47 protein-coding genes and 3 pseudogenes are annotated in these 57482 nt (G+C 72.0%); 32 read left to right on the forward strand and 18 right to left on the reverse strand.

Annotated elements, in window-relative coordinates:
* From ACFW6P_RS16710 to ACFW6P_RS16755, 10 genes and pseudogenes are all read left to right on the forward strand, one after another.
* Nucleotides 1-3694: HAMP domain-containing protein (locus tag ACFW6P_RS16710; protein WP_386424012.1), on the forward strand; the 3694-nt coding region annotated here is incomplete at its 5' end.
* Between the two features lie 319 nt (nucleotides 3695-4013).
* Nucleotides 4014-4694, forward strand: coding sequence for a two-component system response regulator (locus tag ACFW6P_RS16715; RefSeq protein ID WP_386352737.1), 681 nt, complete (start codon nucleotides 4014-4016; stop codon nucleotides 4692-4694).
* Between the two features lie 127 nt (nucleotides 4695-4821).
* Nucleotides 4822-7548, forward strand: coding sequence for a DNA translocase FtsK (locus ACFW6P_RS16720; protein ID WP_386424014.1), 2727 nt, complete (start codon nucleotides 4822-4824; stop codon nucleotides 7546-7548).
* 263 nt (nucleotides 7549-7811) lie between these two features.
* A complete protein-coding gene (locus tag ACFW6P_RS16725) occupies nucleotides 7812-8660 on the forward strand; it encodes a helix-turn-helix domain-containing protein (RefSeq protein WP_386352744.1) in 849 nt (282 codons plus the stop codon).
* Nucleotides 8661-8753: 93 nt separating this feature from the next.
* Entirely contained in the window at nucleotides 8754-10235 is a 1482-nt protein-coding gene (gene rimO, locus ACFW6P_RS16730) for a 30S ribosomal protein S12 methylthiotransferase RimO (RefSeq protein ID WP_386352747.1), read from the forward strand.
* Between the two features lie 242 nt (nucleotides 10236-10477).
* Complete coding sequence (pgsA, locus tag ACFW6P_RS16735; RefSeq protein ID WP_386352980.1) at nucleotides 10478-11278, forward strand: CDP-diacylglycerol--glycerol-3-phosphate 3-phosphatidyltransferase; 801 nt, start codon at nucleotides 10478-10480, stop codon at nucleotides 11276-11278.
* Nucleotides 11275-11820, forward strand: a complete 546-nt coding sequence (locus ACFW6P_RS16740; RefSeq protein WP_386352750.1) for a CinA family protein — start codon at nucleotides 11275-11277, stop codon at nucleotides 11818-11820. The genes pgsA and ACFW6P_RS16740 overlap by 4 nt, the downstream gene beginning before the upstream one ends.
* Nucleotides 11821-11929: 109 nt before the next feature.
* A complete protein-coding gene (locus tag ACFW6P_RS16745; protein WP_386424016.1) occupies nucleotides 11930-12310 on the forward strand; it encodes a helix-turn-helix domain-containing protein in 381 nt (126 codons plus the stop codon).
* Between the two features lie 214 nt (nucleotides 12311-12524).
* On the forward strand, nucleotides 12525-12995 hold the full coding sequence (locus ACFW6P_RS16750; RefSeq protein ID WP_386352754.1) for a Dps family protein: 471 nt from the start codon (nucleotides 12525-12527) through the stop codon (nucleotides 12993-12995).
* 247 nt (nucleotides 12996-13242) lie between these two features.
* Nucleotides 13243-13455 (forward strand): annotated as a pseudogene (locus ACFW6P_RS16755) (hypothetical protein); the annotation flags it as partial.
* A 113-nt stretch (nucleotides 13456-13568) separates the two neighbouring features.
* Here ACFW6P_RS16755 and ACFW6P_RS16760 read toward each other — a convergent pair.
* On the reverse strand, nucleotides 13569-14399 hold the full coding sequence (locus tag ACFW6P_RS16760; RefSeq protein WP_386352757.1) for an Fpg/Nei family DNA glycosylase: 831 nt from the start codon (nucleotides 14397-14399) through the stop codon (nucleotides 13569-13571).
* Between the two features lie 103 nt (nucleotides 14400-14502).
* Nucleotides 14503-19416 (reverse strand): ATP-dependent helicase, encoded by a 4914-nt coding sequence (locus ACFW6P_RS16765; protein ID WP_386352759.1) that lies wholly within the window; start codon nucleotides 19414-19416, stop codon nucleotides 14503-14505.
* A gap of 169 nt (nucleotides 19417-19585) precedes the next feature.
* Here ACFW6P_RS16765 and ACFW6P_RS16770 point away from each other — a divergent pair, with 169 nt between their 5' ends.
* The 3 genes from ACFW6P_RS16770 to ACFW6P_RS16780 are packed head-to-tail and all read left to right on the forward strand — an operon-like array spanning nucleotide 19586 to nucleotide 21467.
* Nucleotides 19586-20455 carry an AraC family transcriptional regulator gene (locus tag ACFW6P_RS16770; RefSeq protein ID WP_386352762.1) on the forward strand — a complete coding sequence of 290 codons (870 nt, stop codon included), beginning with the start codon at nucleotides 19586-19588 and terminating at the stop codon, nucleotides 20453-20455.
* Nucleotides 20452-21162 (forward strand): AzlC family ABC transporter permease, encoded by a 711-nt coding sequence (locus ACFW6P_RS16775; RefSeq protein ID WP_386352983.1) that lies wholly within the window; start codon nucleotides 20452-20454, stop codon nucleotides 21160-21162. The genes ACFW6P_RS16770 and ACFW6P_RS16775 overlap by 4 nt, the downstream gene beginning before the upstream one ends.
* Nucleotides 21159-21467 carry an AzlD domain-containing protein gene (locus ACFW6P_RS16780; protein ID WP_386352765.1) on the forward strand — a complete coding sequence of 103 codons (309 nt, stop codon included), beginning with the start codon at nucleotides 21159-21161 and terminating at the stop codon, nucleotides 21465-21467. Before ACFW6P_RS16775 ends, ACFW6P_RS16780 begins: the two co-directional genes overlap by 4 nt.
* On the opposite strand, the gene ACFW6P_RS16785 is transcribed toward ACFW6P_RS16780, so the two are convergent.
* Entirely contained in the window at nucleotides 21468-22412 is a 945-nt protein-coding gene (locus tag ACFW6P_RS16785) for a hypothetical protein (RefSeq protein WP_386424018.1), read from the reverse strand.
* 78 nt (nucleotides 22413-22490) lie between these two features.
* On the opposite strand from ACFW6P_RS16785, the gene ACFW6P_RS16790 reads away from it, so the two are divergent.
* From ACFW6P_RS16790 to recX, 4 genes are all read left to right on the forward strand, one after another.
* Entirely contained in the window at nucleotides 22491-22685 is a 195-nt protein-coding gene (locus tag ACFW6P_RS16790; RefSeq protein WP_386352768.1) for a DUF3046 domain-containing protein, read from the forward strand.
* Between the two features lie 125 nt (nucleotides 22686-22810).
* Nucleotides 22811-24079: an AI-2E family transporter gene (locus ACFW6P_RS16795; protein WP_386352771.1), complete on the forward strand. Its 1269-nt coding sequence runs from the start codon at nucleotides 22811-22813 to the stop codon at nucleotides 24077-24079.
* A gap of 219 nt (nucleotides 24080-24298) precedes the next feature.
* On the forward strand, nucleotides 24299-25423 hold the full coding sequence (recA, locus tag ACFW6P_RS16800) for a recombinase RecA (RefSeq protein WP_386352773.1): 1125 nt from the start codon (nucleotides 24299-24301) through the stop codon (nucleotides 25421-25423).
* 3 nt (nucleotides 25424-25426) lie between these two features.
* Nucleotides 25427-26266, forward strand: coding sequence for a recombination regulator RecX (gene recX, locus ACFW6P_RS16805; RefSeq protein ID WP_386424020.1), 840 nt, complete (start codon nucleotides 25427-25429; stop codon nucleotides 26264-26266).
* Between the two features lie 60 nt (nucleotides 26267-26326).
* On the opposite strand, the gene ACFW6P_RS16810 is transcribed toward recX, so the two are convergent.
* From ACFW6P_RS16810 to ACFW6P_RS16845, 8 genes are all read right to left on the reverse strand, one after another.
* On the reverse strand, nucleotides 26327-26746 hold the full coding sequence (locus tag ACFW6P_RS16810) for a rhodanese-like domain-containing protein (protein WP_386424022.1): 420 nt from the start codon (nucleotides 26744-26746) through the stop codon (nucleotides 26327-26329).
* Nucleotides 26743-27297, reverse strand: a complete 555-nt coding sequence (locus tag ACFW6P_RS16815) for a cysteine dioxygenase (RefSeq protein WP_386352987.1) — start codon at nucleotides 27295-27297, stop codon at nucleotides 26743-26745. Before ACFW6P_RS16815 ends, ACFW6P_RS16810 begins: the two co-directional genes overlap by 4 nt.
* A 118-nt stretch (nucleotides 27298-27415) precedes the next feature.
* Complete coding sequence (locus tag ACFW6P_RS16820; RefSeq protein ID WP_386352990.1) at nucleotides 27416-27562, reverse strand: putative leader peptide; 147 nt, start codon at nucleotides 27560-27562, stop codon at nucleotides 27416-27418.
* Between the two features lie 38 nt (nucleotides 27563-27600).
* The gene (locus ACFW6P_RS16825; protein ID WP_386352993.1) at nucleotides 27601-29202 is read right to left on the reverse strand and encodes an FAD-dependent monooxygenase; all 1602 of its coding nucleotides are present in this window, start codon (nucleotides 29200-29202) and stop codon (nucleotides 27601-27603) included.
* Nucleotides 29203-29378: 176 nt separating this feature from the next.
* Complete coding sequence (locus ACFW6P_RS16830; RefSeq protein WP_386352780.1) at nucleotides 29379-30272, reverse strand: amino acid ABC transporter permease; 894 nt, start codon at nucleotides 30270-30272, stop codon at nucleotides 29379-29381.
* Nucleotides 30269-30934 (reverse strand): amino acid ABC transporter permease, encoded by a 666-nt coding sequence (locus ACFW6P_RS16835; RefSeq protein WP_386352783.1) that lies wholly within the window; start codon nucleotides 30932-30934, stop codon nucleotides 30269-30271. Before ACFW6P_RS16835 ends, ACFW6P_RS16830 begins: the two co-directional genes overlap by 4 nt.
* Before the next feature lie 93 nt (nucleotides 30935-31027).
* Entirely contained in the window at nucleotides 31028-31870 is an 843-nt protein-coding gene (locus ACFW6P_RS16840; RefSeq protein ID WP_386352786.1) for a transporter substrate-binding domain-containing protein, read from the reverse strand.
* Between the two features lie 80 nt (nucleotides 31871-31950).
* Complete coding sequence (locus ACFW6P_RS16845) at nucleotides 31951-32727, reverse strand: amino acid ABC transporter ATP-binding protein (RefSeq protein WP_386352789.1); 777 nt, start codon at nucleotides 32725-32727, stop codon at nucleotides 31951-31953.
* A gap of 286 nt (nucleotides 32728-33013) precedes the next feature.
* Between ACFW6P_RS16845 and ACFW6P_RS16850 the strand changes: the two genes are divergently transcribed.
* A complete protein-coding gene (locus tag ACFW6P_RS16850; RefSeq protein ID WP_386352792.1) occupies nucleotides 33014-33700 on the forward strand; it encodes a response regulator transcription factor in 687 nt (228 codons plus the stop codon).
* 9 nt (nucleotides 33701-33709) lie between these two features.
* Entirely contained in the window at nucleotides 33710-35116 is a 1407-nt protein-coding gene (locus tag ACFW6P_RS16855; protein WP_386352795.1) for an ATP-binding protein, read from the forward strand.
* Between the two features lie 24 nt (nucleotides 35117-35140).
* On the opposite strand, the gene ACFW6P_RS16860 is transcribed toward ACFW6P_RS16855, so the two are convergent.
* A complete protein-coding gene (locus ACFW6P_RS16860; RefSeq protein ID WP_386352797.1) occupies nucleotides 35141-36142 on the reverse strand; it encodes a TAXI family TRAP transporter solute-binding subunit in 1002 nt (333 codons plus the stop codon).
* 140 nt (nucleotides 36143-36282) lie between these two features.
* On the opposite strand from ACFW6P_RS16860, the gene ACFW6P_RS16865 reads away from it, so the two are divergent.
* Nucleotides 36283-36717, forward strand: coding sequence for a MazG nucleotide pyrophosphohydrolase domain-containing protein (locus ACFW6P_RS16865; RefSeq protein ID WP_386424024.1), 435 nt, complete (start codon nucleotides 36283-36285; stop codon nucleotides 36715-36717).
* A gap of 63 nt (nucleotides 36718-36780) precedes the next feature.
* Here ACFW6P_RS16865 and ACFW6P_RS16870 read toward each other — a convergent pair whose 3' ends face one another.
* Together ACFW6P_RS16870 and ACFW6P_RS16875 are read right to left on the reverse strand one after the other, a co-directional pair.
* Nucleotides 36781-37998 carry a cation:proton antiporter gene (locus tag ACFW6P_RS16870; RefSeq protein WP_386352799.1) on the reverse strand — a complete coding sequence of 406 codons (1218 nt, stop codon included), beginning with the start codon at nucleotides 37996-37998 and terminating at the stop codon, nucleotides 36781-36783.
* A 4-nt stretch (nucleotides 37999-38002) separates the two neighbouring features.
* Nucleotides 38003-38488, reverse strand: coding sequence for a cation:proton antiporter regulatory subunit (locus tag ACFW6P_RS16875; RefSeq protein ID WP_386352802.1), 486 nt, complete (start codon nucleotides 38486-38488; stop codon nucleotides 38003-38005).
* A 207-nt stretch (nucleotides 38489-38695) separates the two neighbouring features.
* Here ACFW6P_RS16875 and ACFW6P_RS16880 point away from each other — a divergent pair, with 207 nt between their 5' ends.
* From ACFW6P_RS16880 to ACFW6P_RS16895, 4 genes are all read left to right on the forward strand, one after another.
* Nucleotides 38696-39643, forward strand: coding sequence for a sensor histidine kinase (locus ACFW6P_RS16880; protein WP_386424026.1), 948 nt, complete (start codon nucleotides 38696-38698; stop codon nucleotides 39641-39643).
* Complete coding sequence (locus ACFW6P_RS16885; RefSeq protein ID WP_386352807.1) at nucleotides 39643-40296, forward strand: response regulator; 654 nt, start codon at nucleotides 39643-39645, stop codon at nucleotides 40294-40296. Before ACFW6P_RS16880 ends, ACFW6P_RS16885 begins: the two co-directional genes overlap by 1 nt.
* A gap of 64 nt (nucleotides 40297-40360) precedes the next feature.
* On the forward strand, nucleotides 40361-41884 hold the full coding sequence (gene miaB, locus ACFW6P_RS16890) for a tRNA (N6-isopentenyl adenosine(37)-C2)-methylthiotransferase MiaB (protein WP_386424027.1): 1524 nt from the start codon (nucleotides 40361-40363) through the stop codon (nucleotides 41882-41884).
* A gap of 98 nt (nucleotides 41885-41982) precedes the next feature.
* Nucleotides 41983-42696, forward strand: a complete 714-nt coding sequence (locus ACFW6P_RS16895) for a class III extradiol dioxygenase subunit B-like domain-containing protein (RefSeq protein WP_386352812.1) — start codon at nucleotides 41983-41985, stop codon at nucleotides 42694-42696.
* Nucleotides 42697-42812: 116 nt separating this feature from the next.
* On the opposite strand, the gene ACFW6P_RS16900 is transcribed toward ACFW6P_RS16895, so the two are convergent.
* Nucleotides 42813-43160: an antitoxin gene (locus ACFW6P_RS16900; protein WP_386352815.1), complete on the reverse strand. Its 348-nt coding sequence runs from the start codon at nucleotides 43158-43160 to the stop codon at nucleotides 42813-42815.
* Between the two features lie 26 nt (nucleotides 43161-43186).
* Complete coding sequence (locus ACFW6P_RS16905) at nucleotides 43187-43453, reverse strand: hypothetical protein (protein ID WP_386352818.1); 267 nt, start codon at nucleotides 43451-43453, stop codon at nucleotides 43187-43189.
* A 182-nt stretch (nucleotides 43454-43635) separates the two neighbouring features.
* Here ACFW6P_RS16905 and miaA point away from each other — a divergent pair, with 182 nt between their 5' ends.
* From miaA to hflX, 6 genes are all read left to right on the forward strand, one after another.
* Nucleotides 43636-44574 carry a tRNA (adenosine(37)-N6)-dimethylallyltransferase MiaA gene (gene miaA / locus ACFW6P_RS16910; protein ID WP_386352821.1) on the forward strand — a complete coding sequence of 313 codons (939 nt, stop codon included), beginning with the start codon at nucleotides 43636-43638 and terminating at the stop codon, nucleotides 44572-44574.
* Nucleotides 44575-44682: 108 nt separating this feature from the next.
* Entirely contained in the window at nucleotides 44683-45198 is a 516-nt protein-coding gene (locus tag ACFW6P_RS16915; RefSeq protein WP_386352995.1) for a hypothetical protein, read from the forward strand.
* 79 nt (nucleotides 45199-45277) lie between these two features.
* Nucleotides 45278-46150 carry a diaminopimelate epimerase gene (gene dapF, locus ACFW6P_RS16920; protein ID WP_386352823.1) on the forward strand — a complete coding sequence of 291 codons (873 nt, stop codon included), beginning with the start codon at nucleotides 45278-45280 and terminating at the stop codon, nucleotides 46148-46150.
* A gap of 340 nt (nucleotides 46151-46490) precedes the next feature.
* The gene (locus ACFW6P_RS16925) at nucleotides 46491-48686 is read left to right on the forward strand and encodes a RelA/SpoT family protein (RefSeq protein ID WP_386352825.1); all 2196 of its coding nucleotides are present in this window, start codon (nucleotides 46491-46493) and stop codon (nucleotides 48684-48686) included.
* 111 nt (nucleotides 48687-48797) lie between these two features.
* Nucleotides 48798-50342 carry a M1 family metallopeptidase gene (locus tag ACFW6P_RS16930; protein ID WP_386424029.1) on the forward strand — a complete coding sequence of 515 codons (1545 nt, stop codon included), beginning with the start codon at nucleotides 48798-48800 and terminating at the stop codon, nucleotides 50340-50342.
* 156 nt (nucleotides 50343-50498) lie between these two features.
* Nucleotides 50499-51992, forward strand: a complete 1494-nt coding sequence (hflX, locus tag ACFW6P_RS16935; RefSeq protein ID WP_386424031.1) for a GTPase HflX — start codon at nucleotides 50499-50501, stop codon at nucleotides 51990-51992.
* Nucleotides 51993-52059: 67 nt separating this feature from the next.
* Here the strand turns inward: hflX and ACFW6P_RS16940 are convergent.
* Together ACFW6P_RS16940 and ACFW6P_RS16945 are read right to left on the reverse strand one after the other, a co-directional pair.
* Nucleotides 52060-53341, reverse strand: a pseudogene (locus ACFW6P_RS16940) (trypsin-like serine peptidase).
* A 61-nt stretch (nucleotides 53342-53402) separates the two neighbouring features.
* Complete coding sequence (locus ACFW6P_RS16945) at nucleotides 53403-54620, reverse strand: trypsin-like serine peptidase (protein WP_386352833.1); 1218 nt, start codon at nucleotides 54618-54620, stop codon at nucleotides 53403-53405.
* 464 nt (nucleotides 54621-55084) lie between these two features.
* Here ACFW6P_RS16945 and ACFW6P_RS16950 point away from each other — a divergent pair, with 464 nt between their 5' ends.
* Entirely contained in the window at nucleotides 55085-56560 is a 1476-nt protein-coding gene (locus ACFW6P_RS16950; protein ID WP_386424033.1) for an aminotransferase class III-fold pyridoxal phosphate-dependent enzyme, read from the forward strand.
* Nucleotides 56561-57040: 480 nt separating this feature from the next.
* Nucleotides 57041-57442, forward strand: a pseudogene (locus ACFW6P_RS16955) (ferric iron reductase); the annotation flags it as partial.
* Between the last annotated feature and the right edge of the window lie 40 nt (nucleotides 57443-57482).

Below are 57482 nucleotides of genomic sequence, written 5' to 3' on the forward strand. Positions count from 1 at the left end.
CGGCAACCTCACCTCCCAGGTGCGCAACATCGCCCAGGTGACGACGGCGGTGGCCCGGGGCGATCTGTCGCAGAAGATCGATGTCGACGCGCGCGGCGAGATCCTGGAGCTGAAGAACACCATCAACACGATGGTCGACCAGCTCTCGGCCTTCGCCGACCAGGTGACCCGGGTCGCGCGCGAGGTGGGCACGGACGGGCGGCTGGGCGGCCAGGCGCAGGTGCCCGGCGTCGCCGGTGTGTGGCGCGACCTGACCGACTCGGTGAACGGCATGGCCGGCAACCTCACGGCGCAGGTGCGCAACATCGCGCAGGTGGCGACGGCGGTGGCGCGGGGTGATCTGTCGCAGAAGATCACCGTGGACGCGCGCGGGGAGATCCTGGAGCTGAAGAACACCCTGAACACGATGGTGGACCAGCTGTCGTCGTTCGCCCAGGAGGTCACACGTGTGGCCCGTGAGGTGGGTACGGAGGGCATCCTGGGCGGTCAGGCCGAGGTGCAGGGCGTCTCCGGCACCTGGAAGGACCTCACCCAGTCCGTGAACGGCATGGCGAACAACCTGACCATCCAGGTCCGCAACATCGCCGAGGTCACGACCGCGGTCGCGCGGGGCGATCTGTCGAAGAAGATCACCGTCGACGCCAAGGGCGAGATCCTGGAGCTGGTCACGACCGTCAACACGATGGTCGACCAGCTGTCGAGCTTCGCCGAGCAGGTGACCCGGGTGGCCCGTGAGGTGGGCACCGAGGGCATTCTCGGCGGCCAGGCGCATGTGCCGGGTGTCACGGGCATCTGGAAGGACCTGAGCGACAACGTCAACCTGATGGCGAAGAACCTCACCACTCAGGTGCGGAACATCTCGCAGGTGTCGGCGGCGGTCGCCAACGGTGACCTGACCCGGCAGGTCACGATCGAGGCGCGCGGTGAGGTGGCGCAGCTCGCGGACACCATCAACACGATGGTCAAGACGCTGAGTTCGTTCGCCGAGCAGGTCACGAAGGTCGCGCGTGAGGTGGGCACGGACGGCATCCTGGGCGGGCAGGCGCACGTGCCCGGTGTGGCGGGGACGTGGAAGGACCTCACCGAGTCGGTGAACCAGATGGCGTCCAACCTGACCGGCCAGGTGCGCAACATCGCCATGGTGACCACGGCCATCGCCAAGGGTGACCTGACGAAGAAGATCGACATCGATGCCCGCGGCGAGATCCTGGAGCTGAAGACGACCATCAACACGATGGTCGACCAGCTGTCGTCGTTCGCCGAGGAGGTCACCCGCGTCGCCCGCGAGGTGGGTACGGAAGGGCAGTTGGGCGGTCAGGCACGCGTGCGTGACGTCGACGGCACCTGGCGGGACCTGACCGAGTCGGTGAACGAGATGGCCGGGAACCTGACCCGGCAGGTGCGTGCCATCGCGCGCGTGGCGACCGCGGTGACCCGGGGCGATCTGAACCTGAAGATCGACGTGGACGCGTCCGGGGAGATCCAGGAACTCCAGGACTACATCAACAAGATGATCGCCAACCTGCGCGACACCACGATCGCCAACAAGGAGCAGGACTGGCTCAAGGGCAACCTGGCCCGGATCTCGGCGCTGATGCAGGGCCGCCGCGACCTGGAGGACGTGGCCTCGCTGATCATGAGCGAGCTGACGCCGGTGGTGTCCGCCCAGCACGGCGCGTTCTTCCTCGCCATGCCGCTCGTCGACGGCGAGGACGTGAACGCCGCCGACGACGACCAGTACGAGCTGCGGATGCTCGGCAGCTACGGCTACTCGATGGGCTCCATGCCGACGTCGTTCCAGCCCGGTGAGACGCTGATCGGGACGGCCGCCACGGAGAAGCGCACGATCCTCATGGAGAGCGCGCCCAGCGGCTACCTGAAGATCTCCTCGGGGCTCGGCGAGGCGCCGCCCGCGCAGGTGATCGTGCTGCCGGTGCTGTTCGAGGGGAAGGTGCTCGGCGTCATCGAGCTGGCGTCCTTCACGCCGTTCACGCAGATCCAGAAGGACTTCCTGAACCAGATCGCGGAGATGATCGCCACCAGCGTCAACACCATCTCCGTCAACACCAAGACCGAGCTGCTGCTGGCGCAGTCCCAGGAGCTGACCGAGCAACTGCGCGAGCGCTCGGCCGAGTTGGAGCAGCGGCAGAAGGCCCTGCAGGCGTCCAACGCCGAACTGGAGGAGAAGGCCGAGCTGCTGGCCCGGCAGAACCGCGACATCGAGGTGAAGAACACCGAGATCGAGGAGGCGCGGCAGGTCCTGGAGGAGCGCGCCGAGCAGCTCGCGGTGTCGATGCGCTACAAGAGCGAGTTCCTGGCCAACATGTCGCACGAGCTGCGTACGCCGCTGAACTCGCTGCTGATCCTGGCCAAGCTGCTCGCCGACAACGCCGAGGGGAACCTCTCCCCGAAGCAGGTCGAGTTCGCCGAGACGATCCACGGGGCCGGCTCGGACCTGCTCCAGCTCATCAACGACATCCTCGACCTGTCGAAGGTCGAGGCGGGAAAGATGGACGTCTCCCCGACGCGGATCGCGCTCGTCCAGCTCGTGGACTACGTGGAGGCCACCTTCCGGCCGCTGACCGCGGAGAAGGGCCTGGACCTGTCGGTGCGGGTGTCGCCGGAGCTGCCGGCCACCCTGCACACCGACGAGCAGCGGCTGCTGCAGGTGCTGCGCAACCTGCTGTCGAACGCGGTCAAGTTCACCGACTCGGGGTCGGTGGAGCTGGTGATCAGGCCGGCCCGGGACGACGTGCCGCAGCGGATCCGGGAGCAGCTGCTGGAGGCCGGGTCGCTGACCGATCCGGACGCCGAGCTGATCGCGTTCTCGGTGACGGACACCGGCATCGGCATCGCGTCCAGCAAGATGCGGGTGATCTTCGAGGCGTTCAAGCAGGCCGACGGCACCACCAGCCGCAAGTACGGCGGGACGGGCCTGGGGCTGTCCATCTCGCGGGAGATCGCGCAGCTGCTCGGCGGTGAGATCCACGCGCAGAGCGAGCCCGGGCGCGGCTCGACGTTCACGCTGTACCTGCCGCTGCACCCCAGTGAGCTGCCGCCGCAGGGCTACCAGCAGCAGCTGCCCTCGCTGGAGGCCGGTGACCTGGTGGCGTCGGCGTCCAGGGTGTCGGATCTGTCGGACGTGGAGGTCGAGACGCCGGCTGAGGTGAAGTCGTACCGCGAGACGCAGAACGGGCCGGCCGCGCTGTTCCGGCGGCGGCGCAGGATGCCCGAGCTGCAGGCGCGCGCGGCGCAGCCGGAGCAGTGGGCGCCCGCGGAGCGGGAGACGGCGCCGAAGACGCAGCGCGGCATCCGCTTCGGCGGGCAGAAGGTGCTGATCGTCGACGACGACATCCGCAACGTCTTCGCGCTGACCAGCGTCCTGGAGCAGCACGGCCTGTCCGTGCTGTACGCCGAGAACGGCCGTGAGGGCATCGAGGTGCTGGAACAGCACGACGACGTGGCGGTCGTGCTGATGGACATCATGATGCCCGAGATGGACGGGTACGCGACGACCACGGCGATCCGGAGGATGCCGCAGTTCGCCGGGCTGCCGATCATCGCGCTGACCGCGAAGGCGATGAAGGGCGACCGCGAGAAGGCGATCGAGTCGGGCGCCTCCGACTACGTCACCAAGCCGGTCGACCCCGATCACCTGCTCACGGTGATGGATCAGTGGATGCGGGGGGAATGAGGGAAGCGTCGGGCCGTCGCGCGAGCGTGGCGGGAAGGTTTGGTGTCCACGCGGTGTCGCCGACTCGATGTGCGCACGGTCGTCTAGAAGGACGAGATCCGGGGAACCTTCTGATCTCCTGCGGCGTTTCCGCTACGTGCACGACGGTATGCACAGTGACATCGCGGTGACAGGGTGTGTCGACAGGCGGGGTGCGGCTACGATGACCGGCACAAGGACGGGCGGCGCAAGGGAGTCGTCCCCTGGGGCGGCACCCACCGGTGCATCCTCAGGTCCTGCGGACAGGGGAGGCCCCACGCCGGGGCGAGGAGGGCGGGCCATGGTGCAGAAGGCCAAGATCCTCCTGGTCGATGACCGGCCGGAGAATCTGCTGGCGCTGGAGGCGATCCTCTCTGCGCTCGATCAGACGCTGGTGCGGGCATCGTCCGGGGAGGAAGCGCTCAAAGCGCTGCTCACGGACGACTTCGCGGTCATCCTGCTGGACGTCCAGATGCCGGGCATGGACGGCTTCGAGACGGCGGCGCACATCAAGCGGCGCGAGCGGACCCGGGACATCCCGATCATCTTCCTGACGGCGATCAACCACGGGCCGCACCACACCTTCCGGGGGTACGCGGCCGGAGCGGTCGACTACATCTCCAAGCCGTTCGACCCGTGGGTGCTGCGCGCGAAGGTCTCCGTCTTCGTCGAGCTGTACATGAAGAACTGCCAGCTGCGCGAACAGGCGTCGCTGCTGCGGCTGCAGTTGGAGGGCAACGGCAAGGACGCGGGCGGCGAGGCGAAGGAGCCGGCCGGTCTGCTCGCGGAGCTCTCCGCGCGGCTCGCGGCCGTCGAGGAGCAGGCCGAGGCGCTGACGAAGCAGCTCAACGACGACTCGACGGACGCCGCGGCGGTGGCCACGGCCGCTCATCTGGAGCGCAAGCTCACGGGGTTGCGGCGGGCGCTGGACGCCCTGGAGCCGGGCACCGGGAGCACTTCCTCGGTGTCCTCGCAGAACTGAGGGGCGTACGGGCGGCGTTGTCCGACCGTGAGCGCGCGTCAGTTTCGTGCCCTTTCTGGAGCGACACGAACGGGTGAAGCCGTGGGCACACGTGTCCCCCGTCGTCTCCCCCGGTAACCTCACACCCATGGCCTCACGTCCCTCCGCAGCCAAGAAGCCGCCCGCGAAGAAGGCGGCCCCGAAGGCTCCGGCGAAGAAGGCCGCTGCCAAGAAGGCTCCCGTGAAGAAGGCGCCCGCCCGCAAGGCCGCGGCCAGGAAGGTGGCGCCCAGACCGGCACCGAGCCCTACCGGCGGCGTCTACCGGCTCGTGCGCGCCGTATGGCTCGGCGTGGCGCACGCCGTCGGAGCCGTGTTCCGCGGGGTGGGGCAGGGCGCCAAGAACCTGGACCCCGCCCACCGCAAGGACGGTGTCGCCCTGCTGCTGCTCGGTGTCGCGCTGATCGTCGCCGCGGGCACCTGGGCCGATCTGAAGGGTCCCGTGGGCGACCTGGTCGAGATCCTGGTCACCGGCGCCTTCGGCCGGCTCGATCTGCTCGTCCCGATACTGCTCGCCGTCATCGCCGTACGCTTCATCCGCCACCCGGAGAAGCCCGAGGCCAACGGAAGCATCGTCATCGGCCTGTCCGCGCTGGTCATCGGCGTCCTCGGCCAGGTCCACATCGCGTGCGGCTCACCCGCGCGCGACGACGGCATGCAGGCCATAAGGGACGCCGGCGGCCTCATCGGCTGGGCGACGGCGACCCCGCTGTCGTACACGATGGGCGACGTGCTGGCCGTTCCGCTGCTGGTGCTGCTGACGGTCTTCGGGCTGCTGGTGGTCACGGCCACCCCGGTCAACGCCATCCCGCAGCGGCTGCGGCTGCTCGGCGTGCGGCTCGGGCTCCTGCGCGACCCCGTCGAGGACGAGTTCGGCGAGGACGACGAGCGCTACGAGGAGCAGTGGCGCGAGGCCCTGCCCGCGCGCCCGCGCGGCCGGCGGGCCCCGGCGCCCGCGGCGTACGACCCCGACCACGCCGAGCAGGAGGCACTGTCGCAGCGACGCGGCCGTCCCCGGCGGTCGGCCGTGCCGCAGCCTGAGAACCGGCCCAGGGACGCCGTGGACGTCGCCGCCGCGGCGGCCGCCGCGCTCGACGGCGCCGTGCTGCACGGGATGCCGCCCTCACCGGTCGTCGCCGACCTCACCCAGGGCGTGCGGCCGGGCGACCAGGAGGCGACCACCCCGACGCCCGTGCCCGCCGCCCGTCCCCGGCAGGACCAGCCGGCGCAGGACAGGCCCGAGCCGCAGAAGCCGAGGCCGGGCGTCCGCGACCTCACCAAGGCCCCGCCGGCCGAGCCCCGCGACCTGCCCGCGCGCGCGGAGCAGCTCCAGCTCTCCGGTGACATCACGTACGCGCTGCCCTCGCTCGACCTGCTGGAGCGCGGCGGCCCGGGCAAGGCGCGCAGCGCCGCCAACGACGCCATAGTCGCCGCGCTGACCACCGTCTTCACCGAGTTCAAGGTCGACGCCCGGGTCACCGGCTTCACCCGCGGGCCGACGGTCACGCGCTACGAGGTCGAGCTCGGCCCCGCCGTGAAGGTCGAGCGGATCACCGCGCTGGCGAAGAACATCGCCTACGCCGTCGCCTCCCCGGACGTGCGGATCATCTCCCCGATCCCCGGCAAGTCCGCGGTCGGCATCGAGATCCCCAACACCGACCGGGAGATGGTCAACCTCGGCGACGTGCTGCGCCTGGCGGAGTCCGCCGAGGACGACGACCCGATGCTGGTGGCGTTCGGCAAGGACGTCGAGGGCGGCTACGTCATGCACTCGCTGGCGAAGATGCCGCACATGCTGGTCGCCGGCGCCACCGGCTCCGGCAAGTCGTCCTGCATCAACTGCCTGATCACCTCGGTCATGATGCGGGCGACCCCCGAAAACGTCCGGATGATCCTCGTCGACCCCAAGCGCGTCGAGCTGACGGCCTACGAGGGCATCCCGCACCTGATCACGCCGATCATCACGAATCCCAAGCGGGCCGCCGAGGCGCTCCAGTGGGTCGTGCGCGAGATGGACCTGCGCTACGACGACCTGGCCGCCTACGGCTACCGGCACATCGACGACTTCAACAAGGCGGTGCGCGAGGGCAGGGTCAAGCCGCCCGAGGGCAGCGAGCGCGAGCTCCAGCCGTACCCGTACCTGCTGGTCATCGTCGACGAGCTCGCCGACCTGATGATGGTGGCGCCGCGGGACGTCGAGGACGCGATCGTGCGCATCACGCAGCTCGCCCGCGCCGCCGGCATCCACCTGGTGCTCGCCACGCAGCGGCCGTCGGTGGACGTCGTCACCGGTCTGATCAAGGCGAACGTGCCCTCCCGGCTCGCCTTCGCCACCTCCTCGCTAGCCGACTCGCGCGTCATCCTCGACCAGCCGGGCGCCGAGAAGCTCATCGGCAAGGGCGACGGGCTGTTCCTGCCGATGGGGGCCAACAAGCCCACCCGTATGCAGGGCGCCTTCGTCACCGAGGAGGAGATCGCCGGGATCGTCCGCCACTGCAAGGAGCAGATGACGCCCGTCTTCCGGGACGACGTCGTGGTGGGCACCAAGCAGAAGAAGGAGATCGACGAGGACATCGGCGACGACCTCGACCTGCTGTGCCAGGCGGCCGAGCTGGTCGTCTCCACGCAGTTCGGCTCGACGTCCATGCTCCAGCGCAAGCTGCGCGTCGGCTTCGCCAAGGCAGGACGGCTGATGGACCTCATGGAGTCCCGGAACATCGTGGGACCGAGTGAGGGGTCGAAGGCACGTGACGTTCTTGTGAAGCCTGATGAGCTGGATGGCGTGCTCGCCCTGATCCGGGGGGAGTCTGAAGGGTAGGGAAACGAGACACGGTGATCGCCTCACGGGGCGTTACGTCAGACGGGTGTCCTGATCGTGACGCATCCGTGAGGGAACACCGGGCAACCGTTTCCCTTCGGCGTACGTCAAGTTGTGCGAAGCGACATGCCGTGAATCCGCCATCGGACTGTCGGGCCATTCCGATGGCGTACAAAGTGTCACCGCCCGGTTGCCCCACCGTTTTGTACCCCCCCTAGACTGAACTTCCAGCACAGGCGGCTACACGCTCGAAAGGCGCCCCCGTGTCCATCGGCAACTCCCCTGAAGACGAGCGTCCGTTCGAAGACGAGCACGTCGAAGCAGACAGTGAGGAAGCCCGCCCCTCCATCGGCACCGTCCTGCGGCAGGCCCGTATCGCCGCCGGGCTGACCGTCGACGACGTCAGTAGCGCCACCCGGGTCCGCATCAACATCGTGCACGCGATCGAGGCGGACGACTTCAGCCCCTGCGGCGGTGACGTCTACGCCCGCGGGCACATCAGGACCCTGGCCAAGGCCGTCCACCTCGACCCCGAGGCGCTGCTCGCGCAGTACGGCGACGAGCACGGCGGACGCCCGGCGCCGACCTCGGCAGCCCCCCTCTTCGAGGCGGAGCGCATCCGTCCGGAGCGGCGCGGTCCCAACTGGACCGCGGCCATGGTCGCCGCGATCGTCGCCGTGATCGGCTTCGTCGGGTTCACCCTGTTCCAGGGCGGCGACGACAGCGGCGACGGCGCGACCGTGGCCGAGGGCTCCTCGCCCAGCGACTCCGCCTCCCCGACCACCAAGACCAAGAAGCCCGCCGACCCCGAGCCCCAGCCTTCGGACAGCGCCATCGCGGCCGCCCCGCAGGACAAGGTGACCGTCCGGGTGGCTGCCACCGACGGCCGCAGCTGGATCGCCGCCAAGGACCACAACGGCCGGATGCTGTTCGACGGCGTCCTCAAGCAGGGCGACACCAAGACCTTTCAGGACACCTCCAAGATCAACCTCGTCCTCGGCGACGCCGGCGCGATCGACCTCTTCGTCAACGGCAAGAGGATCGAAGAGGACTTCCAGCCGGGTTCCGTCGAACGCCTGACCTACACCAAGGGCGACCCCGAAGCCGGGTGACCGGCCCGAAGGGGTGCGGAACGTACGGGGTTGGCCGTGATCGGCCAACCCCGTCGACGTGGGGTGTCAGCGGGACGAAGTAGTCTTGAGCCCATGCCTGAACGCCGTACCGTCGCACTGGTCACCCTTGGCTGCGCCCGTAACGAGGTGGACTCGGAGGAGCTCGCAGGCCGTTTGGAGGCGGACGGCTGGCAGCTCGTGGAGGACGCCGGGGACGCGGACGTCGCCGTCGTGAACACCTGCGGCTTCGTCGAAGCCGCCAAGAAGGACTCCGTCGACGCCCTCCTGGAAGCCAACGATCTCAAGGGACACGGCAGAACCCAGGCCGTCGTGGCGGTCGGCTGCATGGCCGAGCGCTACGGCAAGGAACTCGCCGAGGCCCTCCCGGAAGCCGACGGCGTGCTCGGGTTCGACGACTACTCGCACATCTCCGACCGCCTCCAGACCATCCTGTCCGGCGGCGTCCACGCCTCGCACACCCCGCGCGACCGGCGCAAGCTGCTGCCCATCAGCCCCGCCCAGCGACAGGAGTCGGCCGCCGAGGTCGCCCTGCCGGGGCACGCCCCCGCCGACCTCCCGGCGGGCCTCGCTCCGGCGTCCGGCCCCCGCGCGCCCCTGCGCCGGCGGCTGGACGGCTCCCCGGTCGCCTCCGTGAAGCTCGCCTCCGGCTGCGACCGGCGCTGCTCCTTCTGCGCCATCCCGTCCTTCCGCGGCTCCTTCATCTCGCGCCGCCCGAGCGACGTGCTCAACGAGACGCGGTGGCTGGCCGAGCAGGGCGTCAAGGAGGTCATGCTGGTCTCCGAGAACAACACCTCCTACGGCAAGGACCTGGGCGACATCCGCCTGCTGGAGTCGCTGCTGCCCGAGCTCGCCGAGGTCGACGGCATCGAGCGGGTCCGCGTCAGCTACCTCCAGCCGGCCGAGATGCGGCCCGGCCTGATCGACGTGCTGACCTCGACCCCTAAGGTCGCGCCCTACTTCGACCTGTCCTTCCAGCACTCCGCGCCCGGCGTGCTGCGCGCCATGCGCCGCTTCGGCGACACCGACCGGTTCCTGGAACTGCTCGACACCATCCGGAGCAAGGCGCCCGAGGCCGGTGTGCGCTCCAACTTCATCGTCGGCTTCCCCGGCGAGAGCGAGGCCGACCTCGCCGAACTGGAGCGCTTCCTGAACGGCGCCCGCCTCGACGCCATCGGCGTCTTCGGCTACTCCGACGAGGAGGGCACCGAGGCGGCGGCCTACGACGACAAGCTCCACGAGGACGTCGTCGCCGAGCGGCTGGCCCGCGTCTCGCGGCTCGCCGAGGAGCTCGTCTCGCAGCGCGCCGAGGAGCGCGTCGGCCAGACCGTCCACGTCCTCGTCGAGTCCGTCGACGACGAGGAGGGCGTCCACGGCCGCGCCGAGCACCAGGCGCCCGAGACGGACGGCCAGGTGCTGCTCACGAGCGGCACGGGCCTGAGCGCCGGCCGTATGGTCGAGGCGAAGGTGGTCGGCACGGAAGGTGTCGACCTGGTGGCCGAGCCCCTGCAGAGCTCGTTCGCGTCGCCTGCGTGGAGTGAGGAGGCGGGCAGATGACGGGTGTCCCGGCATCCGCGGCGGGAGGTGCCTCCGGCGCGAGGAGGGCCGTGGCCGGTGCCGCGCCCGCGTCCTCCACGGCCGCGGGAGCGGTGCCCGGAGCGGCGCTGGGACGTGCGGCCGCCCGGTCGGCCGACGGCGGGGCGTCCGGTGCGGGGGGACCCGGTGGCGCCTCCGGTGCGGGACCCGGCCAGGGCACGGGCGAGGCGTTCGAGGCGCAGCCTGGTACGGGCCCCGCCGGGGTGTCCGAGGCGGGGAGTGCCGTGGCCGTTCCCGGGGCGTCCGGCGCGGGGTCCGGTGCGGCCGCCGCCGGTGCGGGCCCGGAGGGACCCGGAGCCCCGGAGCCGCGGCCCGGAGTGTCCGAGGGCGCGGGGGTGCCAGAGGGGCCGTGCGTCGAGGCCCAGGGGGACGGGAAGACACCGCGCGGCGCGAAGCTGGCGGCCGCCGCCGTCAACCAGGCCAGCGTCTGGAACATCGCCAACCTGCTGACCATGCTCCGGCTCGTCCTCGTACCGGGGTTCGTGGCGCTGATCCTGGCGAACGGCGGCTACGACCCCGCCTGGCGGTCGTTCGCCTGGGCGGCCTTCGCCATCGCCATGATCACCGACCTCTTCGACGGTCACCTGGCCCGCACCTACAACCTGGTGACGGACTTCGGGAAGATCGCCGACCCCATCGCCGACAAGGCGATCATGGGAGCGGCGCTGATCTGCCTGTCCGTGCTCGGGGACCTGCCCTGGTGGGTGACCGGCGTCATCCTCGGGCGGGAACTCGGCATCACCCTGCTGCGTTTCTGGGTCATCCGGTACGGGGTCATCCCCGCGAGCCGCGGAGGCAAGCTCAAGACCCTCACCCAGGGCGTGGCCGTGGGCATGTACGTGCTGGCGCTGACGGGGTGGCTGGCCACGCTGAGATGGTGGGTGATGGCCGCGGCGGTCGTACTGACCGTCGTGACCGGGCTCGACTATGTGAAACAGGCCATTGTGCTGCGCCGGCAGGGAATCGCCGCGCGCGAGGCCGCGTTGGAGGAGAAGCAAGCGTGAGTTCCACGGCCACCCACGTGGTGCGACTACTCACAGTGAAGGGCGAGACGCTCGCCGTCGCGGAGTCGCTGACCGGTGGCCTCGTGGCAGCGGAGGTCACGTCGGTCCCCGGGGCGTCCAAGGTCTTCCGGGGCTCGGTGACGGCCTACGCCACCGACCTGAAGCACGAACTGCTCGGTGTCGACGCCACTCTCCTGGCGGCACGCGGAGCGGTGGATGCGCAGGTCGCGGCCCAGATGGCGGCGGGCGTCCGCAAGGCGCTCGGCACCGACTGGGGTATCGCGACCACCGGCGTCGCCGGTCCGGAGCAACAGGACGGCCGGCCGGTCGGCACGGTCTTCGTGGCCGTGCACGGGCCTTTCACGCCGGATTCCCGGTCTGCCCGCGGCGGAAAGGTGGAGGCTCTGCGGTTGAACGGCGACCGCGCGGAAATTCGTAGAGAGAGTGTACGGAGCGTACTCGCACTGCTCTTCAAGGAGCTTGCGGGCGAACAGACTGGGAATGAGCGGGCACAGGATACGGAACGGAACGGGGGGTTTTGATGTTTGCAGCCCTGAGTGAACACGACATCGCTCCCCGCACGGCCGCGGCGCAAGGCGGTACGGTGGGGCGTAATGGATGCGGCTACGCGGTCCGAGGAGGGAGCCACCGATGATTCTGCTCCGTCGCCTGCTGGGTGACGTGCTGCGTCGGCAGCGCCAGCGCCAGGGCCGTACTCTGCGCGAAGTCTCCTCGTCCGCCCGAGTCTCACTCGGCTATCTCTCCGAGGTGGAGCGGGGGCAGAAGGAGGCTTCCTCCGAGCTGCTCTCCGCCATCTGCGACGCGTTGGACGTACGGATGTCCGAGCTCATGCGGGAAGTGAGCGACGAGCTCGCCCTCGCCGAGCTGGCCCAGTCTGCAGCGGCCACCCCCAGCGAGCCTGTGCCCACGCCGGTACGACCGATGCTCGGTTCCGTCTCGGTGACCGGCGTGCCACCGGAACGGGTGACCATCAAGGCGCCTGCCGAAGCGGTGAACGTCGTCGCCGCGTGAGGCTCCGCGCTCGCGCGACCTGAACGAGGCCCCGGCCGGGCCTCTCCGGGAGATCCGGAGGGGTGCCGCCCGGGGCTTTCGCACGTCTGCCGCCCTCGGGCGGCTCGCGCCTCCCACGCCTGACGACACGTGTCCGGTATGCGTGCGTTTGCCGGTGCGGCGTCCGGCCGTCATCGTTGAAGGGATCGCCGGGGGACAGTCCACGGAGGTGCTGATGTACGTCGTGAAGAGCCCGTTGTCGGACGCGAACCTCAAGGTCGTCTCCGAAGCGCTGCAGGGCGCCCTCGTCGACCTGGTGGACCTCGCCCTCGTGGCGAAGCAGATCCACTGGAACGTGGTGGGGCCGCGTTTCCGCTCCGTGCATCTCCAGCTCGACGAGGTCGTCGACACCGCGCGGAGGTACTCCGACACCGTGGCGGAGCGGGCCGCGGCCCTCGGTATCTCGCCCGACGGGCGGGCCGCGACGGTGGCCGTGGGCAGCGGCATCGGCGTGACGCCCGAGGGGTGGGTGGACGACACGGCCGCCGTCGGGACACTCGTCGAGGCACTGGGCGCCGTCATCACCCGGATGCGGGAGCGGGTCGGGTCGACCGCTGATCCCGATCCGGTGAGCCAGGACATCTTCATCCAGATCACGGCGGACCTGGAGAAGCATCACTGGATGTTCCAGGCCGAGAACGGGTGACGCGAGCCGGCGCGGCAGCGGCAGGCGGATCGGCCCCGCGGCCGGCCAGGGGTCTCGTACGTGCGGGCCGCGCGGCCCGGTGCCTGCGCGGTGTGCGCGGCATACGGAGTGCGGGCCGCGTGCGGGATACGCGCGGCGCGCGGGGCATCCGAGGAGCTCGTGGCCCGGGGAATGCACCGGTGTACGGGTCGTGCGCCCTGCCTCCGCGCCCGGGTTGCCGCATACCGTCTGGCCGGAGGTGGCGGCCATGGCGGCGATAGGGCGCTGGGGGGTCCGCGCGACCGTGCTCGGTCTCGGAGGGCTGTGGTGGTGGGCCGTCGTGCGGCTGGTGGCGGTGCCCGGGGCCGGGGTGCTGGAGGCGGCGGTCGCGGCCGGAGGGTGGGGGCTGAGCGTACTGCCGGTTCACTGCGTGCCCAAGGGGCGGGCGAGTGGTGCTCTGGACGCGGGGCGGTGGCGGAGGCTGTGGGGGCTCGGGGGCGGGACGGGGTGCCGCGGAGGGGCTGAGGGGAGGGCAGGGGGTGCCGAGGGTACGGACAGGCAGGGGGCGATCCTGCGCGTGGGCCGGACGGGTCGTCAGTTGATCGCGTCGTGCCGGATGCGCCGGGTGGGAGCCGGGGCCGGGCCCGGCTGGCAGGTGGGGCACCAGTACGTGGGGCGGTCGCGGGAGCCGTCGCCCTGGTCGGCGTCCCGGATGGGCGTGCGGCAGCGCAGGCATGGCCGGGGGGAGCGGCCGTAGACGAAGAGGTCCTGACCGCGGCGGCCCGTCGTGCTGCGGATCGGGCGGTCGCGGTTCGCCTCCAGCAGCTTCTTGGCCAGGACCGGCAGCTTCGCGGCCCGGTCGGCCGGCAGGTCGCCCACGGGGAGCCAGGGGGTGACGCGGAGCAGGAAGCAGAGCTCGCACTTGTAGACGTTGCCGATGCCGGCCAGGTTGCGCTGGTCCAGCAGGGCCTCGCCGAGGGGGCGTGCGGGGGCCTGCAAGAGGTTGGCGAGGGCACGGTCGGGGTCCCAGTCCGGACCCAGGAGGTCGGGGCCGAGATGGCCCACCGCGCGGTGTTCCTCTGTGGTGCGCAGGAGTTCGAGCACGGGAAGGCGGTAGCCGACGGCTGTGCGGTCCGCGTTGCCGAGGATCGCCCGGATCTGGTGCCCGGGGCCGCCGGTCCACCGCCTGCCGTTCTCGTAGATCTTCCAGGCGCCGTCCATCCGCAGATGGGAGTGGAGGGTCAGACCGCCCTCGACGCGGGTGAGGAGGTGCTTGCCGCGCGCGGTGACGTCCAGGACCCTGCGGCCCGTGAGGTCGGCCGTGGCGAAGCGGGGCACCCGGAGGTCGCTGCGGGTCAGCACCTCGTCGGCGAGGGCGCTGTGCAGGCGTTTCGCGGTCTGCCAGACCGTGTCTCCTTCGGGCATGGGTCAAGGGTGGCACGGGGGCGGGTGTTCGGGGGGTACGGCGGTGAGGGGCGGGCCGTGTGTGGGGTGCTGCGGGGTCGTGGGAGGCCTCCGGGGGTGATCGTCAGGCGCGCAGGCGGAGCCCGCGGGGAGTCGCGACGAAACCCGCGCCTTCCAGGAGGCCGCCGATGACAGAGGTCAGAGCCTGGGCGCCGTTGACGCGCTCGACGGTCACCGTGCCGAGGGAGCCCGCTCGGGCCGCCGAGGCGAGGGCCTCGGCGGCCGGGCGCAGGCGGGGATCGTCGGTGGGGTCGCCGTCCGGGTCGGTGGGCCAGGCGAGCAGGGTCTTGCCGCCGCGCTCCATGTAGAGCGTCAGCTCACCGTCCACCAGCACCACCAGGGAGCCCGCTTTGCGGCCCGGCTTGTGCCCGGCGCCGGACGGGGGCTCGGGCCAGGGCAGGGCGGCGCCGTAGGCGTTCGCCGGGTCGGCGGCGGCGAGGACGACGGCACGGGACCCGTCGGGACGGGAGCGGCCGCCCGGGAGGCCCGAGCCGTGGGGTGCGCGTCCGCCGTTCTGCCAGGGCGGGGCGCTCTGCGGTGCGCGGTCGCGGGGCGAGACCCACTCGTCGCGGGACGGCCGGGCGGTGTCGAAGGGGCCGCTACCCAGGGCGGGGAAGCCGTCGGGGCCGGGGTCGCCGGTGTGGTCGCTGCTGGGGGCGGAGTCGTCCGGTCCGGCGAAGTCGTGCGCGGGGAACGGGTCGGGGTCGAGGCCCGGGGGAGGGCCGGGCAGGTCCTCGCCGCGGTCGCGGGCGTTGGACACCGCGCGCAGACGGTCCACCGCGCCGTCCATCGCGAACTGCGCGGCGCCGAGCCCCTCCACCACGTAGCCGCGGCGGGCCTGGCCGCTCTCCTCGAAGACGGACAGCACGCGGTACGTCGCCGAGAAGCCACCCTCGACGCCCTCCGCCGAGACCGCGCCCCGCGTGACGACGCCGTGCCGGTCGAGGAGGGTGCGGGCGAGGGCGTGGGCGCGCACGGTGGGGTCGGGCTCGTGCGCGGGGAGCAGCGACCAGCGGCCGGCGACCGTGGGCGGGCCGGAGCGGGACGCCGTACGGGCCGCGGCCGTGAGGGAGCCGTAGCGGCCGCGCGGGACGGAACGCTTGGCGCGGTGCGCCGTGGAGCCCGCCGTGCGGCCCGAGCCGAGCAGGGCGCGCAGGGGCGTGAGCGTGTCGTTGGTCAGACGGCCGGACCAGGCCAGGTCCCACAGCGCGTCGGCCAGCTGCGGATCGCCGGCCTCCGGGTGGGTGGCCCGCACCCGGTCGGCGATCTGACGGAAGAACAGGCCGTAGCCGCCGGAGAGGGCGTCCAGGACGGACCGGTGGAGGGCGGTCAGCTCCAACGGGTGCGGGGGTGGCAGGAGCAGGGGGGCCGCGTCGGCCAGGTAGAGGCAGACCCAGCCGTCCTTGCCGGGGAGGGAACCCGCCCCCGCCCAGACGACCTCCCCGGTGGCGGTGAGTTCGTCCAGCATCGCCGGGGTGTAGTTCGCGACCCGGGAGGGCAGGACGAGCTTCTCCAGGGCGGAGGCCGGCACGGAGGCGCCCTGCAGTTGCTCGATGGCGCGCACCAAGCCGTCGACGCCGCGCAGGGAGTGCCCCCTGCCGATGTGCTGCCACTGGGGGAGGAACTGGGCGAGCGCGGCCGGAGGCACCGGCTCCAGTTCGTGCCGCAGCGCGGCGAGGGAGCGGCGGCGCAGGCGGCGCAGCACGGCCGCGTCGCACCACTCCTGGCCGATCCCGGCCGGGTGGAACTCGCCCTGGACGACCCGGCCCGCCGCGGCGAGCCGCTGGAGGGCGCCCTCGGTGACGGCCACGCCCAGGCCGAAACGCGCCGCGGCCGTCGCCGAGGTGAACGGGCCGTGGGTGCGCGCGTAGCGGGCGAGGAGGTCGCCGAGCGGATCCTTGACGGGCTCGGTGAAGGCCTCGGGGACGCCGACGGGCAGCGCCGTGCCCAGCGCGTCACGCAGTCGGCCCGCGTCCTCGATGGCCGCCCAGTGGCCGGCACCCGCGATCCGGACCCGGATGGCGCGGCGGGCGCCGGCGAGCTCCTCGGCCCAGTGCGGCTCCGCGCCCCGTTCGGTGAGCTCCGCGTCCGTGAGCGGGCCGAGGACGCGGAGCAGGTCCGCGACGCCCTCGGCGTCCTTGACCCGGCGGTCCTCCGTGAGCCACCGCAGCTCACGCTCGAGCTCGGTCAGCACCTCCGCGTCGAGCAGTTCGCGCAGCTCCGCCTGGCCCAGCAGCTCGGCCAGCAACCGGGAGTCCAGCGACAGGGCGGCGGCGCGGCGCTCGGCGAGCGGGGAGTCGCCCTCGTACAGGAACTGGGCGACGTAGCCGAACAGGAGGGAGCGCGCGAAGGGGGACGGCTCCGGGGTGGTGACCTCGACGAGGCGGACCTTGCGGGACTCCAGGTCGCCCATCAGCTCGACGAGGCCGGGAACGTCGAAGACGTCCTGGAGGCACTCGCGGACCGCCTCCAGCACGATCGGGAACGAGCCGAACCCGCTCGCCACCTGCAGCAGCTGGGAGGCGCGCTGCCGCTGCTGCCACAGCGGGGTGCGCTTGCCCGGGTTGCGGCGCGGCAGCAACAGCGCGCGGGCGGCGCACTCGCGGAAACGCGAGGCGAACAGAGCCGAACCGCCCACCTGGTCGGTGACGACCTGGTCGACCTCGCCCTTGTCGAACACGACGTCGGCGGCGCTCACCGGTGCCTGATCGGCGTCGTACTCCCGGCCCGCCTTCACGGGCTCCTGGTCCAGCAGGTCCAGGCCCATCAGGTCCGCGTCCGGCAGGCGCAGCACGATGCCGTCGTCGGCGTGCATGACCTGCGCGTCCATGCCGTACCGCTCGGAGAGCTTCGCGCCGAGGGCGAGCGCCCAGGGGGCGTGCACCTGGGCTCCGAAGGGGGAGTGGACCACGACCCGCCAGTCGCCGAGCTCGTCGCGGAAGCGCTCCACGACGATCGTCCGGTCGTCGGGGATGTGGCCGCAGGCCTCGCGCTGCTCGTCCAGGTACGACAGCACGTTGTCCGCCGCCCAGGCGTCCAGGCCGGCGGCGACGAGGCGGAGCCGGGCGTCGTCCTCGCCCAGCGAACCGACCTCGCGCAGGAAAGCCCCCACCGCCCGGCCCAGCTCCAGCGGCCGTCCCAGCTGGTCGCCCTTCCAGAACGGCAGCCGGCCCGGTACGCCCGGGGCCGGGGAGACCAGGACGCGGTCGCGGGTGATGTCCTCGATGCGCCAGGAGCTCGTGCCGAGGGTGAACACGTCGCCGACGCGGGACTCGTAGACCATCTCCTCGTCGAGCTCGCCGACCCGGCCGCCGCCCTTCTTCGGGTCGGCTCCGGCGAGGAAGACGCCGAAGAGACCGCGGTCGGGGATCGTGCCCCCGGAGGTGACGGCGAGGCGCTGGGCGCCGGGGCGGCCGGTGATCTCGCCGGTGACGCGGTCCCACACCACGCGCGGGCGCAGCTCCGCGAACGCGTCGGACGGGTAGCGGCCGGCCAGCATGTCCAGGACCGCGGCGAAGGCTGACTCGGGGAGCGAGGCGAAGGGGGCGGCGCGGCGGACGGCGGCCAGGAGGTCGTCGAACTGCCACGTGTCCATGGCCGTCATGGCGACGACCTGCTGGGCCAGGACGTCCAGGGGGTTGGCGGGCACCCTGAGGGACTCGATCGCGCCCGTGCGCATGCGCTCGGTGACCACCGCCGCCTGGACCAGGTCGCCGCGGTACTTCGGGAAGACCACGCCGGTGGACACGGCGCCCACCTGGTGCCCCGCGCGGCCGACGCGTTGGAGGCCGGAGGCGACCGAGGGCGGGGACTCGACCTGGACCACGAGGTCGACCGCGCCCATGTCGATGCCCAGTTCGAGGCTGGACGTGGCCACGACCGCCGGGAGGCGGCCGGCCTTGAGGTCCTCCTCGACCTGGGCGCGCTGCTCCTTGGAGACCGAGCCGTGGTGGGCGCGGGCGATGACCTGCGGAGCGCCCTGGACCGCTCCCGAGCCGCCCATGAGCTCGGCGGGGGAGTGGTGCTCGTCGAGGGGCTCGCCCGTGGCCCGCTCGTACGCGATCTCGTTCAGGCGGTTGCACAGGCGCTCCGCGAGGCGGCGGGAGTTCGCGAAGACGATCGTGGAGCGGTGGGACTGGACCAGGTCGGTGATGCGCTCCTCGACGTGCGGCCAGATCGACGGGCGCTCGGCGCCCTCCGAGCCGTCCGACACCGGGGAGCCGCCCAGCTCGCCCAGGTCCTCCACGGGGACGACCACGGACAGGTCGAACTCCTTGCCCGACTCCGGCTGGACGATCTCCACCTTGCGGCGGGGCGAGAGGAACCGGGCCACCTCGTCGACCGGGCGGACCGTCGCGGACAGGCCGATGCGGCGGGCGGGCTTCGGCAGGAGGTCGTCCAGGCGCTCCAGGGAGAGCGCGAGGTGGGCGCCGCGCTTGGTGCCGGCGACCGCGTGCACCTCGTCCAGGATCACCGTGTCGACACCGGCGAGGGCGTCGCGCGTGGCCGACGTGAGCATCAGGAACAGCGACTCGGGCGTCGTGATCAGGATGTCCGGCGGGCGCGTGGCCAGGGCGCGGCGCTCGGCCGGCGGGGTGTCGCCCGAGCGAATCCCCACCGTGACCTCGGGCTCCGGCAGCCCCATTCGCACGGACTCCTGGCGGATGCCGGTCAGGGGGCTGCGGAGATTGCGCTCGACGTCCACTGCCAGGGCCTTGAGGGGGGAGACGTACAGAACGCGGCAGCGCTTCTTGGGGTCGGCCGGGGGTGGGGTCGAGGCGAGCTGGTCCAGGGCGGCGAGGAAGGCGGCCAGGGTCTTCCCGGAGCCGGTGGGGGCCACGACCAGCACGTCCGAGCCCTCGTGGATGGCCTGCCACGCGCCGGCCTGGGCCGTGGTGGGCGCGGGGAACGCGCCCGTGAACCAGGCGCGGGTCGCGGGGGAGAAGCCGTCCAGAGGGCCGGGCACTGTGCTGGGCATGCGTCCATCGTGCACCCCTGCGCTGACATCGGGGCGTCGCGGCGGTCCGGCCCGCCCTTTCGCAGACGGCCGGTGCGCCGCCGGAGAAGGCCGGTGCGGTGTGCCGGGCCCGCGGTTGACCATCGGGACGCGCTGCGAACGTGCGGTGGGCTTGTCCGACAATGCACGTATGAGCGAGCGTGCGCGGCACTGGCAGTACGAGGAACTGCCCGGAGTCGATCTGCTGCGGGCCCGGTACGTGCGCAAGACGTTCGTGCGGCACACGCACGAGAACTTCGTGATCGCCGCCATCGCCGACGGCGTGGAGGTGTTCCACCACGGCGGGGGCGACCAGTACGCGGGGGCGGGCACCCTCGCGCTGGTGAACCCGGACACGCCGCACACCGGGCGGGCCGGAGTGCCCGAAGGGTGGCGGTACGGGGCCGTCTACCCGTCGGTGGAGGTGGTGGCGGAGATCGCGGCCGAGACCACCGCGTTGCGGGGGACCCCGGGCTTCGTCAGCCCCGTGGTGGACGACCCGTACGCCGTCGGGCTGGTGCACCAGGTGCTGCGGGCCGCCGACGAGGGCAACGCGCTGGCTGCGGACACCCTGCTCAGGGTGGCCGTGACCCGGTTGCTGCGGTCCAACGGCGGACCCCTGCCGCGGCGGGAGGTGCGCACGGCCGGTGCCCGGATCGCGGCACGCGCGCGTGCGGTGCTGGAAGAGCGGATGGAGCGGCCGCCGAGCCTGGAACGGCTGGCGGCCGACCTGGGCACCGGCCCGTTCGCGCTGCTGCGGGCCTTCCGGGACTCCTACGGGATGCCGCCCCACGCGTGGCTGACGGATGCGCGGGTGCGCCGGGCGCGGCGCCTGCTCGACGCGGGAACGGCGCCGTCCCAGGTGGCCGTGGCGGTCGGGTTCACCGACCAGCCGCACCTGAACCGGCACTTCAGCCGGATCGTCGGAGTGCCGCCGGGGGCCTATCAGCGGGAGCGCAAGAACGTACAAGACACGCGGGAACGGGCGGCCGTAGGTTCCGGGGCGTGGCAGAACCGATGACTCTTAAGGATCCGGCGACGGGCGAAAGGGCGGACCGGGCGGTCGTGCGGGACGCCCTCGGCGTGGGAGTCGCCGTGGGATTGTCCGGCTTCGCCTTCGGCGTGACCTCGGCCGGCAGCGGACTCACCCTGCTCCAGACGTGCGCGCTCAGTCTCCTCGTCTTCACCGGGGCCTCCCAGTTCGCCCTGGTGGGGGCCCTCGCGGGCGGGGGCGGTGCGTTCACGGCCGCCGCCGGAGCGCTCTTCCTCGGGCTGCGGAACGCCTTCTACGGGCTGCGACTGTCCCAGGTGCTGGCCCTCCCGCGCGCGGTGCGGCCGTTCGCCGCCCAGTGGGTCATCGACGAGACGGCGGCCGTCACGCTCGCCCAGTCCACGCGCCGCGCCGCACGGCTCGGGTTCCTGGTGACCGGGCTGAGCCTGTACGTCCTGTGGAACCTCACCACCCTGCTCGGCGCCCTGGGCGCCGAGGCCATCGGCGACACCGACGCGTGGGGGCTGGACGCCGCCGGACCCGCGGTGTTCCTCGCCTTGCTCGCGCCGATGCTGAGGACCGGCACCGAGCGCGCCGTCGCCGCACTCGCCGTGCTGCTGGGGCTCGGGCTGCTGCCCGTGCTGCCTGCCGGGGTTCCGGTGCTGCTGGCCGCGCTGGCGGCGCCGGCCGTGCTGTGGGCGGACGGCCGGCGCAAGGCCCGGGAGGACGTGCGGTGAACGTCTGGATCGCCATCGGCGTGACCGCGCTCGGGTGCTACGCCGTCAAGCTGGCCGGGCTGCTGGTGCCCGCGGGCGCCCTGGAACGACCGGTCGTCAGGCGCCTCGCCGCCCTGCTGCCCGCCGCGCTGCTCGCGGCCCTCACCGCCCAGCAGACCTTCGCCGACGGGCGGACGCCGGTGCTGGACGCGCGGGCGGCCGGACTTGCCGCCGCCGCCGTGGCGCTGATGCTGCGCGTACCGTTCCTGCTCGTGGTCGGGGCGGCGGTGGTGGTGACCGCGGGGGTGCGCGCCCTGGGAGCGTGATCAGCCGATCGCCCGTCCGTACGCGCTGAGCGTGCGCAGCGCCTCGATGGTCACGACCGGGCGGGCCTCCAGCGCGGGGGCCGGGGCCCAGTGGCGCCGGCGGATCGGCCAGCCGCCGTCCTCCTGCTGCTGGGCCGCGAGGTGGTCCAGGGAGCGCTCCATCTCGCCGTCCGTGAACCACGCGCGCGCGAGGGAGTGCGGTGTTCTCGCGCAGTCGTGCGGGAAGTGGTGCTCGCCCGGGGCGTAGCCGGGGGAGACCGGGAAGGCGTCGAGGTCCTCGGGATCCAGGGCGGCGAGGCGCTGTGCGCGCACCAGGCGGCCCAGCCGGTCGGCGGCCGCCTCCGCGCGCGGGCGGTCCGGCGCGGAGTCCAGGAAGGCCACGGCGGCCTCGATCTCGTACGGGTGCGAGGTCTCCAGGGACTCGATCGCCTGCCAGCAGAAGTCCGTGGCCCTGAAGAGCCAGGCGTGCCACACCTCGTTGCGGTGCAGCAGCCCGACCACCGGCCCGGTGGCGAGGAGAGCGCCGGGCGGGTCGTCCACGACCGGCACGAACGGGGCGGCCGGGTAATTGCGCAGGCTCGGGTGGAGCGCCGGGAGCGCGCCGTCCGGCGTGGACACGGACGTCAGGTAGCGGCAGATGAGTTCCACCCGCTGACCGGCGCACCGTCCGACGGCGTCCAGCACGCGCAGGGCGTGGGCGGTGTGCAGCGGCTGACTGACCGGGCCGCGCAGATCGGGCTCCAGGGCGTGGCCGTACCCGCCGTCCGCGGTGCGGTAGGCGTCCAGCGCGGCCTCGACCGGGTCGGCTCCGGCGCCCCCGAAGTGGTGGGCGAAGAGGTGCTGCTCCAGCACGCGCGCGGTGAGCCAGACGAAGCGCTCGGCGCGCGCCACGGGGGTGTGCGGCGACGGCGTCGGGGGGAGTGCGGTTGCTCCTGATGCGGCCATGGGTCCGACCGTAGGGCGCGAAGGGCGCCCGCAGGCGGTCCCGGCCCAGGCACACCCCGGGGGCGGGATACTGGGGTCATGCGGTTGACGGTCTTCTGGGAGCGGATGGCGGAGCACTTCGGTCCGGGCTACGCCGACACCTTCGCGCGTGACCACGTGATGTCGGAGCTCGGCGGGCGCACCGTGCACGAGGCGCTGGACGCCGGCTGGGCCGCGAAGGACGTCTGGCAGGTGGTCTGCGCGGTGATGGACGTGCCCCGGGAAAGGCGCTGACCCTCCCGTCGCCCGGTCCCGCCGACTGCGCCCCCGGCCAAGCCCGGGGCTCTCGCGGATCGATGCCGGTCACGAAGATCGCAGGCGGGCAGACGGCTGTGGGTGGCGTGGGTGAGACTTGGTCCGTGGCATCCACTGACGAGACCGGGCAGGCAGCCCAGCAGTCACCCCCGTCCGGTACGACCCCGCCCGCCGAGCCACGTGCCGGCGGGGCCCGGCCGAACGGCCGCATGCCGCGCTGGCTGCCGCGCGCCATGGTGCTGGCGCTCGCACTCGTCGCCGTGTTCCAGTTGGGAAGTTGGGCGTTTCACCAGCTCACCGCTCTGCTGACCAACGTCCTCATCTCGTTCTTCCTGGCCCTCGCCATCGAACCCGCGGTGAGCTGGATGGCCTCGCGCGGCATCCGCCGGGGGTTCGCCGCGTTCGTCGTCTTCATCGGCGTGATGATCGCGGCGGCGGGTTTCGCCACGCTGCTGGGGACCGTCCTCGCCGATCAGCTCATCAAGTTGATCGAAGGCTTCCCCGCGTATCTCGACTCGGTCATCAACTGGATCAACACGCACTTCAAGACCGACCTGAAGCGCGTCGACATCCAGGAGGGCCTGCTCCGCTCCGACTGGCTGCGCAACTACGTGCAGAACAGCGCGACGGGCGTCCTCGACGTGTCCGCCCAGGTCATCGGGGGCCTCTTCCGGCTGCTGACGGTCGCGCTGTTCTCGTTCTACTTCGCAGCGGACGGCCCCCGGCTGAGGCGCACGATCTGCTCGGTCCTGCCCCCGGCCCGGCAGGCCGAGGTGCTGCGCGCCTGGGAGATCGCCGTCAACAAGACCGGCGGCTACCTGTACTCGCGCGGCCTGATGGCGCTGGTCTCCGGCATAGCCCACTTCGTCCTGCTGCAGATCCTCGACGTGCCCTACGCGCCCGTGCTCGCCGTGTGGGTGGGCCTGGTGTCCCAGTTCATCCCGACCATCGGCACGTACCTCGCCGGCGCGCTGCCCATGCTGATCGCGTTCACGGTGGACCCCTGGTACGCGCTGTGGGTGCTGATCTTCGTCGTGATCTACCAGCAGTTCGAGAACTACGTGCTGCAGCCCAAGCTGACCTCGAAGACCGTCGACATCCACCCCGCGGTCGCCTTCGGTTCGGTCATCGCGGGCACCGCACTCCTCGGCGCGGTCGGCGCCCTGATCGCCATCCCCGCCATCGCCACGCTGCAGGCCTTCCTGGGCGCGTACGTGAAGCGGTACGACGTCACCGACGACCCCCGGGTGCACGGCCACCGCCGGCCGGGGGAAGGGCCGAGCCTGGTCGCACGGGCGAAGGCGCTGTGGGCGATACGCAAGCAGGGGAAGGGGCGACGCCCGGGCGGCGACTCCGGGGCGAGCTCCTCCTGAGGCACGCCTGGAGTGCCGCGTGGTGCGCTTGACATGAAAATCGAACATCTATTCTTATGGAGTTTCCGGCACGGCTCAACGACGGGCGATTCGACGTACTTTGGGTAGAGAGGTGCCCGAGTTGTCCACAGGCCGGAGGTGCGTCGAGGCGCATTGTCAGTGGCAGGCGTTAGCGTCTTTGACGTGAAGCGATCGACTCAAGCAAATCGGGTGGAACCCATGGCAGGAACCGACCGCGAGAAGGCCCTGGATGCCGCTCTCGCACAGATTGAACGGCAATTCGGCAAGGGCGCGGTCATGCGCATGGGCGACCGGACCAAGGAGCCCATCGAGGTCATCTCGACCGGGTCCACCGCCCTGGACGTCGCCCTCGGCGTGGGCGGCCTGCCCCGCGGCCGTGTCGTGGAGATCTACGGACCGGAGTCCTCCGGTAAGACCACCCTCACCCTGCACGCGGTGGCGAACGCGCAGAAGGCCGGCGGCCAGGTCGCCTTCGTCGACGCGGAGCACGCCCTCGACCCCGAGTACGCCAAGAAGCTCGGCGTCGACATCGACAACCTCATCCTCTCCCAGCCGGACAACGGCGAGCAGGCCCTGGAGATCGTGGACATGCTGGTCCGCTCCGGCGCCCTCGACCTCATCGTCATCGACTCCGTCGCCGCGCTCGTCCCGCGCGCGGAGATCGAGGGCGAGATGGGCGACAGCCACGTCGGTCTGCAGGCCCGCCTGATGAGCCAGGCCCTGCGGAAGATCACCAGCGCGCTCAACCAGTCCAAGACCACGGCCATCTTCATCAACCAGCTCCGCGAGAAGATCGGCGTGATGTTCGGCTCCCCGGAGACCACGACCGGTGGCCGGGCGCTGAAGTTCTACGCCTCGGTGCGCATCGACATCCGCCGCATCGAGACCCTGAAGGACGGCACGGAGGCGGTCGGCAACCGCACCCGCTGCAAGGTCGTCAAGAACAAGGTCGCGCCGCCCTTCAAGCAGGCCGAGTTCGACATCCTCTACGGCCAGGGCATCAGCCGCGAGGGCGGCCTGATCGACATGGGCGTGGAGCACGGCTTCGTCCGCAAGGCCGGCGCCTGGTACACGTACGAGGGCGACCAGCTCGGCCAGGGCAAGGAGAACGCGCGCAACTTCCTCAAGGACAACCCCGACCTGGCCAACGAGATCGAGAAGAAGATCAAGGAGAAGCTGGGCGTCGGGGTGCGTCCCGAGGAGCCCGCCGCCGAGCCGGGGACGGACGCCGCGGTCTCCGTGCCGGCCGACGCGGCGCCCGCCGTCCCCGCTCCGGCAGCGGCCAAGACCAGCAAGTCCAAGGCCGCCGCAGTCAAGAGCTGACCGGTGACACGACGAACCGGCTGGGCGGAGTACGAGTACGCCGCCTCCGGTGTGCCGCGGGGTACGGGCACCGGAGGCGATACGGGCTCGGCCGTGGACGGTGCGGACGCGCACGCGGGTGACGGACCGTACGGGGGCGGCGAGCCGTACGAAGACAGCCTCCTCAGGGGCGGCTCGGGTGGCGTGGCCGGAGGCGGCCCGGAAGGCCCGCCCGGGCGCAACTCGCGTGACGGCGGGTCGCGTCGCGGGCGCGGGCGGCGCCGGCGCGGCTTCGAAGGCGCCGACGATGCCGGGGACGGAGGTGCCCTCTCCTCGTCGAGGGCCGAGCAGGAGACACCTCCGGGGGACCCGGGCGAGGAGGCTCGGGCGATCTGCCTGCGCCTGCTGACCGGGACCCCGCGGACGCGCAAGCAGCTCGCCGACGCGCTGCGCAAGCGGCAGATCCCGGACGACGCCGCTGAGGAGGTGCTGTCGCGGTTCGAAGAGGTAGGCCTGATCGACGACGGCGCCTTCGCGGACGCGTGGGTGGAGTCCCGCCACCACGGCCGGGGTCTGGCCCGGCGGGCGCTCGCCCGGGAGCTGCGCACCAAGGGCGTCGACGCCACGCTGATCGACGAGGCCGTCTCCCAGCTCGACTCGGAGCAGGAGGAGGCGACCGCGAGAGAGCTCGTCGCCCGCAAGCTCCGCTCCACGCGAGGACTCGACCGCGACAAGCGGCTCCGCCGCCTCGCGGGCATGCTCGCCCGCAAGGGCTACCCGGAGGGCATGGCCCTGCGGGTGGTCCGGCAGGCGCTGGAGGAGGAGGGAGAGGACACGGAGTCCCTGGGGGACGGGGAGTTCTGAGGGGCCGGACCGAACCGACCCCACCTCACCCCACCGGCAGCCCCGTCCCCAGACCGACCCTCACTCCACCGGCAACCCCGCCCCGCGCCAGGCCTGGAACCCCCCGACCAGATCAGTGGCCCGGTACAACCCCAGCTGCCGCAGCGACTGCACCGCCAGACTGGACGCGTACCCCTCGTTGCAGATCACGACGATGCGCAGCGCATGGCTCCTGGCCTCGGGCAGGCGGTGGCTGCCCCGCGGGTCGAGGCGCCACTCCAGTTCGTTGCGCTCGACCACGAGGGCGCCGGGGATGAGGCCGTCCCGGTCGCGCAGGGCCGCGTAGCGGATGTCCACCAGCAGTACGTCGCCGGCCCGGGCCGCCTCGTACGCCTCCCGCGGTGCGATCCGCTCGTACCCCGCGCGTACGCGCTCCAGCAACTCCTCGATGCCGACGGGAGGTTGGGCCTGACCGTTGTGCGGATCCGGTGTGGGGCTCACTGCCAGTCCTCCGGTCGCTCCACCTGTTCGAGGCGCAGGACCGGCCCGCTGCGGCTGTAGCGGCGGATCCGCGGCAGGGGCGGGTGGTAGGCGTGGACGGAGATCGCGTGCCGGTCGGGCGACTCGTTGAGCACCTCATGGACGTGATGCCGGCCGAAGGAGCGGCCCCGGCCCGCGGGCAGCAGGCGTTCCCGGTCCACGTCCTCGGAGAGTTCCAGGGTCTTCCAGCCGTCGGTGGGCAGCCGCGCTGCGAGCGAGTGCTCCGTGAGCTCGCCCGACGCGGTGAGGAAGGCGCCCACGGAGTCGGCGTGGTCGTGCCAGCCGGTGCCCGTGCCGGGCGGCCAGCCGATCAGCCAGGCCTCGCTGCCGCCGGGACCGTCCAGCCGCACCCAGGTGCGGCCCTCCGGGTCGAGCGGCAGGGAGGCGATCAGCTCGCTGTCGGCGGCCGTACGCCGCACGAAGTCGTACAGCCCGGCCTGCGTCGGGGCCGGACGCGACGTCGCGCCGGGCGGCGGTGAGCCGGGAGGGCCGGGGGAGCCGGAGAAGTTCACGGAAGGGGAGAGGGACACGGGTGCCGTCCTGGAGATCCTGGTGAGGGTTCGCGCAAGGGGCGCGGCAGCCGACGCGGAGACAGCGCGGCGCGCGCACGGGAGGAGAGGGAATGCGAAGTCAGCAGGACGGGCGACACACACAGCCCGCATAGCGGAGGAGGTCCACATGGACCCTCCGCCACAGGCGCACACAGGTGTCGGTCACGCTCCGGAGTACACCACGGCCGTCCAGACCGGTCAACTCACTGTCACCATGCGGACGCATGGTGACAGTGAGCACGTTCCAATGGGCCGGCGCGGGGGTCAGCCCGCCGATGTGGCGGCTTTGGCCTCGGCCTTGGCGGGTCCGCCCATCGTCGCCTCGGCCGCCCTGTACAGGTCCTCCGAGTGCACTCCGCCGAGCGCGGCGACGAGGTGGCCGTCGGGGCGGATCAGGAGCACTGTGTGCGGGGCCGCGCCCGGGTAGTTCTCGGCGACCAGCAGTTCGGCGTGGTGCGGCAGTGCCGTGACCGCGGCGGCGAGGCGGGGCATGATGCCGGCCTGGGCCCAGTGCTTGCGTTCCCACACGCCCGTGCCCGGCGCGATCAGCACCACGAGCAGGGCGCCCCGGCCGAGCCGGTCCCGCAGCCGTACGAAGGTGCCGTCCTCCGCGGTGACCCGGACGTCCGTGACCTGCGATCCGGGCGGGGTGTCGACCGGCACCTCTCCGTCGAGGCGTGGGGGTGCGAGCGGCGAGTCGGCGTACGCCCCCGGCGCACCGAGCTGGCCCTGCCCCAGATGGCCGTCCGAGAGAAGGGCGTCGTGGCCCCGGGACGCGCCCGGGACGTAGGAGCGGAGGCCTCCGCCGCCGCGCACCAGCGGCAGCGCCTGGTCGGCGGCGCGCAGCCGGGCGGCGACGACGGCCCGGCGCTCGGTCTGGTAGCTGTCGAGGAGTGCCTCGCGGGGACCGTGGTGCCAGGCCAGGGCGAGCTTCCATGCGAGGTTGTCGGCGTCGCGGAGTCCTTCGTCGAGTCCGTGGGTGCCCAGGGCGCCGAGCAGATGGGCCGCGTCGCCGGCGAGGAACACGCGGTCGGCGCGCCAGCGGCGGGCCAGCCGGTGGTGGACCGTGTGGACGCCGGTGTCCAGCAGTTCGTAGGGCGGCACGGTGCCGCCCGACCAGCCGGCCAGGGTCTCCCGGATGCGGGTGAGCAGCAGTTCGGGGGTGACGAGGTCCTTGCCGGGCGGCAGCAGCCAGTCCAGACGCCAGACGCCGTCCGGCAGGGGGCGTGCGGTGATCTCGCCGGCCGACGGACCGGACATGCGCCAGGGCGGCATCCGGTGCAGCAACGCCTCGTCGGGCCAGGGCAGTTCCGTACGGAGGGCCGCCACGGCGTGACGTTCCACCGCGGTACGGCCCGGGAAGCGGATGTCCTGCAGTTTGCGGACGGTCGAGCGGGGGCCGTCGCAGCCGACCAGGTAACTGCCGCGCCACCAGGTGCCCTGGGGGCCGCGGGTACGGGCGGTGACGCCCGAGGGCTCCTGCTCGATGCCGTCCAGACGGCTGTCCACCGCGATCTTGACGAGTCGTTCGCCCGCGAGTGCGGAGCGCAGGAGGCCGGTGAGGACGTGCTGGGCGATGTGTAGTGGGATCGGTTCGGTGCCGTCGAAGAAGACCTCGCGCATCACCTGCTTGCGCCGCACGGACCGCCATCCGGCCCATTGGGCACCCACCCGGTCCAGGGGCACCCCGGCCAGCCGCTCCACGAGGGCGGCGGTCTCCTCGCGCAGCACGACGGTGCGTGAGGCACGGGGTTCGTCCTTGCCGGGCCCTTCGTCGAGGACGACGCAGGGAACCTCCTGGCGGGCCAGCGCCAGGGCGAGCGTGAGCCCGACGGGCCCCGCTCCGACGATGATCACCGGGTCCACGGCGTGGCGCCCCCTGCCCGCGGTGTTGTCCTCAGAGACGTAGGTGAACACGAAGTCGGAGCAGGGTGCACGATCACAGAACGTATGCAACCTATTGCGGGTGCTTGCGTCAAGTGATCAGGGGCAGTGGCGATCATGCCACTGCCCCTGGGGGTGTCACGCGAGGTGACCGGGTGTCAGGCCGCGGTTCCGGGGCCGCCCGTGGTGTTCCCGGTCGCCACGTCGTCCACGCCCACGACCGCGCCGGTCGACTTCCTCGCCTTCCGGAGCCGGCGCTCCAGCCAGCTCGCGAAGGAGGTGAGGGCGAAGTTGAGGGCGATGAAGACCACGGCCACGACCGTGTAGCTGGCGATGACGTTGGCGCCGTAGTACCCGGCCATCGTCCCGGCTGCGGCGAGCAGCTCGGAGTAGGTCAGGACGGCGCCGCCGAGTGCGGTGTCCTTCACGATGACGACGAGCTGGCTGACGATGGCCGGCAGCATGGCGGTGACCGCCTGCGGCAGCAGGATGAGCCGCATCTCCTGGTTCTTGCGCAGACCGATCGCCATGGCTGCCTCGGACTGTCCCTTGGGAAGGGACAGGATGCCCGCCCGGACGATCTCGGCGAGGACGGAGGCATTGTACAGCACCAGACCCGTCACGACCGCGTACAGCGGACGGTCGTCGGACGCGACGTTGGTGTACTCGGCGAACAGCGCGAGCCCGAAGATCATCAGGATCAGCACCGGGATGGCGCGGAAGAACTCGACCACGACTCCGGCCGGCACCCGGATCCAGGCGTGGTCCGACAGGCGGGCGATGCCGAAGACCGCGCCCAGCGGCAACGCGATGATCATGGCGAGCGCCGCAGCCTTGAGCGTGTTCAGCAGACCCGGCCAGATGTAGGTCGACCAGGCCTCGGTGCTGGTGAAGAAGGGCTCCCACAGCACCCACTCGAGCTGGCCCTTTTCCTTGAGGGTGCCGAACAGCCACCACAGCACCCCTGCGGAACCCACGATGAAGAGAACCGTGAACAGGACGTTGCGCCGCTTGGCGCGGGGTCCCTGGGCATCGTAGAGAACGGAACTCATCGCTTCACCGCCACCTTCTTGCCCACCCAGCCGAGGATCAGACCGGTCGGCAGCGTCAGCACCACGAAACCGAACGCGAAGATCGCCGAGATCAGCAGCAGCTGGGCCTCGTTCTCGATCATCTCCTTCATCAGCAACGCCGCTTCCGCCACACCGATCGCCGCGGCCACCGTGGTGTTCTTCGTCAGGGCGATCAGCACGTTCGTCAGCGGACCGACGGCCGAGCGGAAGGCCTGGGGAAGCACGACCAGCCGCAGCACCTGCGAGAAGCTCAGGCCGATGGCGCGTGCCGCCTCCGCCTGCCCGACCGGCACCGTGTTGATGCCGGATCGCAGGGCCTCGCACACGAACGCGGAGGTGTAGAGGATCAGGCCGAGGACGGCGAGCCGGAAGTTGGCCGTGTCCGACCTGTCGGCGCCCAGGTTGATCTGCAGGGTCTGGTACAGGCCCAGAGAGGTGAACAGGATGATCACGGTCAGCGGGATGTTCCGCACGATGTTCACGTACGCGGTCCCGAAACCGCGCATCAACGGCACCGGGCCGACGCGCATGGCGGCCAGCAAAGTGCCCCAGACCAGGGAGCCGACGGCCGAGAGCAGGGCGAGCTGCACCGTCGTCCAGAAGGCTCCCAGGATGTCGTAGTCACTCAGAAAGTCGAACACGATCTCCCGCGCTTCCGCGTATAGGGATGCCGATGCCCCGGCGCGCCGCCCCGGAGGGCGGCGCACCCGTCAGGCTTTGCCTCAGCCGTTGCGTCAGCTCTTGATGTCGCCGATCTTCGGCGCGGGCTCGTTCTTGTAGTTGGCCGGGCCGAGGTTCACGTCCACGGCCTTCTGCCAGGCACCATCGGCGACCATGGCCTCGATGGCCTTGTTGATCTTGTCCTTGAGGTCGCTGCCCTTCTTGACGCCGATGCCGTAGTTCTCGTTGGTCATCTTGAAGCCGCCGAGCTTGAACTTGCCCTTGAACTGGTCCTGGGCGGCGTAACCGGCGAGGATCGAGTCGTCGGTGGTCAGGGCGTCGATGGCCTTGTTCTGCAGGCCGCTCAGGCATGCCGAGTACGTCGGGTACTGCTGGAGGTCGGCCTTGGGGGCCAGCTTCTCCTTGACGTTCTGCGCCGAGGTGGAGCCGGTCACCGAGCAGAGCTTCTTGTTGTTGAGGTCGGCCGGCGACTTGATCGAGTCGTCGTCGGCGCGGACCAGGACGTCCTGGTGGGCCAGCAGGTACGGGCCGGCGAAGTCGACCTTCTCCTGGCGCTCGGGGGTGATCGAGTAGGTCGCGGCGATGAAGTCGACGTCACCGCGCTGCAGCATGGTCTCGCGGTCGGCGCTCTTCGCTTCCTTCCACTCGATCTGGTCCGCTTTGTAACCGAGCTTGTCGGCCACGTAGGTGGCGACGTCGACGTCGAAGCCGGCGTAGCCCTGCGGCGTCTTCTGACCCAGACCGGGCTGGTCGAACTTGATGCCGATCGTGATCGTCTTGCTGCCGCCGGAGCCGGAACCACCCTCGTCCTTGCTGTCGCCGCCACCACACGCCGTGGCGGTCAGGGCGAGGGCGAAGACGGTGGCCGAGGCGGCGGTGACCTTGCGAAGCTTCATGGTGAACGTCCTTTGACTGGTGAAGAGATGCGGACCCTCAAGGGCGGCGGCACGGGTCGCGTCCGGCACGACCCGGGCCGTCAGTGGTGCAGGATCTTCGACAGGAAGTCCTTGGCGCGGTCGCTGCGCGGATTGCTGAAGAACTGCTCGGGCGCAGCCTCCTCGACGATCCGGCCGTCCGCCATGAACACGACGCGGTTCGCCGCGGATCGCGCGAACCCCATCTCATGGGTGACGACGATCATGGTCATGCCGTCGCGGGCGAGCTGCTGCATGACCTCCAGCACCTCGTTGATCATCTCGGGGTCGAGCGCGGAGGTCGGCTCGTCGAAGAGCATGACCTTCGGCTCCATGGCCAGGGCCCGCGCGATCGCGACGCGCTGCTGCTGGCCGCCGGAGAGCTGTGCCGGGTACTTCTCGGCCTGCGCGGCCACGCCGACCCGGTCGAGCAGGGCGCGGGCCCGCTCCTCGGCCGCCTTCTTGTCCTTCTTGCGGACCTTGATCTGGCCGAGCATCACGTTCTCGAGCACGGTCTTGTGCGCGAAGAGGTTGAAGGACTGGAAGACCATGCCGACGTCGGCCCGCAGCCGGGCCAGCTCCCTGCCCTCGGCGGGCAGGGGCTTGCCGTCGATCGTGATCGTGCCCGAGTCGATCGTCTCCAGGCGGTTGATGGTGCGGCACAGGGTGGACTTGCCGGACCCGGAGGGTCCGATGACGACGACGACTTCGCCGCGAGCGATCGTCAGGTCGATGTCCTGGAGTACGTGCAACGCGCCGAAGTGCTTGTTGACGCTCTTCAAGACGACCAGTTCGCCGGTCGCGGCCACATCTTCCTTGGCCACCGATACTTCGGTCATCGCTCTCAGGCTCCGTCCTCCTCGGTTTCGGAGGACAGTAGTTACCTCGACGACCTGCGTCATTACATCTGAGGTGAATCTGAGCATCACGATCCGATAGCAATAGGACGCGTGTCGTAGTGCGTGCGAGCAGCGCTGATATCGGCCGGATAACGGAAGTCCTCGGCAGCCGGAACCCTCTTGACGCCGTCCTCGTCCATCAGCGTGACTGCACACGGTGCACGCGTGCGTGCACGCGTCCCGTACACGTCCAGATCGTACGGCCGGTGAACCGAAGGGGGCCCGAGTGAGGCTGCTGCTCGTCGAGGACGACAACCACGTCGCCACCGCCCTGTCGGCGATCCTGGCGCGGCACGGCTTCGACGTCACGCACGCGCGCAGCGGTGAGGAGGCCCTCCAGGCCCTGGTCCCCGAGGTCGACGGCTTCGGTGTCGTCCTCCTCGACCTCGGCCTGCCCGACCAGGACGGCTACGAGGTCTGCGGCAAGATCCGCAAGCGCACCAGCACCCCGGTGATCATGGTGACCGCGCGCTCCGACGTGCGCTCCCGCATCCACGGCCTCAACCTCGGTGCCGACGACTACGTGGTGAAGCCGTACGACACGGGGGAGCTGCTCGCCCGTATCCACGCGGTCAGCCGGCGCACCTCCCACGAGGACACCTCCAGCGGCATCGAGACCGAGCTGCGGCTCGGGGCGGTGCACATCGAGCTGCCCACGCGCCGGGTCTGCGTGGACGGGGTGCTGATCCAGCTGACCCGCAAGGAGTTCGATCTGCTGGCGCTGCTCGCGCAGCGGCCCGGAGTGGTCTTCCGCCGGGAGCAGATCATCAGCGAGGTGTGGCAGACGAGCTGGGAGGGAACCGGGCGCACCCTTGAGGTGCATGTGGCGTCCCTGCGCGCCAAGCTGCGGATGCCCGCCCTCATCGAGACCGTCCGCGGAGTCGGTTACCGGCTCGTCGCGCCTGCCGGGTAGCGGGGCCGGGTGCGCACTCGTCTGCTCCCGCTGCTGATCGTCCTGATGGCGGCCGTGCTGCTCGCGCTCGGCGTGCCGCTCGCGGCCAGCACGGCCGGTGCCCAGCAGCAGAGGGTCGTCGTCGACCGGATCGACGACACCGCGCGCTTCTCGGCCCTGGCCGGGTTCGTCACGGACTCGCCGGACGGGCCCACCGGCGCGTTCGAGAACGAGCGCCTGGCCACGCTCAGCAGCGAGCTGCGCAGCTACCACGAGGTCTACGGCATCCGGGTGGGCGTCTTCTACCGCAACGGCAGGGCGATGGCCCGGGCACCGGTCCGCTGGGCCCTGCCGCAGGACGGCGAGGTGCGCGACGCCTTCGCCGAGGCCCTGCTCAGCCGCCGCAGCCACGATCCGCAGCAGGTGTGGCCGTGGCAGCGCCGCAACCTCGTGGTGGCCTCGCCGGTCATCCGGGACGGGGACGTCGTCGCGGTCGTCGTCACCGACTCGCCCACCGGGCGGATGCGCTCGCGGACGCTGCAGGGCTGGCTGGTCATCGGCGCGGGCGAGATCGCCGCGATGCTGCTGGCCGTCGGCGCGGCGCTGCGGCTGACCGGCTGGGTGCTCAAGCCGGTACGGATCCTGGACGCCACCACGCACGACATCGCCACCGGGCGGCTCAAGTCCCGCGTCGCCGCCGCGGGCGGGCCGCCGGAACTGCAGCGCCTGGCCAGGTCGTTCAACGAGATGGCCGACCACGTCGAGGACGTGCTGGAGCAGCAGCGCGCCTTCGTCGCCGACGCCTCGCACCAGCTGCGCAACCCGCTCGCGGCACTGCTGCTGCGCATCGAGCTGCTCTCCTTCGAGCTGCCCGAGGGCAACAAGGAGATCGCCTCCGTCCAGGCCGAGGGCAAGCGTCTCGCCCAGGTCCTGGACGACCTGCTGGACTTGGCGCTGGCCGAGCACGCCGAGGCGGACCTGAAGATCACGGACATCGGCGCGCTCACCGCCGAACGCCTCGCGGCCTGGGCGCCGACCGCCGAGGCCAAGGGGGTGCGCCTGGTCGGCGACTGCCCGGCGACGACCGCCTGGGCCGACCCGATCACCCTGTCCAGCGCGCTGGACGCGATCATCGACAACGCCGTGAAGTTCACGCCCGAGGGGCGGTGCGTCGAGGTGAGCGTGGCTTCCCACGGCGTCTCCTCCACCGTCGTCGTCACCGACCACGGCCCCGGCCTCACCGACGAGGAGCTGGCCCGCGTCGGCGACCGCTTCTGGCGCAGCGGCCGCCACCAGAACGTCAAGGGCTCGGGCCTGGGCCTGTCCATCTCGCGGGCGCTGCTCGCGGCGGGCGGCGGTTCGATCGCGTACGACCACAACGAACCCGCAGGCCTGCGGGTGACCGTGCGGGTGCCCAGGTCGGGGCCCGCGGCCTGAGGCCGGCAGCGGCGTGCCCGGGTGCTACGGCTTGACCGACTGGTAGTAGCGCTGCGCCCCGAGGTGCAGCTGCAGCGGATCCGTGTAGATCGCCGTGCGGACGTCGACCAGCTGCGCGGAGTGGACGGACCGGCCGATGCCGTCCCGGCTGTCGATCACCGTCCGGGTCAGCCATTCGGTCAGCCGCGGATCCATGTCGCTGCGCGTGACCAGCACGTTGGACACCGCCAGGGTCGGCACCGGGTCGCCGCGCTGGATGGTGGGGTAGGCCGACTCCGGCATCTTCGTGGCGCGGTAGTAGCGCGTCGCGCCGCCCTGTTCGTGCAGCTTCGCCACGAGGCGGGCGTCGATCGGCACGAACCGGAACGCCGACGCCGACTTGTCGGCCACACGGCTGAGTCCGTCCGTGGGCAGGCCGCCCGACCAGAAGAACGCGTCGAGGCCGTGCCCCAGGCGCCGGGGCCCGGTGTCGATGCCGTCCGACGCGGGCGTGATGTCCTTCTCCGGATCGATCCCGGCCGCCTTGAGCACACCGTTGGCGATCAGCCTCACCCCGGAGTTCGGCAGCCCTATGGCCACGCGCTTGCCCCGCAGGTCGGCGACCGAGTGGATGTCCGACCCGGGCGACACGACGAGCTGGACGTAGTCGTCGTACAGGCGCGCGACCCCGCGCAGCCGGTCGGCGCCCGGGCTGTTGTCGAGCTTGTACGTGGCGATCGCGTCGGCCGCGGCGATCGCGAAGTCGGCCTTGCCCGTCGCCACGTCCGAGACGTTCTCCTGCGAGCCGGCGGTGGTCAGCAACCGCACCCGCAGGTCGGGCATGTCCTTGTCGATCGCGTTGCTGAGCAGCTCACCGTACTCGTGGTAGACCCCCGCGCGCGTGCCCGTGCTGATGGTGACCGTACCGGCCGGCGGTTCCTCGGCCCAGGGGCGCAGCCACCACAGCAGGAGACCGAGGACCAGCAGAGCCGCGGTGCCGCCCTGCAGGGCCCGCTGCCTGCGGATCGGGGGGAACGTCCTGGACATGCGCGAGATCCTGCCAGCCACCGGGCCCTCGTGACCAGGCCGGGGGTCACAGGGCGCGGGCGGGGGAGGGTCCGCGGCGGCCGGGGGAGTGCCGGTGGCGGCCGGAGGGACTGTCGGTGGCGTCCCCTACAGTCGCCTCCATGAGTTCCTCGCCCGCCGATCTGGTCCGTGCCTTCCACCTCGCCTTCGGCCTGGACGCCCGCGACACCCCGACGGAGGTCTCCCCGGAGCTCGCGGCCCACCGCGGCGAGCTCCTGGCGGAGGAGGCCGCCGAGGTCGCCGAGGTGTCGGTGACGGGCCCCCTGGACCGGCTCGCGCACGAGCTGGCGGACGTGGTCTACGTCGCGTACGGCACGGCCCTGGTGCACGGCATCGACCTCGACGCGGTGATCGCCGAGATCCACCGTTCCAACATGACCAAGATCGGCCCGGACGGCTCGGTGTCCCGCCGCGAGGACGGGAAGGTCCTCAAGGGCGAGCACTACGAGGCGCCGGACGTACCGGGAGCGCTGCGGAGGCAGGGGTGGGTGCCGGGCCGGGGCGACTGGCGAGGGCCGGCCGGGTCGCGACCGTGAGGGCCGGCCGGGTCGCGACCGTGAGGGGCGGACGGGGTCCGCGGGCCCACCCGCCCCTCACGTTCAGTCGGCGACCGGTGCCTCCGTCTCCGCCGGCCGGGGCGCCGGCTCCGGGGCGCGCGGCGCGCGGCGGCCGGTCCACCAGGACGCCACCGGCTCCGTGTAGCGCGCGGTCAGCGGCCCCAGGACGACCAGGATGAGGACGTAGGCCGTGGCCAGCGGGCCGAGGGACGGTTCGATGCCGGCTGAGACCGCGAGTCCCGCGATGACGATCGAGAACTCGCCCCGTGCCACCAGCGCACCGCCCGCCCGCCAGCGGCCCTTGACGGAGATCCCGTCCCGCCGGGCCGCCCAGTAGCCGGTGGCGATCTTCGTCAGTGCCGTCAGGACGGCCAGCCCCAGGGCGGGCAGCAGGACCGGCGGGATGCTCGACGGGTCGGTGTGCAGCCCGAAGAACACGAAGAAGACCGCCGCGAACAGGTCGCGCAGAGGGCTCAGCAGCGTGTGCGCGCCCTCCGCCACCTCACCGGACAGCGCGATGCCCACGAGGAAGGCCCCGACCGCCGCCGACACCTGCAGCTGCTGCGCGACACCCGCGACCAGGATCGTCAGGCCCAGCACGACCAGCAGCAGCTTCTCCGGGTCGTCGCTGGAGACGAAGCGGGAGATGAGCCGGCCGTAGCGCAGGGCCAGGAACAGCACGAGGCCTGCCGCGCCCAGCGCGATCGCCAGCGTCACACTGCCGGCCAGCAGCCCGGCGCCCGCCACCAGCGCCGTGACGATCGGCAGGTAGACCGCCATCGCCAGGTCCTCCAGCACCAGCACGCTGAGGATCACCGGCGTCTCGCGGTTGCCGACCCGGCCCAGATCGCCGAGCACCTTCGCGATCACCCCGGACGACGAGATCCAGGTGACACCGGCCAGGACGACGGCGGCCACCGGTCCCCAGCCGAGCAGCAGCGCCAGAGCCGCTCCCGGCAGCGCGTTGAACGCGCAGTCGACCAGACCGGACGGGTAGTGCGTCTTGAGGTTGGAGACCAGATCGCTCGCCGTGTACTCCAGGCCCAGCATCAGCAGCAGGAGGATGACGCCGATCTCGGCGCCGGTGGCGATGAACTCCTCACTCGCCCCGAGCGGCAGCAGACCGCCCTCGCCGAAGGCCAGGCCGGCCAGCAGGTACAGCGGAATCGGCGACAGCCGGAAACGGGCGGCGAACCGGCCGAGCAGGCCGAGCCCGAGGATGATGGAACCGAACTCGATCAGGAGGACCGCGGAGTGCACCGGCTTACTCCCGCTCGAGTATCGACGCGGCCGCGTCGACACCCTCGCGCGTGCCCACCACGATCAGCGTGTCCCCGCCCGCCAGCCGGAAGTCCGGGGCCGGCGACGGGATGGCCTCGGCCCGCCGCAGCACCGCCACCACCGAGGAGCCCGTGTCCGTGCGCATCCGGGTGTCGCCCAGCACCCGCCCGTTCCAGCGCGAGGTCGCGGCCACCTCGATCCGCTCGGCGACCAGCCCCAGGTCCGTGGTGTAGAGCAGGCTCGGACTGTGGTGGGACGGCTTGAGCGCGTCGATCAGGGAACCGGCCTCCGAGCCGGTCAGCCGCAGGGAGTGCGCGCAGGAGTCGGGATCGTCGGCCCGGTACACGTTGACCGTGCGCGTGCCGTCGCGGTGCGCCACCACCGACAGATGGCGGTGTTCCCGGGTCTCCAGGTCGTACTGGACCCCGATACCCGGTAGCGGCGTCGCCCTCAGGCGCGGAGCTGACACGTTGCGTCCCCTTGCTCGTCTGTTCGTCGTGCTCTTGCAGGTCCGGTGAAACGGGGCCGATCATCGGACCGGCCACCTCCGCATGCTGCCATCCGGTCGTACGGTGACGACATGGGTGTCGTGACGGATATACGCAGCGACCGGCCTTCGGAGAGGGTGGAGCGGGCAGTGCCCTACCCGAGGGCCGGAAGGGGCGGAGCCGCGCACGTGTCGTTGTTCTGGCGGATCTTCTCGCTCAACGCCGCCGGTCTGGTGGTGGCCACCGCGTTGCTGCTCGGCCCCGTCACCGTGTCGACGCCCGTGCTGTGGGGCGAGGCGCTCGTGCTGCTCGGCGGCCTGGCGCTGCTGCTGGCAGGCAACGCCCTCGTGCTGCGCTTCGGCCTCGTGCCCCTGCGGCGACTCGACCGGGCCATGGCCACCGCCGACCTGCTGCGCCCGGGGTCCCGCCCGGTGGTGTCCGGTCCGGCGGAGACGGCCGGGCTGATCACGACGTACAACACGATGCTCGACCGGCTGGAGGCCGAGCGGGCCGCCGGCGCCGCCCGGGCCCTGTCCGCACAGGAGAGCGAACGGCATCGCATCGCGCGGGAACTGCACGACGAGGTCGGGCAGACCCTGACCGCAGTCCTCCTGCAGCTCAAGCGCGTCGCCGACCGGGCACCCGACGACCTGCGCGAGGAGGTCGGCCAGGCACAGGAGGCGACCCGGGCCGGCCTGGACGAGATCCGCCGCATCGCCCGCCGGCTGCGCCCCGGTGTCCTGGAGGAACTCGGCCTGGCCAGCGCCCTGCGCTCCCTCGCGGCCGAGTTCACCACCCACGGCCTGACCGTGCGCCACCACGTCACCGGCGACCTGCCCGCCCTGGCCCCGGAAGCGGAACTCGTCGTCTACCGGGTGGCCCAGGAGGGCCTCACCAACACCGCCCGGCACGCCGCGGCCGACCGCGCCGAACTCCGCCTCCGGCCGGTCACCGGCGGCGCCGAACTCCTCGTCCGCGACAACGGCACCGGCCTCGGCGGGTCCCGCGAGGGCGCCGGCATCACCGGCATGCGCGAACGCGCCCTGCTGATCGGCGCCGCCCTGAGCCTGGAGCCGGCCCCCGGCGGGGGAACCGAGATCCGGCTGCGCATCCCCGTCACAGAAGGACCCCGCTGATGTCCACCCCGATCCGCGTCCTGCTCGCCGACGACCACACCCTCGTCCGCCGGGGCGTACGCCTCATCCTCGACGGGGAGCCGGACCTGACCGTCGTCGCCGAGGCGGGGGACGGCGCCGAGGCGGTCGCCCTGGCCCGCGACAGGCCCGTCGACCTCGCCGTCCTGGACGTGGCCATGCCCCGCATGACCGGCCTGCAGGCCGCCCGTGAACTGTCCCGGCGCCTGCCCGACCTGCACATCCTGATCCTGACGATGTACGACAACGAGGAGTACTTCTTCGAGGCGCTCCGGGCCGGGGCCAGCGGCTACGTCCTCAAGTCCGTCGCCGACCGCGACCTGGTCGAGGCCTGCCGGGCGGCCGTGCGCGACGAGCCGTTCATCTACCCCGGCGCCGAGCGGGCCCTCGTCCGCTCCTACCTGGAACGCCTGGCGCGCGGCGACGGGCTGCCGGCCCGGGCCATCACCGAACGAGAGGAGGAGATCCTCAAACTGGTCGCCGAGGGGCACACCTCCAAGGAGATCGGCGAACTCCTCTTCATCAGCGCCAAGACCGTCGAACGCCACCGCGCCAACCTCCTGCAGAAACTCGGCATGCGCGACCGCCTGGAGCTGACCCGGTACGCCATCCGGGCGGGCCTCATCGAGCCGTGAGGCCCGGGGCCCGGTTGTCCACAGGCGGCCGGGCCACGTCCGGCGACCGCCTACCCTTGTCCCCATGAGCAGCATCGACCGGAGCCATTCAGCGGGCGGCACGCGCACGTACGAGGTACGCACCTACGGGTGCCAGATGAACGTCCACGACTCCGAGCGATTGGCCGGTCTGCTGGAGGACGCGGGCTACGTCCGCGCCCCCGAGGGCGCCGACGCGGCCGACGTCGTCGTCTTCAACACCTGCGCCGTGCGCGAGAACGCCGACAACAAGCTGTACGGCAACCTGGGCCACCTCGCCCCCAAGAAGGCGAGCCGCCCCGGCATGCAGATCGCGGTCGGCGGCTGCCTCGCGCAGAAGGACCGCGACACGATCGTGAAGAGGGCGCCCTGGGTGGACGTCGTCTTCGGCACGCACAACATCGGCAGGCTCCCGGTCCTGCTGGAGCGCGCCCGCGTGCAGGAGGAGGCGCAGGTCGAGATCGCCGAGTCCCTGGAGGCGTTCCCCTCGACGCTGCCCACCCGCCGCGAAAGCGCCTACGCGGCCTGGGTCTCCGTCTCCGTCGGCTGCAACAACACGTGCACCTTCTGCATCGTCCCGGCCCTGCGCGGCAAGGAGAAGGACCGCCGCCCCGGCGACATCCTGGCCGAGATCGAGGCCCTGGTCGCCGAGGGCGTCAGCGAGGTCACGCTGCTCGGGCAGAACGTGAACGCCTACGGCTCCGACATCGGCGACCGCGAGGCCTTCAGCAAGCTGCTGCGGGCCTGCGGGAGGATCGACGGCCTGGAGCGCGTCCGCTTCACCTCGCCGCACCCCCGCGACTTCACCGACGACGTCATCGCCGCCATGGCCGGGACGCCGAACGTGATGCCCCAGCTGCACATGCCCCTGCAATCCGGCTCCGACCCGGTCCTGAAGGCGATGCGCCGTTCCTACCGTCAGGAGCGCTTCCTCGGGATCATCGAGAAGGTCCGGGCCGCCATCCCGCACGCCGCCATCAGCACGGACATCATCGTGGGCTTCCCCGGCGAGACCGAGGAGGACTTCGAGCAGACGCTGCACGTGGTGCGCGAGGCCCGCTTCGCCCAGGCCTTCACCTTCCAGTACTCCAAGCGCCCGGGCACCCCGGCCGCCGGGATGGACGGCCAGATCCCCAAGAAGGTCGTCCAGGAGCGCTACGAGCGTCTGGTCGCCCTCCAGGAGGAGATCTCCTGGGAGGAGAACAAGAAGCAGGTCGGCCGCACACTGGAGCTGATGGTCGCCGAGGGCGAGGGCCGCAAGGACGACAGCACCCACCGCCTGTCCGGCCGCGCCCCCGACAACCGCCTCGTCCACTTCACCAGGCCGGACCAGAAGGTCCGTCCCGGTGACGTGGTGACGGTCGAGATCACCTACGCCGCCCCGCACCACCTCCTCGCCGAGGGCCCCGTCCTCGACGTGCGCCGCACGCGCGCGGGCGACGCCTGGGAGAAGCGCACCGCGGAGAAGTCCGCGAAGCCGTCCCGGCCGGCCGGTGTCCTGCTCGGCCTGCCCAAGGTCGGCGTCCCCGAGCCGCTGCCGGTGGCGGCCGGCGGGTGCGGCTGCGACTGAGCCGAGCGGCCGCCGGTGGCGGCGGGCGGCCGGGGCCCGGCCGGACCGCGTCCGCCGCGTGTGCCGGCGGCGCCGCCTGAGGGGTTACCCTGCCGATCATGCTTGTCGCCGCCGCCGTCTGCCCCTGCCCGCCGCTCCTGGTTCCCGAGATCGCCGCGGGAGCCGCTTCGGAGCTGGACGCCGCTCGGGCCGCCTGCTCGGACGCGCTGGGCGTGCTCGCCGCCGCCCGGCCCGGCCGTCTCGTGGTCGTCGGGCCGGTGGCCGGCTCCGGGCAGGAGGCCTACCCTCAGGGCAGCCCTGGCTCCTTCGAGGGCTTCGGCGTGGACCTCGGCGTACGGCTGGGACCGGCCCTGGCTGCGGACGCGGGCCGGCCGCTGCCCGGCTCGCTGGCGGTGGCCGCCTGGCTGCTGGAGCGGACCGCGTGGTCCGACGCCCCCCTCGAAGGGCTGGGCGTGGGGGAGCGGCTCCCGCCCGAGCAGTGCGTGCGGACCGGACGGGACCTCGTCGCGCGTGACGAGCGCGTGGCCCTGCTGGTGATGGGCGACGCCAGCGCGTGCCGGACGCTCAAGGCCCCGGGCTACCTCGACGAACGGGCGGCGCCCTTCGACGCGGAGGCGGCGCGCGCCCTCGCCGCGGTGGACCTGCCGGCGCTCACCGCGATGGACACCGGCCTCGCCGGCGAGCTGAAGGTGTCCGGCCGGGCTCCCTGGCAGGTCCTCGCGGGCGCGGCCGAGGGCGCGGACCTCGGCGGATCACTGCTGTACGAGGACGCGCCCTACGGGGTGGGGTACATCGTGGCCACCTGGTCGTAGCGGGCCGCCCCGGAGGGGCCGGGCCGTGGGCGCGGAGAACGGCGGACGGCCGGGAGCTTCGTGCTCCGCGGCCGTCCGCCGATGTGTACACCGTGCTGCGTGCTGCGATGCGCGTGTCAGGAAACGGGCGGTGGCGCGTCGTCCGGCGGCGTGCCGCCGGACGCGTCCCGCGGCGGTGCCGTACGTCCCGCCTCGGGCGGCGGGGTCACCGTGCCCGGCGGGGGAGTCGTGCCCGACGCGTCCGGTCCGCTCTCGCCCTTGTGCGCGAATCGGCCCATGGCGTCCTTGGCCCGGCCCGCGCCGGACTGGATCTTGCCGCTGTACTTGCCCTTGGTCCGCCTGTCGACGGCGTGCGCGGCCTTGTCGAGGCCGTGATGGATCCTGCCCTCGTTCCGCTGGGCGAGATCCGAGACCCTGCTCTTGGCCGGGCCCAGTCTGGCCTTCATGGTGTCCAGCAGACCCATGGTTCACCTTCCCTCACGCGTGGAGGTCACGTACGGGCGCCGTCGCCCGCCTCGTTGTCGGCCGCCTTGTCGGTGGACTGCTGGTGCGGGATGTCGACGCCGTCGCTCTCGGCCACCTCGGTGTCCTTCGCCGTCGGCTCGACCGCCTCCGACGCCCTCTCAGCCGCCGTCACCTCGGCAGCCGCCGCCGTCTCCTCCGCCTCGGAACCGGCCTTCGCCGTCTCGGCACCGGATGCGGCGGCAGGCGCCTCCGGGGTCTTGGACCGTCGGAGAAGTCGTGCAAATACGCCCATATCCACTCCATACGTTACTCGTGCGGGCGAATTCCCGCGTCGCCCGGTACATCCGTTTGCGCGGCCCGGGCCACCGCCTCTGCGATCCGGCGGCAGGAACCTCGCAACGGGCAACGACCCCGCAGCCGTGGCGTCACGTAACTCGTTCGAGAGGGCCCTCCGAGGTTTGCGAGACTGTTCCGGTGAGCAGCGCAGCCCCCGCCCCCCGCGTCATCGCCGTCGTCGGACCGACCGCGGCCGGAAAGTCCGATCTGGGCGTCTTCCTGGCCCAGCGTCTCGGTGGCGAGGTCGTCAACGCCGACTCCATGCAGCTCTACCGAGGGATGGACATCGGCACCGCCAAGCTGACGCCCGAGGAGCGCGGCGGGGTCCCGCACCACCTCCTCGACATCTGGGACGTCACCGTCACCGCGTCCGTCGCCGAGTACCAGCGCATGGCCCGGGAGCGGATCGACGCCCTGCTCGCCGAGGGCCGCTGGCCGATCCTGGTCGGCGGTTCCGGGCTGTACGTGCGCGGGGCCGTCGACAACCTGGAGTTCCCCGGCACCGACCCCGAGGTCCGGGCCCGCCTGGAGGAGGAGCTCACCCTGCGCGGCTCGGGAGCCCTGCACGCCCGCCTGGCCGCCGCCGACCCCGAGGCCGCTCGCGCGATCCTGCCGAGCAACGGCCGCCGGGTCGTCCGGGCCCTGGAGGTCATCGAGATCACCGGCAAGCCCTTCACCGCCAACCTCCCCGGCCACGACTCGGTGTACGACACCCTCCAGATCGGCGTCGACGTGGCCCGCCCCGAACTCGACGAGCGCATCACCCACCGGGTCGACCGCATGTGGGAGGCCGGTCTGGTGGACGAGGTGCGCGCACTCCAGGCGCAGGGGTTGCGTGAAGGGCGTACGGCCTCGCGCGCGCTCGGCTACCAGCAGGTGCTCGCGGCACTGGCCGGGGAGTGCACCCTGGAGGAAGCGCGGACCGAGACCGTCCGTGCCACCAAGCGCTTCGCGCGCCGCCAGGATTCATGGTTCAGGCGCGATCCCCGGGTGCACTGGTTGAGTGGGGCTGCGGCCGATCTCACAGAACTTCCGCAGCTCGCGCTCTCCTTGGTCGAACGACCGGTTACAGCCTGATCACGTCATGGCATCGGGACGCCCAGGCCGTCATCCGCGCCTACGGCGGCGTGCCATCATCGAGCTTCGATCGACCGAGTTCAGTCCTAGTGGGGAGGGCGCGTGGCGATGGAGGCCGGCCCTCGCGACACGGCAGGAAGCACCGATCGCATCACCGCCGAGCGGGATGGGACCGGGCACGAGGACGGACCGGAGCAGGACACGGACCGCCTCAGCTCCGACGGGCCCGACGAGACGCAGGGCGGCGTGACCGACGACGGTCCCGAGCCCGGGGAGATGTTCGCGGACGAGGTCGAGGTCGAGCTGCGCCCGCAGCGCCGGCTGCGCATCTGGCAGCTCGCCCCCATCGTGGCCCTGGCCGCGGTCGGCTCGCTGATGTTCGCCTTCCCGCTCGCCTTCGACTTCGGCGACAGCGGCGCGGTCATCGCCATGCTCGGCCTGCTGATCTGCTCGACCGCCGCGGGCTGGGGCATGATGGCGGCCCGCCGGGTCGGCCACACCTGGCCGGGACTGCCGGCCAAGGGCTCGGGCCGCAGACCCGACTGGCGGGTCGTCCTCGCGTACGCCCTGATGGTGACCGTCGTGGTGGTCCTCGCCGTATGGCGCGTGGCGCGGCTGCGCTGAGCACCGGGACGGGTGGGGCCACTGTCGTACCCCCCGGACGGGCGCGGTCGCTGTCGTACCCACCCCGTACGATCGAGGAATGAGCACGCGGATCGCCTTCCTCAAGGGTCACGGCACCGAGAACGACTTCGTGATCGTCCCGGACCCCGAGAACGCCGTCGACCTGCCCCCGGCCGCCGTCGCCGCCCTGTGCGACCGCCGTGCGGGCATCGGCGGTGACGGCCTGCTGCACGTGGTGCGCTCCGCCGCGCACCCCGAGGCGCGGGGCATGGCCGAGGAGGCGGAGTGGTTCATGGACTACCGCAACGGCGACGGCTCGATCGCCGAGATGTGCGGCAACGGCGTGCGCGTGTTCGCGCGCTACCTGCAGCGCGCCGGGCACGTGACGGAAGGGGACCTCGCCGTCGCGACCCGCGGGGGCGTCAAGACCGTCCACATCGCCAAGGACGGTGAGGTCACCGTCGGCATGGGCAGGGCGCGGCTCCCCGAAGGGGACGTCACTGTGAGCGTCGGCGAGCGCACCTGGCCCGTGCGGAACGTGAACATGGGCAACCCGCACGCGGTCGCCTTCGTCGACGACCTGGCACAGGCCGGCGATCTGCGCACCCCCCCGTCCTTCAGCCCGGCCTCCGCCTACCCCGACGGCGTGAACGTCGAGTTCGTGGTCGACCGCGGCCCCCGCCGCGTCGCGCTCCGCGTGCACGAGCGCGGCTCCGGCGAGACCCGTTCCTGCGGTACGGGCGCGTGCGCCGTCGCCGTGGCCGCCGCCCGCCGTGACGGGGCCGACCCCGCGGCCACCGGCACCCCCGTGACGTACACCGTGGACGTGCCCGGCGGCACGCTGGTGATCACCGAGCATCCCGACGGCGAGATCGAGATGACCGGGCCCGCGGTGATCGTGGCCGAGGGCGAGATCGACGCGGACTGGCTGGAGGACGCCATGGCCGTGTGAGCCGGGAGACTCGTCCTCGAAGGGTGGGTCAACCGTCTCCGAGGGCCATCCGGATCCTCCGGGAAGAACCGCGCGCTCTGGGCCCGGGCGACCCGAAAACACCGGCGACAACCGGCCACTTGGCGGGAACGAGCCGGATGAGACCGGCACGCAGGGGGTGCAAACCTCACATTCATCCCTCGAATGGGTGATCAGTTTCACGCTCGGCGAGAGGCGGTCAGCCAGGCGTGGTGGGCTCGGTAGCATCAAGCACCGGCCCGGACGGGGGACCGAAGCCGCCCCCTGAGCCGTGTCCGCCCTGGGGCTCCCCGTCCGCCGGTTGACGCAGCCGGAGGTGCCCATGAGTGCGGAGGCCACGAATCCCGTGACCCCAGGCCCGATGCCGGGCGCGGTGTCGGGACCGGTGACGCCGACAGCGCCGCGCAGAAAGGCCCGCTCCCGGATCGACCTGCGCCGCCTGGGCAGGGCCGCCGTGCTCGGCCCCGCCGCCCGCGACCGGCTGCCCGACGCGATCAGCCACGTCGTCGAGGCCCACCGCGCCCACCACCCCGACGCGGACCTGGAACCCCTGCGCCGCGCCTACGTCCTGGCCGAGTCCTCGCACCGCGGCCAGATGCGCAAGAGTGGCGAGCCGTACATCACGCACCCCCTGGCGGTGACCCTGATCCTCGCCGAACTCGGCGCGGAGACCACGACGTTGACCGCCTCCCTGCTCCACGACACCGTCGAGGACACGGACGTGACGCTGGATCAGGTACGGGAGCACTTCGGCGAGGAGGTCCGCTACCTCGTCGACGGCGTCACCAAGCTGGAGAAGGTCGACTACGGCGCCGCCGCCGAACCCGAGACCTTCCGCAAGATGCTCGTCGCCACCGGCAACGACGTCCGCGTGATGTCGATCAAACTCGCCGACCGGCTGCACAACATGCGCACCCTGGGCGTGATGCGGCCAGAGAAGCAGGAACGCATCGCCAAGGTGACACGTGACGTCCTCATCCCGCTCGCCGAACGCCTCGGCGTGCAGGCCCTCAAGACCGAGCTGGAAGACCTCGTCTTCGCGATCCTGCACCCCGAGGAGTACCAGAGCACCAGGGAGCTGATCGTCCGCAACGCCGCCCGTGCCGACGATCCGCTCGCCGAGGTCGCCGACGAGATGCGGACGGTGCTGCGCGAGGCCGACATCCCGGCCGAAGTCCTCATCCGCCCTCGCCACTTCGTCTCCCTGCACCGCGTCTCCCGCAAACGCGGCCGGCTCCGCGGCTCCGACTTCGGCCGCCTGCTGGTCCTGGTGCAGGAGGACGCCGACTGCTACGGCGTCCTGGGCGAGCTCCACACCTGCATGACGCCGGTCGTCTCGGAGTTCAAGGACTTCATCGCCGTACCGAAGTTCAACCTGTACCAGTCGCTGCACACGGCAGTCGCCCGCGAGGACGGCCAGGTCGTCGAAGTCCTCATCCGCACGCACCAGATGCACAAGGTCGCCGAGGCAGGAGTCGTCGCCCTCGGCAACCCCTACGCACCCGCCCCCGAGGACCCGGCCGACGGCGAGCGCGTCGACCCCACCCGCCCCGGCTGGCTCTCCCGCCTCCTGGACTGGCAGGAGGCGGCACCCGACCCGGACCACTTCTGGTCGGTCCTGCGAGAAGACCTCGCCCAGGACCGGGAGATCACCGTCTTCCGTCCCGACGGCGGCACGCTCGGCCTGCCCGAAGGAGCGACCTGCGTGGACGCGGCCTACGCCCAGTACGGCGAGGACGCGCACGCCTGCATCGGAGCGCGCGTCAACGGCCGGCTCGCGACGCTGAGCACCGTCCTGAAGGACGGCGACACCGTGCAGCTCCTCATGGGCCAGGACCCGGCGTCCGAACCCTCCCGCGAATGGCTGGAGCACGCCCACACGCCCGCCGCCCGGATCGCCATCCAGCGCTGGCTGGCCGCCCACCCGGCGCAGGCCGAGGCCCAGCGGGGGAACGCGGCGCGGGACGCCCGGGCGAGTAACGCGACAGGCCGGGCGGTTCCCCGGCCGGCAGTCGGCGCACCCGGGACCGGCGGACCCGCCGAGCGGCCCGCCGCCCGCCCGGCGGGCGCCGACGTGCTCGCCGACCTGCCGGACGCGACGGTCCGGCTGGCCCGCTGCTGCACACCCGTACCGCCCGACGCGATCACCGGCTTCGCCGTGCGCGGGGGCGCCGTCACCGTGCACCGCGTGGAGTGCGTCGCGGTCGCGCGCATGCGGGCCGGGGGGCGTGCTCAGGTCGGCGTGCGCTGGGGGGACACCGCAGAGTGCCGGGTCACACTGGTCGCCGAATCGTTCGTCCGTCCCCATCTGCTCGCGGACCTCACCGAGGCCATGGCCCTCGAAGGCGCCGAGATCGTCTCGGCGACCGTCGAGCCGCCGACCCAGCAGCAGGTGCGGCACACCTACACGGTGCAGCTCCCGGACGCCGCCCACCTGCCCGCCCTGATGCGCGCCATGCGCCAGGTGGCCGGGGTGTACGACGTGAGCCGGGCGCAGCCCCAGACGCCGGGCGGCTGAACCGGCCGTGCCGATCGGGGACGGCACCCGGCGCAGGCCCCGGTCCCCGGTTCGGGTGGGGCGGACGCGCGCCGTTCCCGCCCGGCACGCGCACGCTGGTAGCCGTGGGGCATGCCCCACACGCCCCGCGTCCGCGCCCCTCGCACCCGCCGCCGGCGGACCTCCGCCGCCCTGTTCGCCTCCGCCGTCTCCGTCTGCCTCGTCGCCGCGAGCTCCTCCGCCGTCCCGCTGGGCGTCGGTGACCGCCTCTTCCCGTATCTGGGCAATCCCGGCTACGACGTCGCCTCGTACGACCTCTCGTTCGTCTATTCCGGCGACAACAGCGAGCCCCTGCGGGCCGTCACCACCATCGACGCCTGGACCAGCGAGGACCTCGACCGGATCAACCTGGACTTCGCCCACGGCACGGTCGAGTCGGTCGAGGTCGACGGCGACCCCGCCCGGTTCAGCAGGGCCGGCGAGGACCTCGTGATCACGCCCGACGACTCCGTGTCCGACGACAACTGGATGCGGATCACCGTCCGGCACACCAGCGACCCCGTGGCGGCCGAAGGGCGTGAGGGCGGCTGGGTGCGCACCGCGGACGGCCTCGCCCTGGCCAACCAGGCCGATGCCGCGCACCTGGTCTTCCCGTGCAACGACCACCCCTCCGACAAGGCGATGTTCACCGTCCGGGTCACCGCACCCGACGGGCACACCGCCGTCGCGAACGGCCTGCCCGCCGGCGTGGACCGGGCCGGCGGCTCGACCATGTGGACCTACCGCACCCGGCACCCCATGGCCACCGAACTCGCCCAGGTCTCCATCGGCCGCTCCACGGTGCTGCGCCGCACCGGCCCGCACGGCCTGCCCGTACGCGACGTCGTGCCGACACGGCACCGCGAGGCCCTCGAACCCTGGCTGGAGAAGACCCCCGCCCAGATCGAGTGGATGGAGCGCAAGGTCGGCCGCTACCCCTTCGAGACGTACGGCCTGCTCATGGCCGACGCCACCACCGGCTTCCAACTGGAGACGCAGACGCTCTCCCTCTTCGAGCGGGATCTGTTCACCGACCCGGTCTACCCCCGGTGGTACGTCGAGGCGATCATGGTCCACGAGCTGGCCCACCAGTGGTTCGGCAACAGCGTCGGCCCCCGCGCCTGGTCCGACCTGTGGCTCAACGAGGGGCACGCCACCTGGTACGAGGCCCTCTACGCCGAGGAGCACGCCGGCAAACCCATGCGGGACCGGATGCAGGCCGCGTACGGCGCCTCCGACCGCTGGCGCGCCGCCGGCGGACCGCCCGCCGAGCCCAAGCCCCCCGCGCCCGGCAACAAGACCGGCATCTTCCGGCCCAACGTCTACGACGGCGCCGCGCTCGTCCTGTACGCCCTGCGCCAGGAGATCGGCCGCCCGGCCTTCGAACGCCTGCAGCGCGCCTGGACCGCCCGGTACCGGGACGCCACGGCCACGACGGAGGACTTCGTCCGCCTCGCCGCCGAAATCTCCGGGCGTGATCTGGACGGCTTCTTCCACGGCTGGCTGTACGGGGAGAAGACACCGCCGATGCCGGGACATCCGGACTGGAAGGCGGGGGCTCCGGCGAAGGCGGCCGGGCCGGGGAAGGCGGCAGGGCCCGGCGAAGCGGCGGGATCCCCCCGGACGGCCGGGCGATAACACGGTGACGAGACGCCCCGTGCCGTGCGACCATCTTCGGGTCGGCGCGGCACCGGGCGCCGGGGAATCTCCCGGACGGCTCGTGCGTTGTGGACAGTGACGCAACGGCTCGCAGCGCTGTCGCCGCCATCGGTTTCCCAGCTACGTAAGGATCCAATGACCTCCTCTTCTTCCTTTTCCCAGGACACCAAGCGCTTCGCGCACAACCACCCCGAGGGTCTTCGGGCCGATGCCCTGATGGAAGAGGACGTCGCCTGGAGCCACGAGATCGACGGAGAGCGGGACGGCGATCAGCTCGACCGCTCCGAGCGCGCGGCCCTGCGCCGTGTGGTGGGCCTCTCCACCGAGCTCGAGGACGTCACCGAGGTCGAGTACCGCCAGCTGCGTCTGGAGCGGGTCGTCCTCGTCGGCGTCTGGACCTCGGGCACCGTGCAGGACGCGGAGAACTCCCTCGCGGAGCTCGCCGCCCTCGCGGAGACGGCCGGCGCGCTGGTGCTCGACGGTGTCGTCCAGCGCCGCGACAAGCCCGACGCGGCCACGTACATCGGCTCCGGCAAGGCCGAGGAGCTGCGGGACATCGTCCTGGAGACGGGCGCGGACACCGTCATCTGCGACGGTGAGCTCAGCCCCGGCCAGCTCATCCACCTCGAGGACGTCGTCAAGGTCAAGGTCATCGACCGCACGGCCCTGATCCTCGACATCTTCGCCCAGCACGCCAAGTCCCGCGAGGGCAAGGCGCAGGTCGCGCTCGCGCAGATGCAGTACATGCTGCCGCGGCTGCGCGGCTGGGGTCAGTCGCTGTCCCGGCAGATGGGCGGCGGCAAGGGCGGCGGCCTCGCCACCCGCGGTCCCGGTGAGACGAAGATCGAGACGGACCGGCGGCGGATCCGCGAGAAGATGGCGAAGATGCGCCGGGAGATCGCGGACATGAAGACCGGCCGCGAGATCAAGCGCCAGGAGCGCAAGCGCCACAAGGTGCCGTCCGTGGCCATCGCGGGCTACACCAACGCCGGCAAGTCCTCCCTGCTCAACCGCCTCACGGGCGCGGGCGTGCTGGTCGAGAACGCGCTGTTCGCGACCCTCGACCCGACCGTTCGCCGGGCCGAGACCCCGAGCGGGCGGCTGTACACGCTGGCGGACACGGTCGGCTTCGTGCGCCACCTGCCCCACCACCTGGTCGAGGCGTTCCGCTCCACGATGGAGGAGGTCGGCGAGTCCGATCTGATCCTTCACGTGGTGGACGGTTCGCACCCGGTCCCGGAGGAGCAGTTGGCGGCCGTGCGCGAGGTGATCAGGGACGTCGGCGCCACCGACGTACCCGAGATCGTCGTGATCAACAAGGCCGACGCGGCCGACCCGCTGACGCTGCAGCGCCTGCTGCGCGTGGAGAAGCGGTCCATCGCCGTCTCGGCCCGCACCGGCCAGGGCATCGACGAGCTGCTCGCGCTGATCGACAACGAGCTGCCCCGCCCGTCGGTCGAGATCGAGGCACTGGTGCCGTACACACACGGCAAGCTGGTCGCCCGTGCCCACGACGAGGGCGAGGTGATCTCCGAGGAGCACACCGCGCAGGGCACCCTCCTCAAGCTGCGCGTGCACGAGGAACTGGCGGCGGAACTCGCGCCGTACGTTCCGGCCCCGGCCCTCTGAGGCCCGGCCCGTAAGCGGGAAGGCCCGCTCCCTGTCCGCAGGGAGCGGCCCTTCCCGCGCGTCCCGGTCAGCGACCGCCGTACGTCCTGCTCATGTCCTGGTAGAGCGGCTCGGCGTCCCGGCCCGGCTGCGGGCCCGCCAGCCAGGTGTTGTCGGTGGGGCCGATCGAGGTGTTGGAGACCAGCACGGTCTTGCCGTTCAGCACCCGGAACCAGCCGCCGCCGGACGAGCCGCCGGTCATGTCGCAGCCGATGCGGTACATCGTCGGCAGCGACGGGCTCAGCGAGAACCGGCCGGGCACGTCCACGCACTTGAACATCTTCAGACCGTTGTAGGGCGGCGCGGCGGGGTAGCCCCAGGCGCCCGTCTTGGCGGCCTCGGCCGCGGACGGGGCGGGAGAAGTCCACGTCGAGCGCGCCCCCGACCGTCTCCTCCAGCGACTTCGATCCCCGCTCCGGCTTCACGTGCAGCACGGAGTAGTCGTACGCGGCACCGTCACCGCCGCTCTCCGAACCGCCCTGGATCCACTGGTTCGAGGTCGAGGCCCAGTCCGCCCACCAGTTGCCGTACGGAGCGACCTCCGCGGGGTTCGCGTCGCCCAGCTCCGCCTCGGACGTGCCGAGGTCGTTGTAGGCCGGCACGAACACGATGTTCCGGTACCAGCCGCCGTCGCCGCCGGCGTGCACACAGTGGCCCGCCGTCCACACCAGGTTGGACTTGCCGGCGTGGTTGACGTCCTTGATCACCGTGCCCGAGCAGACCGCCGGTCCGTCGGGGGAGTCGAAGAAGACCTTGCCGACCGGCGCCGCGTTCTCGTGGTACGGCATCTTCTCGGCCTGTGCCCTCGCGGGCGCCGGTTCCGGGGCGCTGACGCCCTGGCCGACCGACGCGTCCTTCGTCGTGACCGTCTTGTCGGATTCCTCGGCGGACCGCATCCGCTCCGGTTTCCAGAGTCCGTCGATCACCGGGTTGACGAAGTCCTCGGCGTCACTGAGCCACTTGTCCTCGTCCCAGTTCTTCCAGCCGCCCTTCCTCCACCGGTCGACGTCGATGCCGTGTTCCTCGAGCCTGCCGGCGATGCCGGCCGGGATCCGGGCCTCGCCGCCGCCGGCCCCGGCCGCCCGGGAGGCGGTGGCGTCGGGCTTGTCGTTCGCCGAGTCCACGCGGTCCGCCGAGCCGCCGCAGGCGGTTGCGGTGAGCGTCAGGGCGGCGACGGCACCGGTGGCGGCGAGAGCGGAGCACCGCCCGAGCCTCGGTACGGGCGTACGTGTGGGACGCTTGGTGTGATCACCCCCGTCATACGGTGCGCGTGGATGCGTGTCCGGGACCGCGCTGTGCGCGCAGAACATGAGCGCGGCCGGGCCGGAGCCCGCGTATGCCGCGGCACTCCACCCCGTCCGCGGCCGGGGCTCACCGCCCCGCGAACTTCTTGCTGACCGAGTCGTAGACGCCCTCTGCCTCGGTGCCCAGGCGCGGTCCGGCCAGCCAGCCCGACGTCACCGGGCCGATCGAGGTGTTGGAGACCAGCGCGGGCTTGCCGTCCGAGCCGGTCGCGACCCATCCGCCGCCCGACGCACCACCGGTCATGGTGCAGCCGATGCGGTACATCGTCGGATCCGACGCGGTGATCGACAGGCGGCCCGGCCGGTCCTGGCACCGGTACAGCTTCTGCCCGTCGTACGGCGGCGCGGCCGGGTAGCCGATCGCCGTGAGACTCTCGATCTGCGGCACGGCGGGAGCCTTGAAGTCGACCGGCAGCGCCGAACCGACCGTCTCCTCCAGCGACTTGCCCTCGCTGCCCTTCTCCGGCGTGACGTGGATGACCGCGAAGTCGTAGGACGCGCCGTCGCCGCCCGTCGAACCGCCCTGCTCGATCCACTGGTCCGAGGTCTGCGCCCAGTCCCCCCACCAGACGCCGTAGGGGGCGACGTCCTCACGGGTGGCGTTCTCCAGCGCCTCGATCGGCTTGCCGTCGTCGTTGTACGACGGCACGAACGCGATGTTGCGGTACCAGCCGCCCCTCTTGCCCGCGTGCACACAGTGGCCGGCCGTCCACACCAGGTTCGACTTGCCCGGGTGCGCGGGGTCCTTCACCACCGTCGCCGAACAGACCGCCGAGCCCTCGGGGGAGTCGAAGAACACCTTCCCGGCCGTGGGGACGGCGGCGTGGTACGAGGGCGGCACGGCCTGCGCCCTCACCGGCCGGGGCGTGGGGTCGGTGACGCCCTGGTCACCGGAGAGGTCGCTCTCGTCGACGCCTTGGTCGGGCTCCTCGGCCTCCCGCATGCGGTCCGGGTTCCAGAGCCCCTCGATGATCGGGTTGATGTACTCGTTGGCCTCGCGCAGCCAGTCGTCCCGGTCCCAGTCCTTCCAGGCGCCCTTCTTCCACTGGTCGACGTCGATCCCGTGCTCGCGGAGGCGGTCGCGGATGTCGTCGGGGATCCTGAGCTTGCCGTCGTCGGAGGCGGAGGCGGAGGGCTCGCCGTTCGCCTCGGCGTCGCCCGACCCGCAGGCGGTGGTGGTCAGCGCGAGCGCCGAGGCGAGGGCGACGGCGGCCAGCACGGGGGAGTTCCTGCGGCCCGCCCTCCCTCCTCGCCGAGCGGTGGGCAACGGTCGTATGTATCGCATGATCTGACTCCCCCTGATGGTGACTACATGGACGGACAGGTGCTTCTCGCCTGCGCCGCCCGCTGCTTGGAGCGGAGCCGGCCGGCACCCTGCGGCGTCCGGGAACGGCACCACACCCTATGCGGTGCCTGTGGGGGAGGTCCGACGGAACAGCAACAGTTCCGTCACGGAAAGGATCTTGAGGCAACCCGTAACCCGGTGCGCCATGGGGGGTTGGTAGCGGTGGGGGGCCTGCTGTCGGTGTGCGCTCGCTCCTACATGCCCGTGCCCAGGAGGAGGTCAGGGAAGCCGTGGCGGGAACCGCTCTTGGGGGTCGTGCGTCAGAGGAGGCCGCTGTGGGGCGTGCGTCGGTGAAGACCCCGCGTCGGCGCGGAGCCGCCGGCGATACCGGAGCACCGGGGGAGGCGGGCACCGCACCCGTGGCGGAGGAGAGCGGGCGTCGGCGCGGGGACGGCCCGCCGGGGATGCCCGCCCGGCCCCAAGGGGTGCTGCGGCGGCAGCCCTCGCGCGAACCCTCGGCCCGGACGTACGCACGGGCCCTGCCGATCGTGCCGGTGCGCGCACGTGGCCTGACCATCGAGGGTGCGGACGGCCGCCGCTACCTCGACTGCCTGTCGGGCGCCGGCGCCCTCGCCCTCGGGCACAACCACCCCGTCGTCCTGGAAGCCATCCGCAAGGTCCTCGACTCCGGTGCGCCCCTGAACGCCCTCGGCCTGGCGACACCCGTCAAGGACGCCTTCACCACCGAACTGTTCAGGACCCTGCCCCCGGGCCTGGCCGACCGGGCACGGGTGCGCTTCTGCGGACCGGCGGGCGGCGACGCCCTGGAGACCGCCTCCGCACTCGTCCGCGCCGCGACCGGGCGGAGCGGCCTGATCAGGTTCCCCGGCGCCGTGCATGAGGGCCCTGCCGGACGGCTCACCGCCGGATCGCTCCACACGTCCGGGGACGCCTCCCACGCGCCGACCACCTGTCCGCCGCGCCCGAACGGCCATGACCGCACCTCCCGCGTGGGCAGGGGGCAGGAAGCCGAACGCCTCGCCCCCTGGACCGCGTCCGCTCCCGACCCCGCGGCGTCCGCCGGGCCGCTCGCCGCCGGCGTGATCGTCGAGCCCGTGGAGGGCGGAGACGGGGTGATTCCCGCACCGGGCGGCTGGCTCCGGCGCATGCGGCAGCTCACGGCCGACCACTCTGTCCCGTTGATCGTCGACGAAACCCGGACGGGCGTCGGACGGACCGGTACCTTCTGGGCCGTGGAACACAGTGGCGTGACTCCCGACGTGATGGTCCTCTCCGAGGCCATCGGCGGCAGCCTGCCCCTGTCCGTCGTCGTCTACCGCGACGCCCTCGGCACCGGGAGCCCCGGCGCCGACGGCGGCCCCTTCCGGGGCAATCAGCTCGCCATGGCCGCCGGCACGGCGACCCTCGCCCACGTCCGGGAGAACCGCCTGGCCGAGCGCGCGGCAGCCCTCGGCGCACGCATGCTGGGCCGACTCGGGTGTCTGGCCGCAGAGTTCTCGTGTGTCGGCCAGGTGCGGGGGACGGGATTGATGATCGGGGTCGAGCTGGTGGATCCCGAGGGCGGTGAGCCCGCGTCCGGACCTGAGCCCAGGTCCGGGCCGGGGGCCGGGGCCGCCCGGCCGGAGGAAGGGCCCGCGTCGGGCGGCGGTGCGGGTACGGTGCCGGGCCGGATGAGGGGGAGCGAGGGACTCGGTGGTCCCGCCGCTCGCGAACTGGCCTGCGCCGTCCGGCGCGAGTGCCTGCGACGGGGTCTCATCGTCGGACTCGGCGGCCGTCACGGGAGCGTCGTGCGGCTGCTTCCGCCCCTGACGATCACCGACGAGCAGGCGGCCGCCGTCCTGGACCGCCTCGCTGACGCGATCCGAGTGGTGTCGGCCCGTGGCTGTCGGAGCACGGCAGCGGTGCGGTTCACGCCGTGAGGTCCGGCGGAACGGAAAAGCCGGTTGTACGGGGGCTTCACGCCGTGCCCTTGCGCGCTGCTGCTGGTCGCGGGACGGGCCGTCCTGCCCTGGGACACGGCGCATCCTTAACCGCGCCGAGGACGACTCCTGGGCTCGCCCGCCCCGCTCGCCCCACCCGCAACCATCCCACGAGGTACCTGTCTTGAACGCCACCCCCGCAGCCGACGGCCACGCTACGATGCGAGAAGGGGCCCCGTCGAGGACCGCGTGCCCAGGCAGTCGGGGACCGGAACGGCCCTGCCCCGGCAAGGACTCGAACCGGCGACGCGACCGGCCCAGGGGCAGATCGTCGACCCCACCCCCGACACCCCGGCCCACCCCGACGCACACACCCTCGCCGAGGCAGCAGCCGTGGAAGCCCTCCTGCGCTGCTGGGTACGCGAGACCGACCTGCCCATGCCTCCCGACGGCATCCTCCGCATCCCCCTTCCTGCCAGCGACAACCAGGGCTACTACTTCCGCGCGTCACGGCGAGCGGACCTCGACGCCCGGCTGCCCGGCATCGTGGAGCGCAGCGACACGTTCGTCTGCGACGACGTCACCGACGAGCGCCTCCTCTACTACCTGGCCGTCAACAACGTCCTCGGCCTCATCGGGGCGTTCGGCTCCCAGGGCCTGGCGGACGAACGTCTGCTGCTCGCCGCTTTCCGCCGCTTCCTCGGCGACCTCGCCTCCGGCCCGTCCCGGCTTCGCACCTCCCTGTCCGCCCGGTTGCTCGACTCACCCGTCCTGCGCTGCAAGGCCAACCTGCTGACCCGGCTGCACGGCCTGGACGAGCTCGTGGGCCCGGTCGACACGCAGTCCGTCTACGTCACCATCGCCAACCCCCTGCACGCCTGAAGACCCTGTCCCAGCCCACCACCGAGTTCCGTCGCCTCCC

Origin of the sequence: Streptomyces sp. NPDC058741 (assembly GCF_042746715.1) — a bacterium.
Taxonomy (GTDB): Bacteria; Actinomycetota; Actinomycetes; order Streptomycetales; family Streptomycetaceae; genus Streptomyces.

What these genes read in the sequence shown, in the direction of transcription:
- ACFW6P_RS16905 (WP_386352818.1), bottom strand. Translation starts at nt 43,453, where the DNA reads ATGGGCGTATTTGCACGACTTCTCCGACGGTCCAAGACCCCGGAGGCG.
- ACFW6P_RS16860 (WP_386352797.1), bottom strand. Translation starts at nt 36,142, where the DNA reads ATGTCCAGGACGTTCCCCCCGATCCGCAGGCAGCGGGCCCTGCAGGGC.
- ACFW6P_RS16760 (WP_386352757.1), bottom strand. Translation starts at nt 14,399, where the DNA reads ATGCCCGAAGGAGACACGGTCTGGCAGACCGCGAAACGCCTGCACAGC.
- ACFW6P_RS16790 (WP_386352768.1), top strand. Translation starts at nt 22,491, where the DNA reads ATGCGGTTGACGGTCTTCTGGGAGCGGATGGCGGAGCACTTCGGTCCG.
- ACFW6P_RS16820 (WP_386352990.1), bottom strand. Translation starts at nt 27,562, where the DNA reads ATGCGTCCGCATGGTGACAGTGAGTTGACCGGTCTGGACGGCCGTGGT.
- ACFW6P_RS16895 (WP_386352812.1), top strand. Translation starts at nt 41,983, where the DNA reads ATGCTTGTCGCCGCCGCCGTCTGCCCCTGCCCGCCGCTCCTGGTTCCC.
- ACFW6P_RS16775 (WP_386352983.1), top strand. Translation starts at nt 20,452, where the DNA reads ATGACTCTTAAGGATCCGGCGACGGGCGAAAGGGCGGACCGGGCGGTC.
- ACFW6P_RS16845 (WP_386352789.1), bottom strand. Translation starts at nt 32,727, where the DNA reads ATGACCGAAGTATCGGTGGCCAAGGAAGATGTGGCCGCGACCGGCGAA.
- ACFW6P_RS16745 (WP_386424016.1), top strand. Translation starts at nt 11,930, where the DNA reads ATGATTCTGCTCCGTCGCCTGCTGGGTGACGTGCTGCGTCGGCAGCGC.
- ACFW6P_RS16950 (WP_386424033.1), top strand. Translation starts at nt 55,085, where the DNA reads ATGCCCGCCCGGCCCCAAGGGGTGCTGCGGCGGCAGCCCTCGCGCGAA.
- ACFW6P_RS16720 (WP_386424014.1), top strand. Translation starts at nt 4,822, where the DNA reads ATGGCCTCACGTCCCTCCGCAGCCAAGAAGCCGCCCGCGAAGAAGGCG.
- ACFW6P_RS16915 (WP_386352995.1), top strand. Translation starts at nt 44,683, where the DNA reads ATGGAGGCCGGCCCTCGCGACACGGCAGGAAGCACCGATCGCATCACC.
- hflX (WP_386424031.1), top strand. Translation starts at nt 50,499, where the DNA reads ATGACCTCCTCTTCTTCCTTTTCCCAGGACACCAAGCGCTTCGCGCAC.
- ACFW6P_RS16930 (WP_386424029.1), top strand. Translation starts at nt 48,798, where the DNA reads ATGCCCCACACGCCCCGCGTCCGCGCCCCTCGCACCCGCCGCCGGCGG.
- ACFW6P_RS16885 (WP_386352807.1), top strand. Translation starts at nt 39,643, where the DNA reads ATGTCCACCCCGATCCGCGTCCTGCTCGCCGACGACCACACCCTCGTC.
- ACFW6P_RS16840 (WP_386352786.1), bottom strand. Translation starts at nt 31,870, where the DNA reads ATGAAGCTTCGCAAGGTCACCGCCGCCTCGGCCACCGTCTTCGCCCTC.
- ACFW6P_RS16715 (WP_386352737.1), top strand. Translation starts at nt 4,014, where the DNA reads ATGGTGCAGAAGGCCAAGATCCTCCTGGTCGATGACCGGCCGGAGAAT.
- recA (WP_386352773.1), top strand. Translation starts at nt 24,299, where the DNA reads ATGGCAGGAACCGACCGCGAGAAGGCCCTGGATGCCGCTCTCGCACAG.
- ACFW6P_RS16900 (WP_386352815.1), bottom strand. Translation starts at nt 43,160, where the DNA reads ATGGGTCTGCTGGACACCATGAAGGCCAGACTGGGCCCGGCCAAGAGC.
- ACFW6P_RS16785 (WP_386424018.1), bottom strand. Translation starts at nt 22,412, where the DNA reads ATGGCCGCATCAGGAGCAACCGCACTCCCCCCGACGCCGTCGCCGCAC.
- rimO (WP_386352747.1), top strand. Translation starts at nt 8,754, where the DNA reads ATGCCTGAACGCCGTACCGTCGCACTGGTCACCCTTGGCTGCGCCCGT.
- ACFW6P_RS16925 (WP_386352825.1), top strand. Translation starts at nt 46,491, where the DNA reads ATGAGTGCGGAGGCCACGAATCCCGTGACCCCAGGCCCGATGCCGGGC.
- ACFW6P_RS16865 (WP_386424024.1), top strand. Translation starts at nt 36,283, where the DNA reads ATGAGTTCCTCGCCCGCCGATCTGGTCCGTGCCTTCCACCTCGCCTTC.
- dapF (WP_386352823.1), top strand. Translation starts at nt 45,278, where the DNA reads ATGAGCACGCGGATCGCCTTCCTCAAGGGTCACGGCACCGAGAACGAC.
- miaB (WP_386424027.1), top strand. Translation starts at nt 40,361, where the DNA reads ATGAGCAGCATCGACCGGAGCCATTCAGCGGGCGGCACGCGCACGTAC.
- ACFW6P_RS16830 (WP_386352780.1), bottom strand. Translation starts at nt 30,272, where the DNA reads ATGAGTTCCGTTCTCTACGATGCCCAGGGACCCCGCGCCAAGCGGCGC.
- ACFW6P_RS16750 (WP_386352754.1), top strand. Translation starts at nt 12,525, where the DNA reads ATGTACGTCGTGAAGAGCCCGTTGTCGGACGCGAACCTCAAGGTCGTC.
- ACFW6P_RS16765 (WP_386352759.1), bottom strand. Translation starts at nt 19,416, where the DNA reads ATGCCCAGCACAGTGCCCGGCCCTCTGGACGGCTTCTCCCCCGCGACC.
- ACFW6P_RS16770 (WP_386352762.1), top strand. Translation starts at nt 19,586, where the DNA reads ATGAGCGAGCGTGCGCGGCACTGGCAGTACGAGGAACTGCCCGGAGTC.
- ACFW6P_RS16945 (WP_386352833.1), bottom strand. Translation starts at nt 54,620, where the DNA reads ATGCGATACATACGACCGTTGCCCACCGCTCGGCGAGGAGGGAGGGCG.